This is a genomic window from Butyrivibrio sp. WCD2001 (assembly GCF_000424485.1).
In the GTDB taxonomy this organism is placed as follows: domain Bacteria; phylum Bacillota; class Clostridia; order Lachnospirales; family Lachnospiraceae; genus Butyrivibrio.
This window is the reverse complement of sequence record NZ_KE384200.1, coordinates 311,927-369,597: the sequence shown is the minus strand read 5'-3', so window position 1 is coordinate 369,597 and position 57,671 is coordinate 311,927. Positions and strand designations below refer to the sequence as shown.

47 protein-coding genes, 6 tRNA genes and 2 riboswitches (1 of these 55 cut by a window edge) are annotated in these 57,671 nt (G+C 42.3%); of the genes, 9 read left to right on the top strand and 44 right to left on the bottom strand.

The annotated features are described in order from the left end of the window. The 3 genes from G630_RS0119530 to G630_RS0119520 form a co-directional block, all read right to left on the bottom strand. Positions 1–1,940, bottom strand: the 5' portion of a protein-coding gene (locus G630_RS0119530; RefSeq protein WP_026499537.1) for a valine--tRNA ligase. 733 nt of this gene lie to the left of the window's left edge; 1,940 of the gene's 2,673 nt are visible here — the first part of the coding sequence; its start codon is at positions 1,938–1,940; its stop codon lies beyond the left edge, outside the window. Positions 1,941–2,432: 492 nt separating this feature from the next. Further along, positions 2,433–4,841, bottom strand: a complete 2,409-nt coding sequence (locus G630_RS23045; RefSeq protein ID WP_044959933.1) for an ATP-dependent DNA helicase — start codon at positions 4,839–4,841, stop codon at positions 2,433–2,435. A 78-nt stretch (positions 4,842–4,919) separates the two neighbouring features. Continuing rightward, positions 4,920–5,150, bottom strand: a complete 231-nt coding sequence (locus tag G630_RS0119520) for an HPr family phosphocarrier protein (protein ID WP_026499536.1) — start codon at positions 5,148–5,150, stop codon at positions 4,920–4,922. Positions 5,151–5,421: 271 nt separating this feature from the next. Between G630_RS0119520 and asnA the strand changes: the two genes are divergently transcribed. After that, a complete protein-coding gene (gene asnA, locus G630_RS0119515) occupies positions 5,422–6,432 on the top strand; it encodes an aspartate--ammonia ligase (RefSeq protein ID WP_022762494.1) in 1,011 nt (336 codons plus the stop codon). Positions 6,433–6,530: 98 nt separating this feature from the next. Next, positions 6,531–6,633, top strand: a riboswitch (TPP riboswitch). 63 nt (positions 6,634–6,696) lie between these two features. Then, positions 6,697–7,389, top strand: a complete 693-nt coding sequence (gene thiT, locus G630_RS0119510) for an energy-coupled thiamine transporter ThiT (RefSeq protein ID WP_026499535.1) — start codon at positions 6,697–6,699, stop codon at positions 7,387–7,389. Positions 7,390–7,403: 14 nt separating this feature from the next. Here thiT and addA read toward each other — a convergent pair whose 3' ends face one another. The 12 genes from addA to G630_RS0119450 all read right to left on the bottom strand — a co-directional run bounded on the left by addA (position 7,404) and on the right by G630_RS0119450 (position 25,177). Continuing rightward, positions 7,404–11,084: a helicase-exonuclease AddAB subunit AddA gene (gene addA, locus G630_RS0119505; RefSeq protein ID WP_026499534.1), complete on the bottom strand. Its 3,681-nt coding sequence runs from the start codon at positions 11,082–11,084 to the stop codon at positions 7,404–7,406. A gap of 1 nt (position 11,085) precedes the next feature. Beyond that, entirely contained in the window at positions 11,086–14,676 is a 3,591-nt protein-coding gene (locus G630_RS0119500) for a PD-(D/E)XK nuclease family protein (protein WP_044959931.1), read from the bottom strand. Positions 14,677–14,814: 138 nt separating this feature from the next. Beyond that, positions 14,815–15,993 carry a phosphoribosylaminoimidazolecarboxamide formyltransferase gene (locus G630_RS0119495; protein ID WP_026499532.1) on the bottom strand — a complete coding sequence of 393 codons (1,179 nt, stop codon included), beginning with the start codon at positions 15,991–15,993 and terminating at the stop codon, positions 14,815–14,817. Positions 15,994–16,182: 189 nt separating this feature from the next. After that, positions 16,183–16,890, bottom strand: coding sequence for an IMP cyclohydrolase (locus tag G630_RS0119490; RefSeq protein ID WP_044959928.1), 708 nt, complete (start codon positions 16,888–16,890; stop codon positions 16,183–16,185). Between the two features lie 50 nt (positions 16,891–16,940). Next, positions 16,941–17,024, bottom strand: a riboswitch (ZMP/ZTP riboswitch). Between the two features lie 50 nt (positions 17,025–17,074). After that, positions 17,075–18,463 (bottom strand): amidohydrolase, encoded by a 1,389-nt coding sequence (locus tag G630_RS0119485; RefSeq protein ID WP_026499530.1) that lies wholly within the window; start codon positions 18,461–18,463, stop codon positions 17,075–17,077. Further along, positions 18,460–19,236, bottom strand: coding sequence for an amino acid ABC transporter ATP-binding protein (locus G630_RS0119480; RefSeq protein ID WP_026499529.1), 777 nt, complete (start codon positions 19,234–19,236; stop codon positions 18,460–18,462). The genes G630_RS0119485 and G630_RS0119480 overlap by 4 nt, the downstream gene beginning before the upstream one ends. Next, complete coding sequence (locus G630_RS0119475; protein WP_026499528.1) at positions 19,220–20,008, bottom strand: amino acid ABC transporter permease; 789 nt, start codon at positions 20,006–20,008, stop codon at positions 19,220–19,222. Before G630_RS0119475 ends, G630_RS0119480 begins: the two co-directional genes overlap by 17 nt. Before the next feature lie 152 nt (positions 20,009–20,160). Continuing rightward, positions 20,161–21,084 (bottom strand): transporter substrate-binding domain-containing protein, encoded by a 924-nt coding sequence (locus G630_RS23040; RefSeq protein WP_022762503.1) that lies wholly within the window; start codon positions 21,082–21,084, stop codon positions 20,161–20,163. 306 nt (positions 21,085–21,390) lie between these two features. Next, entirely contained in the window at positions 21,391–22,194 is an 804-nt protein-coding gene (locus tag G630_RS0119465; RefSeq protein ID WP_026499527.1) for a response regulator, read from the bottom strand. A gap of 20 nt (positions 22,195–22,214) precedes the next feature. Continuing rightward, positions 22,215–23,507 carry a sensor histidine kinase gene (locus tag G630_RS24030; protein ID WP_049946322.1) on the bottom strand — a complete coding sequence of 431 codons (1,293 nt, stop codon included), beginning with the start codon at positions 23,505–23,507 and terminating at the stop codon, positions 22,215–22,217. A 51-nt stretch (positions 23,508–23,558) separates the two neighbouring features. Next, positions 23,559–24,527: a hypothetical protein gene (locus tag G630_RS0119455; RefSeq protein ID WP_022762506.1), complete on the bottom strand. Its 969-nt coding sequence runs from the start codon at positions 24,525–24,527 to the stop codon at positions 23,559–23,561. Then, on the bottom strand, positions 24,524–25,177 hold the full coding sequence (locus G630_RS0119450) for a hypothetical protein (RefSeq protein ID WP_026499526.1): 654 nt from the start codon (positions 25,175–25,177) through the stop codon (positions 24,524–24,526). The genes G630_RS0119455 and G630_RS0119450 overlap by 4 nt, the downstream gene beginning before the upstream one ends. Before the next feature lie 215 nt (positions 25,178–25,392). Between G630_RS0119450 and G630_RS0119445 the strand changes: the two genes are divergently transcribed. Then, a tRNA-Pro gene (locus tag G630_RS0119445) sits at positions 25,393–25,466 on the top strand. A gap of 21 nt (positions 25,467–25,487) precedes the next feature. Beyond that, positions 25,488–25,558, top strand: a tRNA-Gly gene (locus G630_RS0119440). A 731-nt stretch (positions 25,559–26,289) separates the two neighbouring features. On the opposite strand, the gene G630_RS0119430 is transcribed toward G630_RS0119440, so the two are convergent. Next, complete coding sequence (locus G630_RS0119430) at positions 26,290–26,607, bottom strand: hypothetical protein (RefSeq protein WP_026499525.1); 318 nt, start codon at positions 26,605–26,607, stop codon at positions 26,290–26,292. 140 nt (positions 26,608–26,747) lie between these two features. On the opposite strand from G630_RS0119430, the gene G630_RS0119425 reads away from it, so the two are divergent. Further along, positions 26,748–27,977 (top strand): transglutaminase domain-containing protein, encoded by a 1,230-nt coding sequence (locus G630_RS0119425; protein ID WP_026499524.1) that lies wholly within the window; start codon positions 26,748–26,750, stop codon positions 27,975–27,977. A gap of 2 nt (positions 27,978–27,979) precedes the next feature. On the opposite strand, the gene G630_RS0119420 is transcribed toward G630_RS0119425, so the two are convergent. From G630_RS0119420 to G630_RS0119355, 14 genes are all read right to left on the bottom strand, one after another. After that, on the bottom strand, positions 27,980–29,005 hold the full coding sequence (locus G630_RS0119420) for a helix-turn-helix domain-containing protein (RefSeq protein ID WP_196805833.1): 1,026 nt from the start codon (positions 29,003–29,005) through the stop codon (positions 27,980–27,982). A gap of 26 nt (positions 29,006–29,031) precedes the next feature. Continuing rightward, a complete protein-coding gene (locus G630_RS0119415; RefSeq protein ID WP_026499522.1) occupies positions 29,032–29,430 on the bottom strand; it encodes a hypothetical protein in 399 nt (132 codons plus the stop codon). After that, positions 29,427–29,750 (bottom strand): hypothetical protein, encoded by a 324-nt coding sequence (locus G630_RS0119410; protein ID WP_026499521.1) that lies wholly within the window; start codon positions 29,748–29,750, stop codon positions 29,427–29,429. Before G630_RS0119410 ends, G630_RS0119415 begins: the two co-directional genes overlap by 4 nt. Positions 29,751–29,764: 14 nt before the next feature. Beyond that, entirely contained in the window at positions 29,765–30,190 is a 426-nt protein-coding gene (locus tag G630_RS23030; RefSeq protein ID WP_049946321.1) for a hypothetical protein, read from the bottom strand. A gap of 17 nt (positions 30,191–30,207) precedes the next feature. Then, the gene (locus tag G630_RS23025; RefSeq protein WP_049946320.1) at positions 30,208–32,136 is read right to left on the bottom strand and encodes an AAA family ATPase; all 1,929 of its coding nucleotides are present in this window, start codon (positions 32,134–32,136) and stop codon (positions 30,208–30,210) included. Positions 32,137–32,212: 76 nt separating this feature from the next. Next, positions 32,213–32,788, bottom strand: coding sequence for a ClpP family protease (locus G630_RS0119395; protein WP_196805832.1), 576 nt, complete (start codon positions 32,786–32,788; stop codon positions 32,213–32,215). A 26-nt stretch (positions 32,789–32,814) separates the two neighbouring features. Beyond that, positions 32,815–34,080, bottom strand: a complete 1,266-nt coding sequence (locus tag G630_RS0119390; RefSeq protein WP_026499519.1) for a VirD4-like conjugal transfer protein, CD1115 family — start codon at positions 34,078–34,080, stop codon at positions 32,815–32,817. 177 nt (positions 34,081–34,257) lie between these two features. Continuing rightward, on the bottom strand, positions 34,258–37,587 hold the full coding sequence (locus G630_RS0119385; RefSeq protein ID WP_026499518.1) for a hypothetical protein: 3,330 nt from the start codon (positions 37,585–37,587) through the stop codon (positions 34,258–34,260). Positions 37,588–37,601: 14 nt separating this feature from the next. Continuing rightward, positions 37,602–39,128 carry a hypothetical protein gene (locus G630_RS0119380; protein WP_155832042.1) on the bottom strand — a complete coding sequence of 509 codons (1,527 nt, stop codon included), beginning with the start codon at positions 39,126–39,128 and terminating at the stop codon, positions 37,602–37,604. Positions 39,129–39,163: 35 nt separating this feature from the next. Beyond that, the gene (locus G630_RS0119375; protein WP_026499516.1) at positions 39,164–41,365 is read right to left on the bottom strand and encodes a DNA/RNA helicase domain-containing protein; all 2,202 of its coding nucleotides are present in this window, start codon (positions 41,363–41,365) and stop codon (positions 39,164–39,166) included. Between the two features lie 174 nt (positions 41,366–41,539). Continuing rightward, a complete protein-coding gene (locus G630_RS0119370) occupies positions 41,540–42,475 on the bottom strand; it encodes a DUF1848 domain-containing protein (RefSeq protein ID WP_026499515.1) in 936 nt (311 codons plus the stop codon). Then, positions 42,475–42,858 (bottom strand): hypothetical protein, encoded by a 384-nt coding sequence (locus G630_RS0119365; RefSeq protein WP_026499514.1) that lies wholly within the window; start codon positions 42,856–42,858, stop codon positions 42,475–42,477. Before G630_RS0119365 ends, G630_RS0119370 begins: the two co-directional genes overlap by 1 nt. A 30-nt stretch (positions 42,859–42,888) precedes the next feature. Continuing rightward, on the bottom strand, positions 42,889–45,930 hold the full coding sequence (locus tag G630_RS0119360; protein ID WP_026499513.1) for an InlB B-repeat-containing protein: 3,042 nt from the start codon (positions 45,928–45,930) through the stop codon (positions 42,889–42,891). Positions 45,931–46,052: 122 nt separating this feature from the next. Continuing rightward, positions 46,053–47,339, bottom strand: coding sequence for an alpha-amylase family glycosyl hydrolase (locus G630_RS0119355; protein ID WP_026499512.1), 1,287 nt, complete (start codon positions 47,337–47,339; stop codon positions 46,053–46,055). Positions 47,340–47,496: 157 nt separating this feature from the next. On the opposite strand from G630_RS0119355, the gene G630_RS0119350 reads away from it, so the two are divergent. Continuing rightward, positions 47,497–48,810, top strand: a complete 1,314-nt coding sequence (locus tag G630_RS0119350) for a 1-acyl-sn-glycerol-3-phosphate acyltransferase (RefSeq protein ID WP_026499511.1) — start codon at positions 47,497–47,499, stop codon at positions 48,808–48,810. A 56-nt stretch (positions 48,811–48,866) separates the two neighbouring features. Here the strand turns inward: G630_RS0119350 and G630_RS0119345 are convergent, their stop codons facing one another. From G630_RS0119345 to G630_RS24510, 4 genes are read right to left on the bottom strand one after another with little or no spacing between them, the layout of a single operon-like run. Beyond that, complete coding sequence (locus tag G630_RS0119345) at positions 48,867–49,634, bottom strand: YdcF family protein (RefSeq protein ID WP_044959925.1); 768 nt, start codon at positions 49,632–49,634, stop codon at positions 48,867–48,869. Positions 49,635–49,691: 57 nt separating this feature from the next. Then, positions 49,692–50,258: a class I SAM-dependent methyltransferase gene (locus G630_RS23020; RefSeq protein ID WP_242829971.1), complete on the bottom strand. Its 567-nt coding sequence runs from the start codon at positions 50,256–50,258 to the stop codon at positions 49,692–49,694. Beyond that, positions 50,246–50,431 (bottom strand): hypothetical protein, encoded by a 186-nt coding sequence (locus tag G630_RS25570; protein ID WP_242829970.1) that lies wholly within the window; start codon positions 50,429–50,431, stop codon positions 50,246–50,248. Before G630_RS25570 ends, G630_RS23020 begins: the two co-directional genes overlap by 13 nt. Continuing rightward, positions 50,432–50,722, bottom strand: coding sequence for a DUF7010 family protein (locus G630_RS24510; RefSeq protein ID WP_081668068.1), 291 nt, complete (start codon positions 50,720–50,722; stop codon positions 50,432–50,434). It abuts the gene before it with no gap. Between the two features lie 34 nt (positions 50,723–50,756). Between G630_RS24510 and G630_RS23015 the strand changes: the two genes are divergently transcribed. After that, a complete protein-coding gene (locus G630_RS23015; protein WP_330363849.1) occupies positions 50,757–50,972 on the top strand; it encodes a winged helix-turn-helix transcriptional regulator in 216 nt (71 codons plus the stop codon). 54 nt (positions 50,973–51,026) lie between these two features. Here G630_RS23015 and G630_RS25565 read toward each other — a convergent pair whose 3' ends face one another. After that, positions 51,027–51,164 carry a DUF4869 domain-containing protein gene (locus tag G630_RS25565; protein WP_242829969.1) on the bottom strand — a complete coding sequence of 46 codons (138 nt, stop codon included), beginning with the start codon at positions 51,162–51,164 and terminating at the stop codon, positions 51,027–51,029. A gap of 63 nt (positions 51,165–51,227) precedes the next feature. Between G630_RS25565 and G630_RS0119320 the strand changes: the two genes are divergently transcribed. Beyond that, positions 51,228–52,520: an Ig-like domain-containing protein gene (locus G630_RS0119320; protein ID WP_026499508.1), complete on the top strand. Its 1,293-nt coding sequence runs from the start codon at positions 51,228–51,230 to the stop codon at positions 52,518–52,520. A 63-nt stretch (positions 52,521–52,583) separates the two neighbouring features. Here G630_RS0119320 and G630_RS0119315 read toward each other — a convergent pair whose 3' ends face one another. Together G630_RS0119315 and G630_RS23010 are read right to left on the bottom strand one after the other, a co-directional pair. Then, on the bottom strand, positions 52,584–52,883 hold the full coding sequence (locus G630_RS0119315) for a type II toxin-antitoxin system RelE/ParE family toxin (RefSeq protein ID WP_155832040.1): 300 nt from the start codon (positions 52,881–52,883) through the stop codon (positions 52,584–52,586). Continuing rightward, positions 52,876–53,097, bottom strand: a complete 222-nt coding sequence (locus G630_RS23010) for a hypothetical protein (protein ID WP_044959923.1) — start codon at positions 53,095–53,097, stop codon at positions 52,876–52,878. The genes G630_RS0119315 and G630_RS23010 overlap by 8 nt, the downstream gene beginning before the upstream one ends. Before the next feature lie 331 nt (positions 53,098–53,428). Here G630_RS23010 and G630_RS0119300 point away from each other — a divergent pair, with 331 nt between their 5' ends. Then, the gene (locus tag G630_RS0119300) at positions 53,429–53,773 is read left to right on the top strand and encodes a winged helix-turn-helix transcriptional regulator (protein ID WP_044959920.1); all 345 of its coding nucleotides are present in this window, start codon (positions 53,429–53,431) and stop codon (positions 53,771–53,773) included. A gap of 30 nt (positions 53,774–53,803) precedes the next feature. On the opposite strand, the gene G630_RS0119295 is transcribed toward G630_RS0119300, so the two are convergent. The 7 genes from G630_RS0119295 to G630_RS23000 all read right to left on the bottom strand — a co-directional run. Further along, complete coding sequence (locus G630_RS0119295; protein ID WP_026499505.1) at positions 53,804–54,973, bottom strand: hypothetical protein; 1,170 nt, start codon at positions 54,971–54,973, stop codon at positions 53,804–53,806. 49 nt (positions 54,974–55,022) lie between these two features. Further along, entirely contained in the window at positions 55,023–55,799 is a 777-nt protein-coding gene (pgeF, locus tag G630_RS23005; RefSeq protein ID WP_044928754.1) for a peptidoglycan editing factor PgeF, read from the bottom strand. Positions 55,800–56,118: 319 nt separating this feature from the next. After that, a tRNA-Lys gene (locus G630_RS0119285) sits at positions 56,119–56,191 on the bottom strand. A gap of 38 nt (positions 56,192–56,229) precedes the next feature. After that, positions 56,230–56,301: transfer RNA gene (locus tag G630_RS0119280), tRNA-Gln, on the bottom strand. Between the two features lie 110 nt (positions 56,302–56,411). After that, positions 56,412–56,485 (bottom strand) — tRNA-His (locus tag G630_RS0119275). Positions 56,486–56,492: 7 nt separating this feature from the next. Then, positions 56,493–56,566 (bottom strand) — tRNA-Arg (locus G630_RS0119270). A 178-nt stretch (positions 56,567–56,744) separates the two neighbouring features. Continuing rightward, positions 56,745–57,671, bottom strand: a 927-nt coding sequence (locus tag G630_RS23000; protein ID WP_044959918.1) for a hypothetical protein, incomplete at its 5' end; no start/stop codon positions are given.

Sequence of the window (57,671 nt, the reverse complement as noted above, 5' to 3'; positions counted from 1 at the left end):
TAAACCTTCTGAACAGCGATTCCAAGCTCGTACTTATCCATGTTTTCGGTAACTTCACGGATTGTATTGTTAAGTCTGGAAAGGATCCAGTGATCTACAGGCTCAAGACCCTCAGGTGCGGGCTTGTTGATTGCACTCTTTTCATCCTCGCCCATGTTCATCATGATGAAACGTGATGCATTCCATACCTTGTTGGCGAAATTACGGCTGTTCTCAACACGCTCGTTGTAGAAACGCATATCATTACCGGGTGCGTTACCTGTGATGAGTGTAAGTCTGAGCGCATCTGCACCGTAGTTATCGATAATATCAAGCGGATCAATTCCGTTGCCGAGGGATTTACTCATCTTTCTACCCTGAGAATCCCTTACAAGGCCATGGAAAAGAACTGTGTGGAAAGGATATGTCCCCATGTTTTCATAACTGGAGAATATCATTCTGATAACCCAGAAGAAAATGATGTCATAACCTGTTACAAGTACGTCTGTAGGGAAGAAGTACTTGAGTTCCTTAGTATCATGAGGCCATCCAAGTGTCTCAAATGGCCAAAGTGCTGATGAGAACCATGTATCAAGTGTATCGGGATCCTGAGTCAAATGATCATGTCCGCACTTAGGGCAAACTGTGGGTGCCTCTTTTGATACAACTACCTCTCCGCACTTGTCGCAGTAATATGCAGGGATTCTGTGTCCCCACCAAAGCTGTCTGGAAATACACCAGTCACGGATATTGTCGGTCCAGTTGAAATAGGTCTTATCCATTCTCGGCGGGATAAGCTTGATCTCGCCTTCCTTAACAGCCTTAACTGCGGGCTTTATAAGCTCGTTCATCTTTACGAACCACTGAGCCTTGATCATAGGCTCAACAGTGGTGTGACATCTGTCATGTGTACCTACGTTGTGAGAGTAGTCCTCGATTTCTACAAGAAGCCCCATCTCATCGAGTTCCTTTACGATGGCATCTCTTGCAGCATATCTGTCCATACCCTCGAACTTGCCACCGTTGGCATTGATTGTGGCGTCATCGTTAAGTATGTTTATCTCCTCGAGATTGTGGCGCTTACCTACCTCGAAGTCGTTAGGGTCGTGACCGGGTGTGATCTTAACTACGCCGGTACCGAATTCCATATCTACATAAGAGTCCTCTACAATAGGAAGTTCTCTGTTTACAATAGGAAGAAGAACCTTCTTACCCTTGAAGCTCTTGTATCTGTCATCATCAGGGTTTACTGCTACAGCAGTATCTCCAAGCATTGTCTCGGGACGTGTTGTAGCGAACTCGATGAACTCGGTCTTGCTTACTGTTCCGTCCTCATCAATTACAGGATACTTGATATGCCATAAATGACCTGCCTGCTCCTCGTACTCAACCTCTGCATCTGAAATAGAAGTCTTACATACAGGGCACCAGTTTACGATACGGCTTCCTTTATATATGTAGCCTTTCTCATGCATTTTGCAAAAGACCTCTGTAACAGCTTCGTTACAGCCCTCGTCCATTGTAAAACGCTCTCTGTCCCAGTCGCAGGAAGAACCGAGCTTTTTAAGCTGCTGAATAATGGTTCCGCCGTACTCTTTTTTCCACTCCCATGCTCTCTCAAGGAACTTCTCACGTCCGAGGTCTCTCTTATCGATGCCCTCTGCCTTAAGAGTGTCAATGATCTTAACCTCAGTAGCAATGGAAGCATGGTCTGTGCCGGGCTGCCAAAGCGCATTGAAGCCCTGCATTCTCTTATAACGGATAAGTATATCCTGCATTGTGTTATCAAGGGCATGTCCCATGTGGAGCTTACCGGTGATATTCGGAGGCGGAATTACAATAGTGAAAGGTTTCTTTGTCTCATCCACCTCTGCATGGAAATACTTGTTATCTTCCCATTTCTTGTAAAGTCGATCCTCAATTCCCTTGGGATCATAGGTTTTTGCCAATTTTTTTCTCATAAAAATATCCTCTTTATCTATATCAGCATATATTGTTCTATGATATTGCAAACACCAGCTTTTTGTCAAATAAAGTCCTCATTATGAAGCATAATTTAGAAATAAAAATGTGAGTAGATTTTGTGTGTGACACTTATGTCATGTACTTAAATAGGTTTACATAGTTTTATTGACTATGTTAGTATCATGTTGATATTTCGATTATCTTTAGCCCAATATCGTAAACCACTCCGAATTCCCATTTTATGCCACTTTTGAAAATAGCATTTTCGGAATATCCCCAATTTCCACAGAGTTATCCACATATACACGAGTGTCATTTTTCTGGTATACGAGGGTCATATTGTATTAATAAGGGCATTATTTTTCAAATAATTCAAACTATTCAGACTATTGTTTGGTTAACATAATATATTTACTTTCCATCATTATGTTAACCATACCCTTTATGCGCTTGAAAAACACCTCGATTTATATGATAGTTTCCATTTTTTATTTGGCTTCTATCCGCTTCCAGAGCGCCTTCACATCATTTTTGACTCTACTGGTCGATGTTCTGATTATCCCCTTCCACTCCCTTGGAAACATCTCATAATATGACCGTTGCAAAAATCTCTCATCAAGAAGAGCTACTATCCCGGCATCAGTTTCCGTGCGTATTACTCTTCCTGCTGCCTGAAGTACTTTATTCATCCCGGGATATCTGTAGGCATAGTCAAAACCATCCTCATCACTAAGCTCAAAGAACTCCTTTATTATCTCTCTTTCGTTACAAACCAGGGGGATTCCTGTGCCTACTATGATAACGCCTATGAGGCTGTCATCCTTCAGATCTATTCCCTCTCCGAAGATTCCACCCATCATACAAAAGCCGAGAATGCTTTTGGAAGGCTCCACCTCAATCTCCATGTTGATAATACTTTCAAGGTCAATATCGTTAGCCGGCGAAAAACGGGATAGAAATTCCTCTCGCTCCTCCTCACTCATAATCTCCTGCTGAACAAGGATTTCCTGGGTATTCTCATCATAATATTCCTGCTCAAAAATATATCCTACTTCATCCATGAATACCCTGGATGGAAAGAATATCATGTAATTACCGCTTTTGGCGCTTACAATGGCATCAATATACGCCGCTATTTTCCTGTATTCATTCTCGCTTCTTCTAGTGTATTTGCTGGTGACATCGGAGGCAATCAGCCTTCCGCACCTCGAAGGATCAAAGACAGAGTGCGCATAGATTTCATAATCTTCAGATGTTCCTCCAAGAAGCTTCTTATAGTACTGAATCGGAAGAAGGGTTGCAGAAAACAATATTGTAGATTTAGCCCTCTCCATGCATAGAGAGAGGTTATCTGAAGGATCGGCACACAAAAGTTTAATTCTGAAGCCGTTTTCTTCATCATTTTCCGCAAAAATCACATATTTTTCATTAATTAGTTCATATATTGTCGCAAATCCGGATATGTCAAAGTAAAACTCAAGAATTTCATCCCTGTACATCCCCTCTGCGTGGTCCTCCAGCCATGAGGATATAACATTGATGATCAGGTTGATCTTCTTTATCAAAGGTGAGATATCATCAAGCACAATGGCTGTCTCGCACTCATCACGATATTTCTCCATCTCCGTGCATATAGAAGCCACGATATTAGCAATCCTCGGATGCACAGCTTTTATCAGGCTCTCAAAGGCCCTTAATACTTCAAGGTTAATCTCCTTGCTGTACATATCCCTTCCTCTGTCCAGCAGATTGTGGGCCTCATCTATCAGGAATATATTCTCTCCCTTATTACCGGCCGCAAAAAATCTCTTCAAATATATAAAAGGATCAAATACATAGTTGTAATCACAAATAATAGCATCCGCAAAAAGACTGAGATCAAGTGAGAGCTCAAAAGGACATACACTGTGCTTTTTTGCATAATGCTCTATAGTCTGCCTGTCGAAGCTGTCCGCCTTGGTCAAAACCTCGTAAATGCAGTCGTTAATCCTGTCAAAATGACCTTCTGCGTAGGGGCAGGCCGCGGGATTGCAGTCGCTCTTTTCAATAAAGCATATCTTATCCTTCGCAGTGAGTGTCACTGTCTTGAATTTAAGTCCCTGCTCCCTTCTTAGTATCTCGAAGGTCTCCTCAGCCACTGTTCTGGTTATGGTCTTCGCTGTCAGATAGAAAATCCTGTCCGCTTTATCCTCACCGATAGCCTTAACAGCAGGGAAAACAGTACTAATGGTCTTGCCTGTGCCTGTAGGTGCCTCGAGAAAAAGCTTTCTGCCATGGTAGATGGTTCTATACACGCTTGCTGCAAGATCCTTTTGTCCCTCTCTGTAAGGAAAAGGAAACTGCGCCCCCTGTATGGATTTCTTTCTCACCTCATCCCAGGTTGCAAGGTACTCTGCCCATCTGTGATACAAAGAAAGCGTATTTTCAAACCACTCTATAATCTCCGCAGCAGTATGATCTTCCTCAAAAAGCTTTATTTCCTCTGATTCTATATTGCAATAGGTGATCCTGACGCTTACCTTTTCAAGCTCATTTTGCATTGTCAGGATTGCAGCATAGCATCTGGCCTGAGCCAGATGAACGTAGTCAGGCTCCTTTATTTTCTTCAAATCCCTGTAGGTGCCTTTAATTTCATCGACGAGAAGAGGCTTATCCTTCCTCTCCATTACTCCGTCGGCTCTGCCATCTATGGTCAATATGTAGTTAGTATCCGTGTGCGTGTAACTAAGCGGGACTTCCGCCTGATAATCCGACCCCATGCGCTTTTGGATCATGCGGTGTATTCTTCCGCCCTCCTGCATCGCAGTGTCAGGTGCATGATGTATTCTGTTGTCCAGATTGCCTGATCGGAATAGAAACTCGACCAGGGCTCGAACTGAGATTTTAATTTCCTTCATAATATGAAAACTCCCCATGACAGTATATCATGGGGAGCCCATCGTTTCAGATAAAACTTTATGCGCAATGATATATAATTAGCAAGCTACAGCGTGCTCACTAAGATAGTTTTCGAATTCCTTGTTGAACCCACGATAGCGAACTGTAAGCGGGCAGTCAAAGTTAAGGCCAAAGACACCAAGTATAGACTTAGCATCTACTGTAAAATGGTTGTACGAAACGTCTACATCGAAATCGCACTTAGTTGCAGCGCTAACAAAATCCTTTACCTGATTCGGTGTTAATTTGATTATTTTCTTAATTTCCATAGTCTTTAATCTCCTTACAATGAGAAATTATAAATCAAAAAAACGAAAAAATATTGTAGATTTTCTTAGGAATTTCTTAAGACTTTCTTAAAACGATTAAGTTGCTGATATTATGCTTCTTTTTGAGGTTGTTAATTCAAAATTTACTACCATTTCATGGCTCTTTTGGTGTGAATTATTAAAAAACCGCATAAAATGCAAATATTTTGCTTGCATGAAGCGAAAAAAAGCGCTTTAATTTTAAATATATTTTATCGAGAGGAGCATTGTTATGGAAAATCTTATTATTCCCCAGGATTACAAGTCTGCATTAAACCTCCACGACACGCAGGTCGGTATCAAAACAGTTAAGGACTTTTTTCAGAATACTCTTTCTGAGAATTTGAATCTTCTCCGTGTTACCGCGCCCCTGTTTGTTGCGCCCGAGTCAGGACTTAATGATAATTTGAACGGCGTTGAGCGTCCCGTAGCCTTTGATATCCGCGAGGAGAATGAGCGTGAAGCTGAGATAGTTCACTCACTTGCTAAGTGGAAGCGCTACGCACTTAAAAAATACGGCTTCAAAGTCGGCGAAGGTCTCTATACCGACATGAACGCAATCAGAAGAGATGAGATTCCCGACAATATCCATTCGGTATTCGTAGATCAGTGGGACTGGGAGAAAATCATCAGCAAGGCAGACCGCAATTTTGACTTCCTTAAGGACACTGTTCGTACAATATATAAGGTTCTTCGCAAGACTGAGAAGTATATGTCAATTCAGTATGACTATATAGAAGAGATCCTTCCTCATGATATTTTCTTCATCACCTCACAGGAGCTTGAAGATATGTATCCGGGAAAAGATGCCAAGGAGCGTGAATATCTCATCACAAAGGAAAAGGGTGCTGTTTTCATCATGCAGATCGGTGATCTTCTTGCATCCGGCGAGAAGCATGACGGAAGAGCTCCGGACTACGATGACTGGGCATTGAACGGCGATATTCTTGTTTACTATCCCGTGCTTGATATTGCACTTGAGCTCTCATCAATGGGTATCCGTGTAGATGAGGATTCTCTTAAGGAGCAGCTCGAGAAGGCCGGCTGCACAGAGCGTGCAGAGCTTCCTTTCCAGAAGGCTATTTTGGAGAAAAAGCTTCCCTATACCATCGGTGGTGGTATCGGTCAGTCAAGACTTTGCCTCTTCTTCTTAAGAAAGGCACACATCGGTGAAGTACAGTGCTCACTTTGGGCTGAGGATTACACCGACTATGCAAGAGAAAACGGTATACCGCTGTTATAATATCGCTATTTGATTTTCATTGAAAACACCCAATAATTCTGTTGACAAAGATTATGAAATAGCATTAAATTAAATCGAAAACTACATATAAATTATAAATATTTTGCTAGGGGAGCTTTGCTGAGATGGTGTTGAGCCCAACATCGACCCTTATTACTTGAACCGGGTAATACCGGCGTAAGGAAGCATATATATCGCGATGCGGTAAATATGATGAAAATGAAGCCTCCCCCGTGCAGAATAATAAACGGAGGAGGTTTTTATATGTCCCTATTTTTTAAGCTTGTAGACGATACTTACCAGCCCACCTCAGCAGGCTACGGCCTTCTGGTTATGTTATTTATTTTTGCGCTTATAGCTACATGCTTTTTCACAGGAAAAGATCATAAAAATCATTTTTCTGTAAAGCAGCTGGTATTTGCGGCTATGTGCGTTACCCTGGCAATGATCACATCAATGATCAAGATATGGGAGATGCCCATGGGTGGAGCCGTTACACTGTTCTCGATGTTCTTCATTACATTCGTAGGATATCTGTACGGTGTAAGAGCAGGTCTTACTTCTGCACTCGCATACGGACTACTTCAGCTCATCATCGGACCCTATATCATCAGTATTCCTCAGCTCATATGTGATTATATCCTTGCGTTTGGTGCGCTTGGAGTTTCCGGATTATTCTCACGTTTCAAGCATGGCATGAGCTTAGGTTATATCGCAGGTGTTTTAGGTCGTCTGTTCTTTGCAGTACTCTCAGGAGTGATCTTCTTTGGCCAGTATGCACCTGAGGGTATGAGCGCTTTCAGATACTCACTAGTATATAACGGTTCCTACCTCGGAGCTGAAGCAGTGCTCACATTTGCTATTCTCTGTGTTCCTGCAGTCAGAAATGCATTCACAAGAATCAAGTATCTTGCAAATGAAGAAGACGTAAGAGAACAGCTTCATCTTGCATCATGATGAGAACTACATAATTACAAATTTATAGTTTCGCCCAGGGTGAAGGAGTAGATTATTCTCTCCTTCACCTTTTTATGTGTGATCCTCTCAAGCGCATCCTCATAGTATTCCAACTGAATTTTGTATCTCTCTGAGAGTTCGCTTCCGTCCTTTACTCTATCAGTCTTATAATCCAGGAGAACGAGTCCATCGTCCTCTTCAAACCAGACGTCAATAATCCCCTGAATAAGAACCTGCTCGGAGTCGGGGAATTTGGAATTAACCTTATTCGCACTTATTCCCATCATAAAGGGTGACTCTCTGTGAAGCCTTCCCAAATCGTGAGCCTTCTTCATACGCTCTCCGATGTCGCTCTTATAAAAGGCAAGTATATCCTTCTCATCCACGCTGTCAGAAGCTCCTTCGGGCATTCTGCCGAGAGCTTCCATCTTCTTCATCCAGTTTACAAGGTCACCTGCTCTATCATCAGGAGTCATATCTCCCTCATCATACAAAAGCTCCATAACTCTGTGGTAGATTGTACCCCTTGCAGCACCTTTAGCCTGTTTCTCCTTTTCGGCGATGAAGGAAGGAACTATCTCTTCTTCGTCAAATATAAAGTGAGTAGGCTCATCCTTTTGCTCCAGCATAGCTTTTTTAAGCTCTGTAACCGTAGTCTTTACATAAAGGCCTTCGAAAGAGTCAAATGCGTAGCTGTCGCCAAATCTCTCACCGAAAAGATCTGCATAGCGCAGTTTCTCCGGACCGGCAGGCATAAGAAGATTATCCAGGCGCACCTTGGCTGTAACATCTCTGTTTATCTCTTCTGCTGTCAGTTCATCCTTAGTCATAACCCTGAAACCAAAGGGGACCTCATCGCTTCTGTTTAACGGATCACAGGACACTCCAACACTCTCGCAAAGCTTCGCATAGTCAGGATGACGGGCAAGTGCCATCAAAACCAGATCAAGATAGCTTCCGGCAGAACTCCTTAGATAATACGGAAGAATGTAGGGCATCTCTCCGGAAAGTGCCTCTCTGTTTCTCAGAAGCATATTCCTTCCTAGCCTTCCTCTAAGGCTTCCTTCAGATGCCTTTTCTTCATCGCCTATCTCTATCTGACCGGTCATAATAAGCTTATCCTTGGCTCTTGTCATGGCAACATAAAGAATACGCATCTCCTCACCGAGAATATCCATCTTCATATTCTCGCCCATGATATTCTTTCTCAGCGTCTTATATTGAATACGCCTCTCGAGATCAATGGCAGGTGCTCCAATTCCATAGTCCATGTCAAGCACAACGGAGTCTTTAGTATCCATGAAGTTAAAGGATTTTGCCATTCCCGAGAGGAAAACAACGGGGAACTCAAGTCCCTTACTCTTGTGGATACTCATTATGCGTACAACATCGGCATTTTCATCAAGAATATTGGCTTCGCCGTAATCCACTTCGTATTTCTCAAGCTGCTCTATATACCTTACAAAATGGAAAACTCCGCTAAAGCTGGTCTTCTCGTAGTCTACAGCCTTCTCCTTAAGCATATTCAGATTTGCAAGGCGCTTCGTGCCTCCCGGAAGTGATGCGCAGTATTCTGCAAAATGAGTGTCGCTTAAAATCGTGCCTATAAGCTCACTTACGGGGAGATATTCGGCCCTCTGCCTGTAGTCTTCTATGAGATTTATAAACGCGCTTATCTTATTCTCCAAGGGCTGAAGCTGTTCGAGATTTTTGCATCTAAGCAGAATATCGTAAAAGCTGTCACCCTCGAAGCCGGTCTTCTCTGTATCCCTGTCGGCTGCCTTAATAAGCGCAAGATCCTCATCGGTAAAGCCGCCTATATCAGAGCGCATCACACTTGCAAGAGGAATATCCTGTCTCGGATTATCCAGAATTCTAAGGAAATTCAGAACCGTCACCACTTCTGTCGCTGAGAAATATCCCGTTCTCGATTCAACATAGGCAGGGATTCCCCTGCTTTCCAGAGTTTTCCTGAATATGTCATCCCAGCCCTTGGTAGTCCTTAGAAGTATTACTATATCTCCGTATCTGACCTTTCTGAAACTGTCTTCGCCCTCAGTTACAACTCCGCTCTCAAGCAGCTCCTCTATTCGCGTCGCTATCATGGAGGCCTCAAGCTCTCTCCCTTCATCAGAGGAAAGGTCTGTTACATCTCCGAGTAAAAGCTCTGTGGCAAAGGGATTCTCCCCTTCCGGCTGCGGAAATGTTCCGCCCACCACAAGTCTGGCATCTTCGTTGTATCTTACGCGTCCTAAATCCTCATCCATTATCTGCTCGAAGATATAGTTTACGCTGTCTAAGACCTCACTCCTACTTCGGAAGTTATTGTGAAGAGAGATCTTCCTCTCCGGCTGTCCCTCTTCCCATGAATACTTCGCCATTTTCTCCATGAAAATCTCAGGTCTTGCAAGTCTAAACTTATAGATACTCTGCTTTACATCGCCCACCATGAATCTGTTATATATTTTTTCTGATTCACCTGAGACTGCAGATAAAAGCAACTCCTGAACATTATTCGAGTCCTGGTACTCATCTATCATAACCTCTTCAAAATAATCCCTGTACTGGGCTGCTCCGCCTTTAAGGATTATTTCAAGAGCAAGATGCTCCATATCTCCAAAATCTATTATCCCCTTCTCTCTCTTCTTCTCATCGAATTTCTTTTTGAAGTCAAGTGCAAGAAGAGCCAGCGTTTTCACGGGCTTTGCAGCAAAAGCCATATGAGCGCAAATAGTCTTTTTATCCTCGGCAAAATATTTCTCTTGAAGCTTCCCTATAAGTTTTTTTGCCTTATCCCTATAGTTCTTTGCAAGTTCTCTCTTATCAGCATTAACAGAATCATCCTTCTTGGTAGAAAGCCTTGCAAAATTCATATTCAAAACCATGGCTCTGACTTCATCGAAAGATTTATCTCCGCTCTGTCTGATTGCAGATGCCTGGTCAAGCTCATTCTCCAAAAGATCTCCAAAAAAGTACGGCCCGTCAGGATCCATAGCAAGTTTAAGGGCTATCCTGTAATACTCTATGCACTCCTCCATAGAGGCTGCAAAATCGGCCAATGCCTTTTTCACAAAAGGTGCACTGTCGAAATCTTCCTCGCTAAGGCTGTAGTCATCTGCCCTCTCAGTAAGCCACTCCTCCGGAAAGGGCATACTCATTGCGTAGTCATAGAGTTTTAAAATAAACTCTTCAACCTTGTCGTCCCTACTTCCTGTTGCAAAATATTCCATACATTCAAGGAAGTCGGGATCCGCCTCTTCATATTTCTCCTCCAGAAGTTCCTCAAGAACATCCGCCTTCAGGAGTTTCATCTCTCCCTCGTCTCCAACCCTGTAGGAGGGATCGAGATCGATATCATTGAAGTTATTCCTGATTATGTACTGGCAAAATGAGTCAATAGTGGTAATCTGCGCTCCGTGAACCAGCGTCTCCTGTCTCTGAAGGTGAGCATTATCCGGATCCTCGGCGAGCTTTTTCTGTATTGCCGCCAGTATTTTTTCCTTCATAGAAGCCGCAGCAGCCTTGGTGAAAGTTACCACCAGTAGTTTATCTATATCTATCGGGTTATCGCCCGTTATACGCTGTATAATGCGTTCTACAAGCACAGTAGTCTTACCGGAGCCCGCCGCTGCGGAAACCAGTACATTCGAATTTCTCGCATCTATTACAGCTTGTTGTTCAGGTGTAAATCCCATATCAAACCTCCGATGCAATACGCTGCATCACTTCATCGTCTTTCATCTTTGGGAGTTCCCTACAGGAATATCCCGGAATGCCCTGCTCAAATCCGCAGACAGATTTGAACCTGCAGTACTTGCACGCAGTATTGTCTCCCTGAGAATAGGGGTTAACCTCTATATCCCCCTTTAAAATATTTCTGCCACTCTTCTTTATAAGGTGACTTACATACCTGGAAACCTGCTCAAAGTCATCGGCACTCATGACATCCGAGCCGTTCTTTGCGAAACTCCCGTCCTTATTGAACTTCACAGGAATTACATCAGACTTCTGCCCGGCCTCATGATCCAGAAGATCAATAATCTCCCTGTCAGCCTGCACAAGTCCCCTTGTACGAAGCTCCTCCCTAATCATTGCGTTGACCTCTTCGCCTGTGGCATCCGGATTCACCTTCTCCCCGTCGAGAACGGGATCTGTCAGATGATAATACAAAATAGCTGCCGGAACCGCTTCCTTCCCACGATTCTTAGCCTCTGCCATTCCTCTTGCCACATTCATATACATGACAAGCTGAAGCTGCAATCCATAATATAATGCACACAGATCAAACTTCTTATTACCCGATTTAAAATCTATTACCTTGATATAGACATGGTCAGCATCCTCATAGGTATCTATTCTGTCGATGCTTCCCGTTAGTTTCATGCGCTGCAAAATCCTGCCGCGCTCATCCTCTGTCAGGGCGATATTGATTGCATCGATCTCACCCGCTTCATCGAAGGAAGTCTCCATGCTCCTTGGAACAAAAGAACCCTTCTTAAGCTGATACTGGAGCGTATCAACACTTCTGAAAAGGATGCGTTTTATCCTCTGCATCAGATATTCATTTCTCTTCGTGCTCTCAAGGATATTGCCGTTATATCCATCGGTAAATTCGGTGAGAGCTTCCTCCATTATCCGCTCTCCGTCCTCCTTGGAAAAACTGTCCCAGGAAAGATTTTCCTCCTCCAGCTTTTTCGAAAACTTCTCCAGGGCGCCATGGAAAACGGTACCGAGATCTGCCTGATCAAAGGTGAACTCCTCACGCTCATCAAGCCTCAGACCATACTGAAGGAAATGTGCATAGGCGCACTGAGCATACTTCTCAAGTCTGCTGACAGAGTTGACAAGGAAATTCCCATACAGCATCGATGCCACAGTATCGGAAAGGGGCTTATGATCGTATCTGACGCCCGCAGCCTCCACCATTTTAAGGAGTCTCTCCCTATGACCCGAAAGAGCGTTAAACAGCCCGCAGAAGGCATTCTCCTCTTCCTCATTCATATATCCTCGCGAGTAGTCCTGAATATGCTCTGCGATGTAATCAAGGCCATTTCCGGCCGTCTGAATAATGTCACCCTCTGCTCTGTCATCAAAGCGCTCGGTAACCACTCTGGGGAAAAGCGCCGTTATCTTGCCTATAAGGTACGCCGGTCTGATACTCTTACCATCCGGATCAAGATGTGCAAATGACAAATAGAGTCTCTCAGAAGGCTTCGTCAGGTTCATGTACAGATATAGCCGCTGTATATACATCTGCTGCCTGGGAGTAGGCGCAAGCTCAATACCTGTCAGAGAATCAGCAAGGAACTGCCTCTCGATATCCGAGATAATGCCTCCCGTTCCCGCCGCCTTCGGAATCAGGTCATCATTAACTCCAAGAAAGAACAAGGTCTTAACTTCCTTAAGTCTCGTCCTCTCGATATCTCCGACAACAATTCTGTCTACGCTCTGCGGAATGGTACCGATCTCGATGTCCGAAAAGCCCACATCGAGAATCTCCGCATATTCCTTCCAGGTGATCTTCTCATCGCCCATAAGCGCAGTCACCTGATCAAGGAGTGCTATTACCTTGCGATAAATAACGGAATATTCTTTAGCCCTTATCTCATCGCCCTGCCCGCGAAAGCTATTCTCAAACTCCGCCATTTTCCCCTGGGCACCAAGGCCTGTCAGGAACTCATAGAGAGCGTGGGAATAATCAAGCACCTTCTTCCCCTCAGCGCCAAACAAGGGAGCCAGTGCCTCCACTGTTTTTTGTCTCAGGGAATTCAAATCACTCAGGTATGCTTTTTTCTGCTCCTCGATTATATTATTTTCACTGTCCTTTTTATTGGACATTTTGAGTTTTCTCATTATTTGTCCGGGTATACGTTCAAAGTCAGTCTCCCATCCCTTTATTCCGCGGATACCCAGAGCACGAACATAGTTCTCAAGCCTGTCCGTCTCATTTGCCGTAAGAGGTGACAATCCGCTGCGCAGAAAATGGAACACAGACTCATAGCTATACCTGGAAGTTACTGTAAGAAGCGCACTTCTTATAGCTTCAATAAGGGGATTCAGTTTGATATTACCGGTCTGATCCAGATAAATCGGAACCTCATACTTTCCGGCTTCATTGCTGATCACCTCGCCATACCTTTCAAGGCTTCCGCACACTATGGCAAAATCGCGATAGTGCAGCTCTCCGTTTTCCCTAATGAGCTTCCTGATCCTCGATAAAACCATCTGAACCTCGCGGCTTACCGTGTCCGCCTCGAGAATACCAATACTTGTGCACTTTGCAGTTTCACCTTCCTGCGAATCTCCATTCTCCGAAACTCCATACTTAGCATTTCCGTATCTGAAAAGATGCTTCTCCAAAAATGTGAGCTCCGGATTTGATGCATGCCTTCCCTTCTCAGTGTTTTTCAAAAAGACATCGCGTGAGTTTTCGTTCCTATAGGCTGCCCATCTCTCAAAATCAGGCACAGTAGAAGGATCCGAGCTTTTTTCATTTTCATATTCAAGGCGCAAAAGGTCATGAACTGTCTTCTTCGTAAGCAAAAACAGCTCCTGTTCCTCATTCCTGTCATAGTTATAGGGATTGTCCTCCTGTCCGAGAGTAAAGGAAAAGATAACCTCTGATGATAATCGCAGTATCTCGGCAATAACCCTGTACTGAATCGGTGTAAAGCCGGTGAAACCATCAAAGGCAATCTCACTGTCGGCGATAAGCTTCGATGATGGAAGCGCCCTGCAGAGGACATCAAGAAGCTCCTCCTGGGCGATATAATTTCCCTTGATGTATTTTTTAAATTCGGAATAAAGAAGCCTTAAGTCCGAAAGCTTGGCCTTGAGAGCGCCTTTGTTCCCGCAAACATCCATAATATCATCCAGCATCTCCGGTTCGATGCCATACTGCATAAACTCGGAAACAGTGGACTTCACTTCATCTATATAGCCCATCTTGTGCATACTTCCGCCTATTATGGGGAGATCACTTTTTATCTCCTCCGCAACGTGACGAAGTACAAGGCTTTTTCCCATATCATCAAGCACCTTCTCATGGCTCTCTCCGACCTCCTCGAAAATACGATGGGAGAGTCTGGAAAAGCTGACAACATCAATGTTCATGATGCCATGATCAGGGTGCTGTTTTACAATATCCATCTGCGTCTGCATGGTGAACTGATCAGGAACCACGATAAGAAAATTCCTGTCAGGCTCAGCAATACTTCTATCTATTATTTCTTTCCTCAGGTGATAGCTTTTCCCCGCTCCCGAGGCGCCAAAAATAAAACGCAGCATGTCAATAACTCCTTCACTAATTGGGTGTTTATACAGTCTAAATTTTACCACAAAAAGAGACCCATACATGTCCAATATATGGGTCTCCAAAAATGTTAGTCTATTTAATTGTGCTTCCGGAAATGCTTCCCGAAATGATTAATGATGGAAGAATCTCATGCCTGTAAACGCCATTACCATATCGTGGTCGTTGGCTGCCTGAATAACGTTGTCATCACGCACAGAACCACCGGGCTGTGCCACATATTTTACGCCGCTCTTAGCTGCTCTCTCGATGTTATCGCCGAAGGGGAAGAACGCATCAGAGCCGAGTGCAACGTCAGTATTTTTATCAAGCCATGCGCGCTTATCAGCCTCTGTGAACACTTCCGGTTTTACCTTGAAAAGATTCTGCCACTTGCCCTCTGCAAGAACGTCCATATAGTCAACACCGATATAGAGATCGATGGCATTGTCTCTGTCTGCTCTTCTGATGTCATCAAGGAAAGGAAGCTCAAGAACCTGGGGTGACTGTCTGAGGAACCAATTGTCAGCCTTTGAGCCTGCAAGTCTTGTGCAGTGAATTCTTGACTGCTGACCTGCTCCGATACCGATTGCCTGGCCGCCCTTTACATAGCATACGGAGTTGGACTGAGTATACTTAAGTGTTATGAGAGATATCAAAAGATCCTTCTTTGCTGCATCGGTGAGGTCCTTATTGTTTGTCACGATGTTTTCAAGCATCTTGTCATCAATCACGATGTCATTGTGTCCCTGCTCAAAGGTGATTCCGAATACCTGCTTCTTCTCAAGAGCTGCGGGCTTGTAAGCGGGATCAATCTTGATTACAGCGTAGTTGCCGTTCTTCTTTGCCTTAAGAATTTCAAGGGCTTTTTCTGTGTAATCGGGAGCGATGATTCCGTCTGAAACCTCTCTCTTGATAAGTCTTGCGGTATCCTCATCACAAGTATCTGAAAGTGAAATGAAATCGCCGAAGGATGACATTCTGTCAGCGCCTCTTGCTCTTGCATATGCGCTTGCCATAGGTGAGAGGTCGCCAAGGTCCTCAACCCAGTAGATTTTCTTCTCAATATCTGTAAGAGGAAGTCCTATTGCAGCTCCCGCAGGTGATACGTGCTTAAAGGAAGTTGCTGCAGGCATTCCTGTTGCTGCCTTTAATTCTGAAACAAGCTGCCAGCCGTTAAATGCATCAAGAAGGTTGATGTAGCCGGGCTTGCCATTTAAAACTTCTATCGGAAGGTCACTTCCATCCTCCATGAAAACTCTTGAGGGTTTCTGATTCGGATTACAACCATACTTAAGTGCTAATTCTTTCATTTTTTCTTCTCCTGTAGTCCGCGGCCGTTGTCATAAGTTATATTCTTTCTTAGCCTCGTTGCAAAATACGCATAATCGGCTAAGAAAGAATATAGCTTACTTCGCCGGCCGCTCACTCATACAATAAAAAATTTTGATAGGTTCAGTTTAATATTATCGTTTATACAAGAAATATTTTACGTAATAGTGTTATTTATTTTTGTTTACAATGCGGGTTTCATATTTGCCTGTAGCGATGTCGATGTAGCGGGTGAAAAGGGAGACTTTGTTGTCTTCGTTGAGGTTATCCCATACAAGTTTTGTAAACTCGTCGATATCACCGGAGATTTCTACCTCTGTGGGCTCGCCTTCGTAGCTCGGAAGCGGATTGCCATCGCCCATGTAGGTGTGGATGAAGTAACCTTTTCCTGCCTTGGGATTCTCATAGGTATATGTAAATCTGAGGCATGAAGAAGGATCGTTATGGTCGCTCTTAAGAATAGACATAGAGATGTCGTACTTGCCGTCATCGATGTGCATAAGTCCTGAAATACGAGGTGTATAGTTAGGCGCATCGGGCTCAAACTCTCTGGTTCTGAGGGACTCCTCGAAGGACTGTCCTGCCTCCATAAGATCATAGATGGTATCTGTCTGATCACCGTTTGTCACAATTGTGTACTCACCGCGCACGCGAACAGGTGCATAGATGATAAGGCTCGGATCCTCAAGCTTTGCGGGATCGAAAGCTTCTGTGCGAATGCCCTCTCCCTCTGTAACAAACACTCTGTTTCTGCTGTTCTCGCTTCTGCCCATGATGAAGTAAGCAGTAACAGCATACTTTCCATCGGCACTTGTGCCAATCACAATGCCGCGCCCCGGATAAGAATTTGAGCTAAGTTCTGTTGCAAGATTTACCATAAAAACCTCCGTTTTATATAAAATAAAAACCGCCTGAGCATACCATTACAAACGGTTGCCCAGGCGGTCGACATTCAAAATATTTTCGCACTCCCCTGTGGTTACCCACATATCCGCCAGTTGTGCGACACACATACTTTAAACTAAAATCGCGACAAATGCAATTGGTGTTTTTCAACAAAAATTATACTTCCGGAATAGCGTCTTCGGGAATCGGGCAGACATACCCGCTCTTCGTGCGCTCCGCAAACTCTTTTGCAGCTTCATCAAGAATATTTTTATCCTCAAAAATATCGATAGCCGCAGCACACAAAACCTTGCCCGCATGAACTGCTGCCTTATATCCTATCGAAGATCCGGCACAGGAAACATTCTGCCAGCTGTGTCCGGGACACCCGTCAGGCCAGGCTGTAACACGAATCTGTGCTGTCGGAACATTCCAGCTCACATCCCCGACATCGGTTGAAGTTGGCTCAAACGCCTCGCCCATAAAATGCGGACAAAGGGCCACATTCATCCCGTTCCCATCAGGCTCAAAAGTCTTTGAAAGCTCACTTGCAAACTCGAGTTCCTCTTCACTGAAGGTTGGCACTCCAATTTCTTCGAAATTCTTATATAGCACTTTTTCCAGCGCGCGGTTCGTCACAGTATCCGACATGCCATCAACAAACTTCCTGACAAAAGTCGTCTCAGTCATCAGTGCAGCACCCTCCGCGATCTTATCGACACGCTTTTGAAGCTCCACCGCCTCCGCCACGTGATTGGAGCGAACCATATACAGCACCTTCGCATTGGGCTGAACCACATTAGGACTCACTCCGCCCGCATCGGTTATAGCGTAGTGCACCCGCGCCTTGTCACTTATATGTTCTCGTAAAAACTGAACGCCGATATTCATCAGCTCTACCGCATCCAGTGCGCTTCTTCCCTTTTCAGGGGCGCCGGAGGCATGGGATGCTATTCCATGAAAAGTGTACTCCACCTGTATGCAGGAATTCGACGATCCCGTAACAACCTCGTTACTGTCAGCGGGATGCCAGGTCAGCGCAGCATCCAGTTTTTTCCATTCTCCGTCCCTTGCCATGAACGCCTTGGAAGCGCAGCCCTCCTCACCGGGACAGCCGTAGAGGATTACAGTACCGACTTCTGCTGCCTGTTTATCTTCAGCATTCTTCAATCGTTCCTCAAGATACTTCTTTATTCCGATTGCTGCCGCCAGAGCTCCCGCTCCCAAAAGGTTGTGACCACATCCGTGTCCTGATCCGCCCTGCTCTATCGGTTTTTCCTCAAGTGACGCAGCCTCCTGTGAAAGCCCGGATAGTGCATCATACTCCGCCAGAATTCCGATCACCGGCTTCCCGCTTCCAAAGCTCGCCTTGAAAGCTGTGGGAATATTACAAATTCCCTTCTCCACCGTAAAACCTTCCTTCTCACACACCTCGCAGTATAAATCGCAGGACTTATACTCTTTCATAGACAGCTCCGCGTACTCCCAAATACGCCCCGCCACCTCTCGTATCAGCTCACTCTTACCTTCAATTTCATTAATTGCTTTTTTCTTTATATCAATCATAATACTTTGCTCAGGAATTCCTTAAGGCGCGGGTGCTTGGGATGTTCGAATATCTCATCCGGTGTTCCCTGCTCAAGGAGCTTACCGTCAGCCATGAAAAGCACACGGTTACCCACTTCGCGTGCAAAGCCCATCTCGTGAGTTACCACAACCATCGTCATACCCTCGTCTGCCAGCTGCTTCATAACATCAAGAACCTCGCCGACCATCTCCGGATCTAAGGCGGAAGTAGGCTCATCAAACAACATTACTTCGGGTTCCATCATAAGCGCCCTAACAATAGCTATACGCTGCTTCTGACCGCCTGAGAGCTGAATCGGATAAGCGTCTGCCCTGTCAAAAAGACCTACGCGGCCCAAAAGATCGTACGCCTTTTTCTTTGCCACATCCTCCGGCATATGCTTAACCTTAACAGGTGCGAGAATCATGTTCTCCATTATTGTCTTGTGTGGGAAAAGATTGAAATGCTGGAAAACCATTCCCATCTTCTGCCTGTGAAGATCCATATTCACCTTCACCCACTTACCGTTTTCATCTTTGTATTTCTTCTTGGTGATATCGACATTATCAAAAATAATTGCGCCGCCCGTGGGCTCCTCAAGGAGATTCAGTGAGCGAAGAAAAGTCGATTTTCCGCTTCCCGAAGGCCCGATAACAACCATGACATCGCCCTTATCAATGTCAACGGTCACACCGTCGAGAGCCTTGATTTTTCCGAAATTATAATGTTTTTCAAGATTTGTAATCTGTATAAGCTTATCTCTTGTCTCCACGGCTCATCCTCCTTTCGAAATATGCGATTACCTTACTTGTAGGGAAGCACAGGCAGAAATAAATTGCTGTTGCCACAAGCAAAGGCTCGATAATAATGAAGGTTGCACCGCGCACAGCGTTAACCGCAGACATAATATCCTGAACACCGATGGTATAGGTTATCGCTGACTCCTTGATGATAACAACGAACTCATTCGCAATCGCAGGAAGAATATTCTTTATCGCCTGCGGAAGAATGATATATTTCATATTCTGGAACTGACTCATACCAAGAGATCTGGCAGCCTCAGTCTGACCGCCGTCGATCGACTGAATACCGGATCTCATGATCTCGCACAGGTATGCACCAGAGTTCATACCAAGAGCCACAACTCCGGGGAAAAATCGCTCGAATTTAATAAATCCAAGAAATGTAAAATTGGGAAGTTCTATGAGCGCTCCAAATACGCCATAGTAGATGATCGCCACCTGAACGATAACGGGAGTCGATCTCAAAATCTCAACATAAGCAGTCGCAAGGAAGCTTATCGGATTAAACTTTCCGATTGTTACACCGATTCCTTTCTCCTTCTGATGTCCATCCTTATCGAGCCCAAGAAATGCAAGAGGATAGAACTTTGTCATTCTCATTGCCGAAAGAATAAGTGCCAGCACGAAACCAATGGCCACGGTGAAAAGCGAAAGCATGATCGTAACCGCCATGCCCTGCCAGAATAGTGAAGCATAAGGTGAGATTTTTGAAAAATTCTCAATTTGTATAAAACTGTCCATAACGTATTTTTATCTCCGAAATTATGTTAATGTGTCATTTCTAATATATCATAAAACCCGGGTGAAAATGCAGAACATTTCCGCAAAATTAAACGAACCCGGAAACATGACATCTCCGGGTTCGCATTCTTGTTTTTCAATCCGATCAATTATTACTGATCAAGAAGTCCCTCGATAATCTCGCCTGAAGCCTGCTCGTTAGCTGTTGCTACAAACTCATCCATTTTTCCTTCTGCCTTAGCCTTGGCAATTGCCTCGTTAACGCCGGCCTTAAGAGCATCATTGCCCTTGCTGACACCGATAGCTGAACCCTCTGCTCCGTCATAAGGTACATCAAGTACTACGCAAAGCTCGGGATAATTCTTGGCATAACTCTCTGCAACTGCTGTCTCGATGTATGCACCGTCAAGCTTACCTGCAAGAAGCTCTGCAATAATATCTGTAACCTTTGTCAGCTGGATAAGCTCTGCATCAGGGCTGTTAGCCTGTGCAAGGTCAACCTGGATGGCACCTGTCTGAGCGCCTACTTCGATATCAGGGTTATTGGTATCCTCAAGGCTTGTGAACTTATCCTTATTGGACTGAAGACATACGAAGGACTGACCTCCCTCATAATAGATATCTGAAAAGTCCATGATGGATTCACGCTTCGGATCGGGTGAAAGTCCTGCAACTCCAAGGTCAACTGCCTTAGTCTGAAGCTCCATAAGAACACCGTCAAAGTCAACCGGTACTACCTCGAGCTCAAGTCCGAGATAATCTGCGATGTACTGAGCAAGTGCAATATCAAAACCTGCAAGAGTAGGTGTTCCGTCATCGCCTACTGCATAAAATTCATAAGGTGCAAAATCGGGTGATGTTGCTACTGTGAGCTTTCCGGGTGTAACTGTGGAAATCTCTGCGCTTGCAGAAGCCTCTTCGCCTGCTGCCTCCTCGGTAGCTTCTGTACTCTCTGCTGTCTCTGCGCTCTGCTCTGTCTGTGCGGGAGCTTCTGCATCCTTAGATGCGCCGCCGCATGCTGTCATGCTAAAAGTCATAGCTCCGATTAAAATAGCTGAGATAAGTTTCTTCTTCATAATAGCCTCCTTCTTTATACAAGTTTTATTCATGAATTATTGCATATTTATTCATTAATCACTTTGTTTTATACATAATAATACACTTGATGTATTTTATCAACCCCAAATATTAAAAAACATCAAAAAAGGCATGAAAAAAGCGCTTGCAATGCAAGCGCTCTTCCCATCCTTAATTATTATAGAGGGAACTATATAATAGAGGAAATCATTTGGGACTTTATTGTCTCATATTATGCGTCACAAAAGTGTCACAACGTTTAAGTTCACTGTTTATGCGGCTTCTCAGACTTTGCTGAAACGTTTTTACCAAAAATCATCGGAAAGCTGACATAATTTTCCAAGTGTCGGCTCCGCCCAACTGTACTGATTCATGTACTCACCCGCGAAACCCGAGTCTTCACGCTGTCCCGCGAGATAATTGAAATAATCGCAGTCAAAATATTCTTTATTAATTCCGGCCTCACCGCGCCTTCTTATAAGAGCATTTACGCAATCGTTTTCGTTAAATATTCTGCTCATATCGGCAAAGAGGTTTCTCATATAGGATCTGTGACCGCTGGGATCATCCTCATCCTGCCAGATTCTATCCATGATCTGATCAAAGGTTCTCATCGCTCCGTTGGCATCAATCAGAACCGCAAGGAGTTCCTTGGTCTTACTGTAAGCAAATTCAAGCGGCAGCCCGTCCTTTGTAAAGGCCTCGAACTCCCCGAAGGTGTGAATTCGCAGCTTTGCATTTTTTTCAGTCTCTATCGGGAACCTCAAATGTTCAAACTCGCTCTTAATCTTGGCAGGCGTAACCGGCTTCATAATATAGCCGCTGGCATAGAGCGCAAAGGCTTCCTTCATATATTCAGAATAGCCCGTGACAAAAATTATATTGATTCTTGGATTTATTACCTGCAGTCTTTTCGCAACTTCCACGCCGTTGTCCGTTCTCATCTCCACATCAAGAAAAGCTATCTGTGGTTTTATATCCACAACCTTTTCGAGAGCGGCTTTTCCACTGGTAAAGCCCTCAACCTGGGCACCCGGAATCGCTTTTTTTATGGCATTCATACAGCCTTCAAGCGCAAGGTCCTCATCGTCAATTGCAATTATTCGCATTATTTTTTCATTACTCCTTTTTAATTAGATCCACGGGGGATCGTGATGGTCGACTTCGTTCCGACTCCCGGAGTGCTCTCAACAACAAGGTGTCCGCCGCACATTCTAAGGAGCCTCTCCCTAAGATTATCAAGGCCTATGTGAAGCCCGTCGCCCTCTTTGTACTCATCGGGGTTAAATCCGACTCCGTCATCCTCCACTATCACATAATAGTATTCCGAATCGGAATAGCTTTCAATCCTAACCGTCCCGCCTTCTTCTTTTTTATGGATTCCGTGCTTTACGGCATTTTCCGCAAGCAGCTGCACCGAAAGGGCCGGAATATCGAAGCTTTCGTCTCTTATATCGTATTTGATGGTAAGCTTTTCACGAAAACGCATCTTCTCAAGGCTGAGGTAATTAGTGACATGCTCCATCTCCCTAAGGAAGGTGATGCAGTCCTCCTTTTCAAGGTTACTTAAGTTTCCGCGAAGGTAATCCGAAAATCTTCCGATGGCCTCCTGTGCCTTTTCAGGGTCCTTTTCACACAGAACATAGATCGAGTTCAGCACGTTATATAAAAAATGCGGCTTGATCTGCGTCAGAAGGATCTTGATTCTGTCTCTTGATATTTTGTCCTCCTGCTCAAGAAGAAGCCTCTCCTGCTCATATTGGAAGGTATTGTCCATAAGAATAAGAGACAGGCAGATCATGTAGGGCATGATCTCGATTCCCGGCACGAATGCCCTGAGTATTACTCCGATAAGCGGAAAAAATACGATGGACAAAAGCGCAATGACATTATCCTTCTTGAGGTATTTTCTATAAACAATCATGTAGACAAGGACAAGAAGAATGATCAGATAGCCGCCGACCTGGCCCGCAAAGTAAAGCGGTCCCTTTTCAAAATTGATTCCATCGAAGGATACTACAAAACCGTAAAAGAGGCAAACCACCCAAAATATGGAAAATATTGTGGCCAGCGGTATTACAAACTTCTTCATCTCAAGCTTTCTGCCGCATCGCCTGGAAATATAATATGAAACATATATTCCGTAAAATCCAAGGAGTGAATAAAAAGCGATAAAATATACAGAATATGCAATTTTGGTAATAAGCACCAGCTCGTCGTTATCAAAGTCCTGGCATACCACAATTTTCACAGTAAGAACAGAGATAAGCATAAGCATATCCGAAATGAGCATCTTGGTAAACTGGCCTCTTTCCTTGTTGGCATTCTTCCTCATGTGGATGTCTCCGAAAAGCTTGATGCCAACTATCGCCAGTAGGAACGACGATATTCCTATATTTACATAATCAATGGTGTGATTCATAATATTCATCCGCCTTACAGTTCTTAAAGAGCTTACGTTCTCTATCCTTACTTATTTCCTGAAAACAATCCAGTTGTGAGACCACGGCACAGGAAGCCCAAAGAGTGTTCGCACTTTTCCATTCGCGCTTCTGTACCAGGAGTAGTTCCAGCCTGCGCCCATGTCCATGTACACTGCGTTAGTTACGCCAAGCCTTCTAAGCTCTGACATAAATTCATTAAAATGCATCATTTTTACGGAATCTATCACGCAAAGGTTCCCGTTAAGTTCCGCAAGAGCCCTGTAGCATCTGGCTCTCGGTCTGTCGAAATTCATGACATTTCTTTTGTCTTTTATCATGGCAAGCTGCATAAAACCGCTGCCACCCGCCTTGGCTGCTTCCTGAACTGCCTCGGTTTTATTTTCAAATTCAAATCCAAATTTGCCGTTTGCAAAAGTGAAGGCTCCGTCCGCATCCCTGTCATAGGGGCTGTCGTAGAATTCGCCGTGGGATGCGTGATCCCCCTCAATGTTATCCTGGGCGAACTTTATCTGCACAGCATGCTGAAAAGCGGCACCACAGCACCAGGTGATCGATTCATCGGATTTTGACGGGCGTTTCCCGCATTCGAGATCCACCGTGGTATATTCAGGAAAAAACACGTAAACCTTATCGGTTTTGAAAATAAGCGTCTCATCCCCCGGAAGGATATCTTTCACAGGAATATTTCGCGCATCTATGCTCTCTTTTATATTCACATGATACTGGGATATCAGTCCCATGAATATAAATACAAACGCCGGAATAACCAGGAAGGAAGTTGCATAACAAAGTCTGTACATGAGCCTTAACGGTTTTAATCTGATCTTATCAGGTCCCCACAGATAAATCACAAGCGCTATACTCTGGAAAATCGGAAGCGTCCAGTAAACTATGTAAGGCGCCGACATCTGCGCCACAAAGAAGGTTGTATAAGCTCCAAATGAAAGCAGTGCCATCGCCATCAGCCAGATTCCGGTAAGTCGTTTTCTCAAGGTCATTTGCTCTTCCTCCTCTCTTTTTTCTGTTTGAGGAGTTCTTCTCTGAGCACCTTGAAGGAATCCATCTTGGATTCAATGCTGATTATAAGAAGAATTATTGCGATATCTGTGATGTACCTAAGTCCGTTTTCCCAAAGGATTGTCTTGGCAAAGGTAAGCTTGCTGTTTGCGATGATCATAACTATAGTGACAACTATTTTATAGACAATCGCCATCCTGTTAAGGATTACATTCTCGGGATTGCCTTTTTTCGCATAGTTAATAATGAAATGATTGATGGTGATGATGATCGTCATTATGAAGGACATGCCTGCTGCCGCAAGGTATATGCTTCCCTGAACGCCGATGATCAGGTAGGTGTCGAAGTCTTCCTTACCCCAGAGCTGCTCAAGTACAAGATGGGCTTCCTGGTACATAAGGCAAAACAGCACGCCGCCCATGAGACCCTTGGTAACATCCCAGCTGAATCTCTTGTATGCTACGTAAGTACAGCAAATTGTTACGAGCTTGAGGATATCCTCGAACATGATGAACTTATCATCTACGGTGCGAACGAGGAATATGGTCATAAGGCTTGCACATACAGCGATGAGGCAAGCCGTGGTCATCATATTGTCACTTAAAAATACCGATTCTTTTTCATTGTCCATTGTTGTTATATCCACCTTTTATGTATTATTATGATATCATCATCAGGCGGATTTTACCCTATTGTTTTCCCTTTATTCAGGATGTTTTATAGCTTTTTAATTTCTGTGGAAAATTTTTTTGAAAAAAATTTAAAAATCGTGTTGACAATTACTTTGATATGGATATATAATCGTACTTGCGTTGCGGGTCAGGTAATGAACAAAACGCTTCCAAACGGGGTGTGGCTTAGCTTGGTAGAGCGCCTGGTTTGGGACCAGGAGGTCGCAGGTTCGAATCCTGTCACCCCGATTTAAATTCAATATTGTACATGCGGGTGTAGTTCAATGGTAGAACACTAGCCTTCCAAGCTAGATACGTGGGTTCGATTCCCATCACCCGCTTAACAAAATAACCTAGGTCGTATGACCTAGGTTATTTTTGTTAAGGGAGCGGAGCCCTCGAACCCATGGTTCGGTCTCCGCTCCGCTCCGGTCGGCGCTAAGCGCTCGTCCCCCGGACGAGCAGCGCCCCATCACCCGCTCTCCCCGATTTACTATTGTTCTTATCTCGCCTGCCGGCTCGGTCGGCGGCTAAGATGAGCGCCACTGGCGCTCAGCCGCCCCATCACCCGCTTTTAAATAATTTACGTATTCTAAGTTCGGTCTCCGCTCCGCTCGATGGCTAATTTTCTATTGGTACAATAAATGAGTTTGATTCTTCTTGATTTGTTGTACCCATATTTTGCGAGTACAATAAATTCACTTAATTCTTCTATATTTGTTGTATCTATTTTCTGCAAGAACAACAATTTCGCCTGTTTCCTCTCCGTTTGTTGTATCCATTTTTCTCTGGAACAATAAATCAACTAATTCTTATATATTTGTTGTTTCTATTTTCTGTAGACACAACAATTCCGGATGATTCTTCTTAGTTTGTTGTTAGGCGTTTTTTCACATACAATAAATCTGAAGAATCCTCATGATTTGTTGTATCTATACTTTGCCATGTGCAACAAATAGCTTCTTTTCTTTCCGCTTTATTGTCTTCGCACCTAAAAGCTTTTGGGGACATACCTTGTGCGCATATTTGTTATCGTTTCAGATATAAAATATGCCATTGAGCATTGTAAAGATCATTCAATTTCTATTACCTTCCATGATGAGCGTTCCAAAGCATGATCAAGAATCTTAGATTTCAGTTCTTTTTCAAAAGCATCTTTGTCGACTTCCTCGTCATCGATTGTATATTCCGGGCATTTTCTTGTATCGTCCTCGAAATCAAGATGCTCCGGGATGAACCAGTTTTCTCTTTGTGATTCTTCCAAAACGCTCATATCCCCACCCAGAAATCTTAAATAGATATCTTTTGTATTATCTGTTTTTTGAGAACTGCAGGCAACCATACCAAGAAATGTCACCGATACTCCCGTAAATAACACTATTTTTTTCATGTATATCCTCCAATAATTCCTTCTAATATTTAGACAGTTATGGCAGCATTTCTGTTGCATAGAAGAGGAATTTTTTTACTCACTTCACACTGCTTTAATATACGTTGTCAACTTGGCGTAATCAGGAATAAAATTATCTTATGAAAAATGACAGTTATAATTTCACTAACAACAGCATCAACCCCAACCACGAAGATAAGAAGAGTCAGAAGCACTCACATCTTCCATTAATTATTCTCGCTCTTTTTCTGATAATAGGTCTTTGTTTGGGTTATAGGATGATGCAGAGCGACACTTCCGGGATTTTCTCTCTTCCGCCGAATGTTATCTTTTCTCTGAGATCCACAAATGGAAAGGTACTAAATTATGATGTCCCCTTAGTCCCCAATGAATATGATGATATTTTCGTACTATATCAAAATCTTAGCGACGCAGATAAAAATGTTTACAACCTTTTCATGGATCTTGTCGAGAACAGGTCTGCGGAAGAATATGAAAGTGCAATTGTTTTCTCAAAAGATACGCTGGAGAAGTTTGGAGAAGATCGTCTCCTTTGGGATATCTACTATGCAATGTGTTATGATCACCCGGAATATTTCTTTCTTTTTACGGATACCAGTGCTGTAGATTACAGAACGTTAGAAATGCGAAACCACATAATTTATTTCATTAAAATAGAAGTGGTAGACCCTTCAGAGAATGAACAGATAGCAGCGTTCGAAGAAGCTGCTTCAGACTTTTTAGAAGATATAGATTTAACAGGAACAGATGAAGAAATAGAGCTTGCCATTCATGACAAGCTCATTGATGTTGTTACCTACGATGATCCAATTTTGAATGATACAGATGAGACCTGGGATCTTGGTCACACAGCATATGGAGCGCTCGTGTGCGATTCAGAGGGGCGTCCAAACCATGCCGTCTGTGGAGGTTACTCGTTTGCTTTCGAATACCTTCTGCACCGGGCAGGAATTCCCTGTGGTTATGTGACCGGCGCCGCACACTCAATACCATCGTCGGAGTACGACACTGACACTCACGCATGGAACGCTGTCCAGATCTCCGGCAAGTGGTACGAAGTAGATTCCACCTGGAATGATATAGCATACGATGTATCGGAAGATCCGCAGTTCTACAATGCACTTCTTTCCGATGATGAAAAAGTTTTTAATGTATGCCATCACTATTACAACCGAACGACTGCCGAGATGCAGAATCTGGAAGCAACTGATGACACACTTTTTTGCATAGAAGGTTACGAGCCCTACAACGCCGTGTATGACACCTCACATATACGAGCAGGTCTGTCAGACCACGAATCGGACCAGTTGGATATATTCCTTAATTCTCTCATTCCGATAGCGGAATGATATCACAGCTGGTATATCCTCTCTCTGAATTCCTTTGCAATGGATTCGTATTCCTCTTTAGAATACTCATTCTGCGTGCTTATCGTTTTCAGATATTCCTCGCAGATTTCGTTTGCTTTCTCCTTCTCTCCGGCCTTGTCGTATGCGATCACGAGATTGTAATAATACTTCTTCCAGAAGTGCTTCATATCATCAGTCGTATATTCAGGAATCGTCGAATACGCTTTGATAACTTTCTTGCACCACTCAAGGGTCCTTAGTGCCTCATCAGTTTTGCCCCAGTACGCATAGTTTTCCAACATGCATTTGAACTGTCTAAGCAGGATAGCGCACAGCATCTTATTGGTCGCCGTAAAATTATCCTTCATCTCATCAAAGCCATGCTCAAAGAACATGAGCTCAGAATATAGCAGTTCCCTGATGCTTGTCATATCAAGACTTGGCAACACATTGATATGCTCTCTGGCATTTTCAAAATCCTTCCTGTGGATATATATCCAGGCCAGCGCACAATGAGCTTTTTCAACGAGTTTCCTACAGTCGGAATATCTGATTATGTTTACACCCTTCTTTATTCCGTCTTCCAGGATATCATTTGCTCTCTCGGGGTTGTCAGACAGCAGTCCCTCCATATCAATGTAATAGCTAAGTCCTGCCACCTGCTGAACATACAATAGATTTATGTCAAAATTCATCGGATTTCTGCTAACTTCACCCGCAAGATACTCCGTCCTTTTAAGCGCGCTTCCCCCGGTATCGGAGATATCATACATATCCTCAACTTTGTTCCTGACAGTCTCCACAAGGTAATCATCTTTGTCAGCTGCGTTATAGCCAAGAAGCATATCAGTTGTGATATTAAGCGCCCGTGCAATCGGCACAACCATCGAGATGTCCGGCAGCCCCGCTTCCGACTCCCACCTGCTTACTGCCTGAGGAGTAACTCCGAGCATCCCCGCCAGTTCTTCCTGTGTAAAACCTTTGTTTTTTCTAAAGTTCCTGATATTTGAACCCAAATTGTTTTTCATGTTTTTCCCTTTCCCGATTATTTTCATCAACCGTCCAAACTTGCTGTTTCTCGGAAAATGTCTGCAGATTCATCTTCTGTACTTAGAATACAGAATGGCTCACAACTTATCAAACAATGGATACTTGAGAAAAAATCAATTATCCGGGATCCCCCATCATCATCCCTTCCATTAGGTTCCCACATATCATGCCGTCGTAAATAGTCAGGCAGAAAGTCACGGTTTTCAGCGGATTTCCAGTTCTCGCCAAATACATACTCCGTTATCATCCATAACCATAAAGTACTGTATGGCTCCGCCATCCAAAGCCTCATCACTGTATATGCACCACATTCATTTACAGCCCTTGTAAAAGCAGCAATGTAGGGATCAAGTATTCCGGCGGGTACAGGCATGCGTTCGGAGGGATTATCTGCATTCTTCATAGTTCTTCTCCCACTTTTTTAGCACTAATTGCCTTCTTGTATTCAAAACCAGGATAACAGTATCCGCATCTGAATGCACAGTATTTTTCTTTCATAAATTCTTCGATGAGAGGTATGAAGTTTGTTTTGGATTTGTACATCACAAAGTGATTGATGTCCATCTCTCCACGATGCCATACGTAGTTAGGTACTTCACGTGGCATATCACTGAGTTCCAACTCCCATTCGTATGGGATGTCATTTGCTTCAAGGATGTCTTCAACATCCTTTGAGCAAGCTGATGTTATAGTCATGTAATAAGCATCTTTTTCGTATGTCATATTGTCTCCTCCATTCAACTATTAAGCCGGGAATATTTTCCGCTTTCAGTGTCGTACATAAGCACGGGAATCCTGCCACTTATTGATACCGTTCCGTCGATATAATAATGTGACTTACCATCATGGAAAATACCATGAAAGTCAGGATCCCCGGAAACCATTGCTGTTCCTATGTGTCCCGCGATGATATCCATGTAGAATTCACCTGTTGTGGGTGGATATTTTTCGCAAAACATCTCCTCTGAGGTTCCATATTTCCATAGATCATCTGCCTCCTCATCAACACCTGCATGGACATAAATCTGCTTATCTGTCATGTAGAACAGCTCCAACGAGCGCATCCACTTTATGTATTTCTCATCATCCAGGTCTATGTATGACAACGCTGTATTGAATTCCTCAATGTATCCGTGGATATCGCTAATAGCATATATTTTCATACGCAGTTGCCTCCTGATCACCCTTCTACTGTACCACTATCCGGCATGACTTCATATGCCGGAGAATTCTGTCTTCTCCGGCTGCCTCTTTTGGAATCATCACTCGAAAGCTCCAGCAAAATACCATCAACATACTCAGTCACAGCAGTCTTCGCAGGTCTTGCACCAAGTCTTGACTGATAGGTTCTATCCACAAGTTTTCTGAGAATCTCCGCAGGAAGTTCTGCAGGCATTCCGGAGCCGCTTTTCATAATAAAGTGATCCCTATCGAGATTCTTTACTTCAGCCCTGTATATATCGCGGACTATATCCGCATAGGTGTCTCTGCTGATCTCGGAGAATGTATATTTGTGTGAAAATCTGTTAAGCAGTTCGATGTCGAAATACTCTGAGAGCTCCGAAACCGTCAGGTGAGAATCACTCCTTGCGCCGCAAAAACCGATACTTCCCACAGACCTGGTACATCCGGCATTGGTGGTAGCAATTATGATTGCCTTAGAGAAATCTATCTCTTTTCCGACGTTCGTCTTCATAACTCCCTCATCAAAAGCGGACATGAAGAGTCTCTGTACAGAGCGGTCGCACTTCTCAAACTCATCAAGGAGAATAAGCTGATACGGGTTGGTGTCGAGCTTATCGAAAGGAAGCTCGGCATTGCTGTCAGCTCCGACATAGCCAGACGGCGCACCTATTATGCGGTTTATTGAAGCAGAAGAATTATACTCGGCCATGTTAAGGACAATAGGCTTTTCTCCCACATATTCTTTTGCAAGTATCTTTGCCAGCTCACTTTTCCCAACTCCCGAAGGGCCTGCAAACAGGAGAGTCAGCGGATTTTTCCTAGGTCTTATATGCATATCATGGAGCTTAATTACTCTCATCAGGCTGTCGATTATTTCCTGCTGCCCCTTTACCTTTGAAAAGCTCTGCAATAAACGCTTTTCATCCAGCTTTCGCATCTTACTGTTTCCTGAGGTGATTCTGTATGCGGAGCTCTCGACCTGCTCCCTTGTTAGCTTGATGGTCTTCTTCCCGGTTTCAACCACCATTTCTGCTATGGTTCTGTCAAGAAGTGTGATGGCATTATCCGGACGGTGTGACCCTGCAGAACAGAATTCATCCGCAGTTTTAACAATCATGCCTGTAACATCGGCCCCGCCGCGTATCTTCACCCCGTAGTGTTTCTCCATGCCTAAGATCGCCTGTTCAATAATGTATTCCGTCTGCTTTGCGGTGAGCTCATCCACGAGAATTCTGGTAAAGCGCCTGTTAAATGCGGGATCCGTATCCAGCATTTTGACCTCCTGCGTAGTGGTGGCAGCAATCACCTTAAAACGCCCTCTGCTAAGCGCGGGCTTTAGCATCTGAGACACGCGTTTATAGCTCTCTCCGGAAAAGAGCATATGAACCTCATCAATGAAAAGGATCACCTTATTTTCCTGATTTTCAAGATAGTCAACCATCGCCTTTACCTTTCTCTCGAGGTCCCCCATAAGGCTGCTTCCCGATATTATATCGGAAAAGCTGATCGAGCATATCCGATAGCCATAAAGAGCCTTGGGCACTTCCTTTTCTTTGGAAGCAATTCTATGCGCAAGGTCCTCCGCAATACTGGTTTTACCGCTGCCTGCAGGTCCCACAAGAAGAGCATTGGGTTTGTCCATGCTAATAAGAACTGCCATGAGCTGAGCAATTACACCCTCTCGAAAAAGTGTCTTTACAGTTCTATTCTTCGCCATATCGGTCAGCAAATTTTCAGGATTGAATCCATAAAATTCTTCTGCCGGGATCATCTCTTCATCATCTTCGTCAAGTTCATCATTCAATTGTTCAATGAATTGATCCATCTCTTCTTCAATGAGCTCATCCAAATTTGAAGTAAGTTCCTTCAAATCCTGGCTTTTGTTCTGATTTGTGTCCTTGTTCTTCTTGTTCTTTTCTGTCATATTCACGACCTTTCCGGGCGCCTTATGCGCCCAAACAAAATATGATTTATGTGTCAAAGTTCTTAGTCAAAGCCTTTTAGTCTCTGATAATGCTTGTAGCCAGCCCATATTCCAGAGCTTTTTCGGCATTAAAAAAAGTATCATTCGCAGTTACCTTGTAGACTGCTTTGATACTTTTTCCTGTTCTTTCTGCAATTATTTTTGCTATTGCTTCTTTTGTTTCATTCAGTGAGTCCACCTGCTGTTGGATCTCATGCGGTTTTAATCCGCCCACATCCATTCTTCCGAAGGACGGGTCATGGACCATGATCTGTCCATGCGCCATTATCTCCCTCTTGTCTCCTGCAAGGAAAAGGATTGCTCCCATGGAAGCCGCAAGTCCTATGCACACCGTCCTTATCGGACATCGCACATGCATTAACATGTCATAGAGAGCAAGTCCTGAACTGACCGACCCTCCCGGGCTGTTGATGAAAAAGGTTATCTCCCCGGATGGATCATCTTCCTCCAGGTACATAACCTGTTTGATGATATCATCCATGGTAGCTGCGTTAACCTCTTCTGTTAAGAAGATTTTTCTGTTCTTAAGGAAAATATCCTCAATTGCTATCTGGTCGAATCCGCGTGTGGATTCAAAGAGTATTTTTGCCATAGGCATGGCTCCTTTCTGGCGTGTTATCACGCCGAAACCTGATTTTCATTACTTGCTTTGGAATTGCTTTTCACTGTGCTGTAGGGCTCGATTTTGTCCACCAAAAGCCCCTTTTGCCCATTAACCATAAGAAACGCTTTGTCCCTTGGCATGATGCGAACCGATTCCGGTCTTACCATCGCTCTTGAGGAAACATAGTCTATGGTTTTCTGGTCCTGCCCTGACATGTACAGAATATGGTCACAGTTGTTGAGAATAGTTTCAGCCTCATACTCGCTGTACATGCTGTGAAGCTGCGTGAGACTCTGAAGAATGATAGTAACAAAAATGTCCCTGGATCTGATTACGGAAGTAATTCGATCGAAGCTCTCTATTCTCGCTGATGCCGCAAAATCATCCATGATGATTCTGACCGGCATCTCAAGTCTGCTGTCCGGATTCTCGTCCGCCTGTGCACACAGATGGTGAAGAATCTGCCCATACAGTGTGTTAACTACCACATCATATGTCGGATCTGTGTCACTGACATTAAGGAAAAGAGCTGTCTTCTTTTTCCCAAGAATGCTCAGATCAATCCGGTTTGCCTTACTGAAAATGTAGGTGCTCTCCCGCATCGTATAGGGCTCCAAAGCCTTATTGACGAATCCGCATATACTGCTGTACATCTTGTCCGCAGTCTTATTGGACATCACCTCAGCGAACTTCTTAGCCAGAAATGAATTCCGATGTCTTTCTACAAAGCTCGCCACTTCGAAGAGTTCCTCTTTATCCCCTCTTATGAAGTCATGGTAAAGCTCCGATACTATAGTCATATTCCTTCTGTAAGATGGCTCAGACATAAGACAGTAGGCTATGAAAAAAGCAATCATGGACGTAGCACTCATCTCCCAGAAAGGATCATGGTTATCCATTTTAGGAACAAGGCTCTGTGCAAGGAACATAATATCCTGTGAATTATATTCTCCATCCGGATGCCTTCTGATATAATCAAGAGGGTTGTATCCACATGAATTCCGTGGGTTTACAAAATCGATAGTGAAAATTTCGTAGCCCTTTTCCAGAAGTTCATCCCTGAACAGCCTCATGAGGTTACCTTTCGTATCGGATACAACGATGCTTGTTACCGATTCCTGTATGGTAGGAACAACCACTGAACCGGTTTTTCCGGCACCCGATCCACCTATTATTAGGTCGTTGGAGTTAAGTCCTGTAATCCTGGTGTCGTCACTGATGATGTGTCCTTTTGCAAGAACACGGTTTCCGTACCTGAGTTGATTTTTTTCTTTGTTCATAGTATATTGTCCTTTCCGAACGCTTTGTTTGCGCTCTTTTTGCAAGGTTGATGGTAGCTGTAGGGTATCTGCCCTCTATCTAAAACAGATATCATATGGAATTAATTACAAAAAAGACGCAACCCCAGTATTTATCTGAGTTTACGCCTTTTTCACATTTCAATTTTTTCGATTTTTCTATTTTTTCTCTCTTTTTACTATTATCTTTTCGTAATCCTCATAGTTGATATCACAGTGGTAGTAATACTTCTCTCCCCATAGTTCAATCTCTCCTCCGACATTAGCTTCTTTTTTCGAGTGAGTAAGTTCTTTTCTGCAAGTATTTGGTTTCAATACAGAGATAGCATTGGATCCGCTTGAAACTATGAGTCCCAAATAATTCTGCCTGAAAGTGTCATCATATATCAGCTCCGGATATTTATATTCGCCTTTCTTATGTCCGGATGAATAGCTGTTATAGACCTCCTTATCTGCCCTGAACAGTCTTATTACCGTATCCTCATCAAGTTTCTTTTTCTTAATCTGTTCTACCAGTGCCTTAAAATCATCCTCTACATCAACACTTTCTTCCTCGTTATTATCTGTGCTTTTATTATTGAGAATTTGCTGCTCCTGAAGTGCCAGAAAACGCTTACAGATTTCATTTTTTACATATTCGTTTTTCTTGGAAGCGCTCTTCTCATCTTCCTGTACTTCCTCCTGCATATCAATAATCTCAGGAATTAGCGGCCTGATAAATTCATCAAAGCTTAACCTGTATGTTTTGGTCTCTCCCTTTCTGCTGAATTCTTCTGCCAAAACAATCCCTATGTAATCCATAGGACAATCCCAATATGATTCCTTTTTCGCTCTTTGCTCTTGCATAAATGCAGGCTTTGCTCTAGTGATTTTTACCTTCTCTTCGCCGCCAGCTTTTTCCTTCACCACAGTCGTCTTAAGAATTTCTTCCCCATTATACTGAGCATGTATAACTTCGTCCTTAAGCGCATCTATGTCACAGCTTGTATTATGCTTGGAACTGTCAATTTCGAGTTCAGTGAGAGCCGCCAAAAGCAGCACGCAATCATACACCTGTTTTATATAGTCATCACTTTTCTTGTTAAAAAATCCACTCCACAGATAACTGTTAAAAAGCTGTGCTGAATTGGAAAGTTCTCCTATTCTCTTTTGTGAATGTGCAAGGTTTTCATCTAACCTCGCAAGATTTTTTGCTGATATCTCATGTTGCTGTGTCTCGCCTTTTAGCTCCTCATCTATCTCTACCACCGGAAGCTCACCTCTTGCAGGGTTAAGCGCTTTTATTTTCAGCAGTTTTATAGCTGCTTTTCTTATCACATCATTTTTTATGAAAAGAGCCGTGTCAGAGTCAAAATCGGCTCCGCCCAGCCTTACCATGATGTTACTGTTCCACGGCGACAGAACAACTATATTGCAACCATCGGCATTATCAAAATTAAACCATTTGTCTATGCTCTCTGTCTTTTTGTTATTGGAATTTTTCAGTGCACATACCGCGCCGGAACTGATATGAGGATACCGGAACAAAGTAACATCCGCATTATCCTCCAGTCCTTTTATATGCACATGCCCCTTTCCTCCGATATATGGCTTAATCTTATCCCGGTCATGATGCACAGAATATTCAAGCATTTCCATCGGCATACTGCAGAGCACGTAAAAATCTCCCTGTATTGCCACTTTGCCTTTCTTCATCAGCGGCGTTCTGTACTTTTGAATCTGTTCATTTCTATATTTCTTGAAATCATCCGTAAATTCAAAATCCTTAAAATACTTGTAGAAATTATAAATATAGTAAGTACTTCTAAGGCTGTTACGCGTTGATAAAATATGATGTAAGAACACAGCCTCATCCTCTTTAAGAAGCTTTATATACCTGATTTCATCCGCCAGCAGTTCCCTTATATCTTCTTTACCAAGCGGCAGTGTATTGATGATCTGGTAGCTTGCTCTATGGTATTTCCCCTTGCCCATGTATGAAGCATGTTCTGTCTTTACGATTCCAAATTCACTTGAAATATGGCTTTTCCAATAATCATAGGCGGCCATCTGTTTTTCAAGATCACTGCTTCCGGAAAATGTATGATTTTCAAATTTTGTATCAAAAAACTTATCAACGAACTTTATTGAATCAATGGTGACAATCATCTTTATCTTACCCGCAGGTATTTTCCTTCCGAACATATCTACCACATGCGTGATATTGTTCTTTTGATAGTACTCACTGATTCTTGTATTAAAAGCACAAGCCTTGAAAAAATGGTTACGAAGAAGCATCATTCCATGTCTGTTTTTCCCTTTAAATCCGGCGTCTTCAAAAATGCTTTCATCCAGTAGAGCCTGTCCGTCCCAGATTTTATTACCGGTTACAAACTCCCTGCCTTTAATACTTTTGTATTCTTCTTCGCTTACAAGCTTATTTTTTGTTTCTGTTGTACCATTTTCATCATTCTCTACAGCCGTGTAAATAAGACGATTCCCTGATATATCAGGTGATTCCACCGAATCCAATATCAAGATGCTTTCAGGGTCTATGTGAACGACATCCTGGATGCCCGATGCCACCAACGACTCGTATGCCTTTAATGAAGTAAGATCATAATTGGCACCCTTGTCAAAGCGCAGCCCCATCCATGTCCACTCCATCATATCGTCATATATCTTATCCCATATAAAAAGACACCGTCCGGCTTTAGCCTTACTTGCGGATCTCTTATACATCTTATAATGGCGTACACGCTCGCCATCAAACACATCTATTCCCTCGTGATACAAGTACTCTCGAAGGGATACTATGCTATTATCTTTCAAATATTCTCTAAATAACTTTCCGAGAACTTTTCCAAGATTCTTCAGATTCAGATCAATGCTCTTTTCCTGTTCCTTCTCCTCCGCTTCGGTTGCCTCAAGCTTTTTCTCTGCTTTCTTTACTTTCTTGTCATCCTTAAGCTTTTTAAGATTTACGAGTTCCTTCTTTAGTAGGGCAACCTCCATCTTCAATTTTTTTAACGATTCATATAATCTGTCATTTTCAACGCTATGCGCATGGAATGCACAATAATACTCCCAGCCGCCCTTTGAAAAGAAATGCTCCGGTTTGTCAGTACCAATTCTATTATCCTGTAGCACAAAGCGTTTTGCCTTTAGTACCGTGGAATAGTTGTAATTAGATAAAAATGACATGTTGATGATAGCATTTGAACAATTCAGCGCTCCGCCCTGTACCTGGAACGGAACCATCCGGTCATTATCCCCAATCTCCTCGCAAAGCTCAAACATTTTCCTGCTATCAAGTGATACAGGGATGGATCCTTTATAAACCCTATATTCTTCGTCTCCTTTTTTTGCGTATTTGAAGGCTCCATTAATAATGCCCGGCTCTATAGACGCCACGCCATTTTCACAGGCAATTTTGCAAAACAAAACATACCATGCATCCAGCTCTAATATTTTTATAGGGCGAAATTCATCCTTTAGTTTGTTTCTCATATGGAAGGCCTCATCTATTTTTCAACAATTGCAGCACATAATTTTTCATCTAGCCATTTTTCCAAAATATTGCCCAGGCCTCCAAGAATTTCAGTTTCCGGGCACTCAAAAATAGGTAATAACATCTGCGTATGAAAATATTTACATCTATAAAAGTATGGTAAATCCAATAAGAAAAATCTTATCATTGCGCGCATATTGTCTTCATCTTCATAGTTTTCCAAGCGTTCTTTCCATGTTTTCATAGATAAGAAAGCTTGTGCCATCTCAAAGTCCCGTTTTACTTCCTTTATTATTTTTAAAAGTTTCTCATAATAATCTCTGTCATCAACATCATCATTCTTTAGCTGAGAAGCTATATCTTCTTCTATGATTTTAAACAGTTCATCTTTTGCAATTACCTTCTCTGATTTAGTTCTCGAAAATACACATACATCAATTGGACCTTCAACAGAGCCAAAAGCCATTTTAAATCCTTTCATCACCTTATCGTAATCCGTTTCCTCTTCTTTTCCCGATGATCCATTGAAATCAGATTTTATTACAGGTTCCATTCGTCTGATATAATTTGCAATTTCTGATGCACCTAACAGAACTTTTTTGTATACTCTTTCCTGCCTTTTATAATAATCTATCGCCTTTTTATTATTTATCCCCTTCTTTAGCTTACAGAGCAAGGTCGGGAGATCACAAAAATCTTCAGCGGAAATATCAGATGCATCCATAAAAAGTACATAAAAAAATTGCTGACATAAATATACCGCTTTATCACATTCGCCATTAAGAAGGTCTTCTCTCCTTCCTTTTAGCAATTCATGTTTTTTCGCATAGCCTCTTAGTGCTGATGCATCACTTCCACCGGAAAGAGCACTTAAGTAATTATTTACGCTCTTATCACCTTTATTAGTTTTTTTATTTTTTGATTGTGACCATAGCATCAAACTTGCCAAAGCCATCCAATTATAAAAAAATTTCTCAAATTCTGTAGTTCTACTTTTTGCAAATAAATAAGCATATAATGAGGCCGGAAGCGTATCAAGTTTCTTATCTGTCATAGGATCATGTATAAATCCATATGCCATTACTTCTGATGTGTTTCTCCTCATTCCCAGGATATAATTTGCCAAAGGTTCTCCGGGCTTTGATGCTTGTGAGAAAAAATCCGGCAATTTATCGCTAAGCTCACCTTCTATCATAGATTTTATCCAGTTTGATTGCCTGTCTATAGTTTTTCCATCTTGTGTTATCCTATAACATCTGGCAACCAAAATTTTTATTCCTAAATTATATAGAAATATATGAAGAAGCATGGCTTTTTCTGCAGCATTTAGCAAAGTTGCTTTTTCATAAAACATGAAATCCTCATTTTCATCTTTATCTTCAGAAAACAGACCTTCCTTGATAAGCTGAATAAAATTTTTTTGAATCCTTATGATTACTGTATTATGAGCATATTCAAACAAATACTCATACTCATATTCTTTTCGGTTATTTATATCATCGCCGCAAACATTTATTTCATATCGAGGAGTTTTCATCATTTTTTCCTTTCTATTTTCTGCCTACTGAATTTTTATTAATCTAATTTTCTTTCTTCAAACGATAAAAAATGATCTCGTAAATTATCGTCAACCACATAAATAAAGCAATTCTTCATCGCTCTGGTTAAAAGCACCCTATACTTTCGTTGTGACCATATTTTTGTTCCTTCTCCTTTGAATACGGATGTTTTCCCATTCTTGTTTTTTTCAGCTTTCAATTCTTTTCCTAATATTATCAAAGCATTAGGATACTCTATCCCTTGTACCGAATATGCATTACCAATAGCAATTTCATCATTCGAAACATACGGCAAAAGTCCTACCTTATCAGACATAACATATTCATTATGCTTATACGACCTTACATTTTCTTTGCGAATATTATCAATCCCAAGCACTTTCCTTATTTTACTATCATTCAAAATTTCAACCATGTTCTCTCTATCTTCTTCTGTTTCTGTCCACCAATCTTCAGAAAGAACTACAAATTTATCATTATCCGGTAAATCTTTTATTATTTCTTCCAGCTGTTCCTCGCTCTTTCCTTGCAACAGAATTGGCCTAAAATCCAAATCAGAAAGATATATATCTGAATTTATATCTTTTTGTCCTATGGAAAAGGATGAATATGTATAAGTACTTGATTTATCTGCATTTCTGTTGAGATCAGCAATTATTCCAAGTACTTGATCCACCCATGTTACATATCCGTCATCAGCATTACATCTAAATTGTGTCCATAGATTTTTGTATGCTTTTATTTGACTATAATCATTCTTTTCTCCTGCATATTTGTCTTTCAGAAGCTTCAAAATGTTTTTATCCCAATAGGCACGCTGTCGGGCATATTTTTCTAACTCCTTTTCTTTGTTCTTATCCTTGTTCTTTTTCTCTTCCGTTTCCTTATAAGCGCATAACCTTTTTAGCAATAGGATGAAGTTCTTGTCACTATCTGTCCTTTGCAATTCATCTGCAAAAAGAAAGATATGTTTCCCCCTATTCAAAAGTTTACAAAACAGCTGTGATTCTTTTCCATTATCCTTTTGCAATTCCAAGGTATGTGCTTCGTCAATTATAATTGTGTCGTATTCCTCTTCGCATGTTAATAGGTCATCTACAAACATAAAATTATCTTTGTATTTGTTTAACCATTTACTATTTTTTTCTTTTAAAATATTTGCTAATGCATTATATGTAGCTGCACCATGATAAGCAAATAAAACCTTTTTCCCTTTATTAAGGCCATAATTCATCAACAATGTTGCAATTAGCGTTTTTCCACTGCCAGGAGATCCATAAACAATATCCAAGCTATCTAGATTCGCATCCATACGTTCTGTCAATGTAGAATACAATTCTTTTTGATCAGGCCGCAAATAATCAATAATAAAATCTTCCCTATTTCCCGTTAGCATATTAGCAATATCTGGAAGCGCGATCGTCTGATAACTATCTCTAATTTTCTTTACTATTCTCCTATTATCTTCTATATCTTGCTCTTTCTTAAATATTTTCTGCAGAAATTTGCACAGATCATCTTCCTTTTCTTTAAAAAAACAATTAACTCCTTTGTGAAATCCCAACTTCTCACCTTGTTCTTTATCCATATTATGCATATAAACTACAGGAACCACTTGTATTCCGGTCCCTTTCAACATCTTTTCAAATCTTTTACAATATTCTCCCACTTGTTTATTTGGCTTTTCTAACGGTCCTTCAAGTTTATCATTCACTAAATCAACATCTAATTTGCACTCTTTATCATCTTGTCTTATACAAAATTTCGCCCTATTATGATCAATGTAATCAATATACTTATCAGAGTATCTTTTTTTTAATTTTTCTATATTTTCCCTTAAGGCTATTACATCAGCAGCATTGATTTCTCTTGCTTTTGACCACTGTTTTAGTTCAAATAAAACTATAGTATCCTTTTCGTCATTCCCTTTTCCAATAAGTATTAAATCTGTTCTTCCACCCCAATCTCTTTCAAACCAAAATTCCGCTGCTACCAGCAGATTGTCAGATATATTATTATCGTCCAATACACTTTTCATAAAACGCGCAAGGGAATTTTTCCATGATATCGTTTCGCTTTCAGAGAATGTAAAACCCTCCCCATAACTATTTCTTTTAATCCGCTCCTCCAATAATCCAGCAATTATTGGTTCTTTTTTATCGTTTACCCTTATACAATCATTTATAAATTCGCCTTTTGTTCTTAAATATGAAAACATTTTCTGCGCCTCCAAATCGATCTTACAAAAATCATGCACACACTTAATTTTCTCACATACAAACTCGCATTTCATCATGATTACATAAAAGTTTATTCATCTTTTAGAAATCAAAAAGCAGTAGACCAATCTATGATCTACTGCCGGCAATTTACCTTTATATTCTCTTTTCCATCAAAACATATTAAACAACGACAACTGCCCGTCAATCCAACTCTTCTGCTCAACAGTATGAACCTCATCTTCCGGTCTGATGTTGCCGATAAGGAGCGGGGAATCCGGATCATGATTAGCGTTATTTTTCATCACCGTCTCCGCATCGTAGTTGGCGTAGCAATAGCGACACATGTGAAGGCAGGTGTTGTACATACCGATGTCGTTTCCAAGGAAGCATGCGCAAGTATTTCTGGCATTTTTCACCTTAGGGAAGACCATCGTATTATGGACAGCCTTTTCATAAATGGGCTGAGTCATGCAGCCGCTGCAGTCGGCGCCGAATACTTCAAGTTCGTTTCCCTCGCTGCAGGGGCGAAGTGTCATACCGTGCTCTCTTGCTATCTTCGCCATGTGCTCTCCCATATACAAACGGTCTGCTTTTTCAAGTGGCTTTGCCTCCGGGAAATTCTTCTTCACCTTCTGATATATGTCGATGAAGCTTATGACGCAGTTTTCAGTGTAGCCGTCAAGCGCAGCTGCGATCTCCGAGAACTTCGTGAGGTGATAATCTCTCGTATATTTTTCATCCAGGAAAATCGGATCATATCTCCATCCCATGGAGTCCACGCCCGCGAATTCAGAGAGTCTTTTGAAGGTATCTATAACCTCGTGAATCTCCGGGACATTTGGCTCAACATCTTTTCCATAACCGGTGATAGTCACATACCAGTACATCCCATAGGGTCTTAGGAGATCAAGATACTTCAGCATCGGCGCGGGATTCTTGGAGCAAAAGCTTATGAGGTCCACCACCGACGGATGCAATATGAATTTGGTGACATAAGTCATGTTGTAGGGATTTCGCACGTAGACATAGCCGTCCCTTAGCCTGTTTGCAAACCAGTCTGCATAAAAAGCCGGGATGTCGGTACGCGAGCCTGTCTGAATAATCATTATTGTATCTTCCTAACCAGCATCTGCAAATCATCTTCCCAGTCGCTGTTTTCCAAAAAATAGACTGTTCCCAGGATTCCGGGAACCCTCAGATTCTGCGACGATATGAGAATGATCGGGATGTCTATACCAAACTCTTTCATTTTTGATATAAAGGCCTCTCCGGAGGGAGCATCTCCCGAGCCTGGTCTTTCCGGGTAGTACATATCGGTGACCGCAATGTCGTAAGGCTTTCCACTCTCGATTGCTTCCCGGATTTTCTCTATTCCGTCCTCAAGATTGGTTACCCAGTCGATATCGTCTTCCTTAATGCGAACCTTTTCGAGCTCGTTGCAAATTTTTCTGTGCTTAATCGGTTCGTCTTCCAGGTTGATTACTCTCATCTTTCCCCTCATTTCAAATGTTATCAACCATTAACCCTTTTTGAATTTGAACTTTGCTTTTTTAGCACCGGCTTTCTTCAGTTTCTTAACAAGCTTATTGTACGTCTTTTTATCCTTACAAACCACCGTGATTCTGGCGCCTTTTTTGATTCCCCTAAAGCTTCCTGAACCAATGGATTTTAGGTTATTACCCCTTATTGTTATTTTTCCAAGGTTCTTGCACCCACTAAATGCACCGGATCCAATCTTTTGAATATTTCTTCCAACAACAAGACTCTTAAGCTTTGTTCGATTTCTAAATGCATTACTTCTGATTTCGGTAACTGTATAGTTCTTACCCTTATGTGAAATCGTATCACTTATTACTACAGATGTCGCGTCACTATCTTCAGAAACCGCAGTAACATTTTCTGAGCCTGTTATTTCGTAGTTACAATTGTTGGATGATATGAGATTATCATTTTCGTTATTATCGAAAATAATTAGCTGGTCATTTCCCATATCTTCTTCGGAAGAATTATTTGCATAAGGATTATCATAATTCTCTTCATGAGAATTGTTTATATAAGAATTTTCAAAATCTTCTTCCTGATAATAGTCTGCATTTTCATTTTCCGAATTATTGGAATACGTGTTGTTTTGCTCTTCCTCTGAACTTTCGTACCCGCTGTATGGCTCCTGCCAAACAGCATAATATGTCATATTTTGTGTTGTATAAACATACCTATTGCCAGCAAGGCCATTCGGCTTTTCTGCCCATCCGGAAAATTCATAGCCTTCTCTTACAGGTACTTCGTAATCTCTTTCAGACAGCGAGTTATAAACAGGATATATCCCGGTAATAGTGGTCTCACCATTTGAGAACGATCCGCCGTTAGCATCAAATGTAATTTCAAATCCTACTTCGAGCCACTTGGCATAAAATTCTTGACTACCGGTGGCAATACTGTCACTGGGAATAACATTGTTATAATAATCTGCCCATCCGGCAAACTCAAATCCCTGACAAACAGGCGTAGGCACAGAAGAAAAATCTATCGTCTCTCCGTAATTTACAGATAGCCTATAGGTACTTGTTCCATCCGGGAACCGTCCGGAACCTGTATAAAAATACATAGTAAACGCCTGAACTTTCCAGCGTGCATATAATGTATGCTCGGTTTTCACAGAGACCGTTGAAGAACTTGTTACTCTTTCTCCACCTGTCCTGTCTGTATACCAACCTTCAAAGTTATAGCCATCCCTGTAACATCCGGATAATGTGTAGCCGTATTTTTCTCCATAATATAATGTATTCTCTCTTTTTATACCATCGTAGTTATAATCAAGAGTTACCTTTACCTGCCTTATGGAAGCATTAAAGTTACAGGTCGCCTTACATTTTCCATCATCAGACTTAACTTCTACTGTAGAATAGCCACTATTATTTATGGTATATCTCGCTTTTCCTTCGCCTAAATCCTCAATGCTCACAACGTCGCTGTCCGACGTAGTCCATATCAGACTATTCTTTGAAGGATCCTCTGACTCAAAAGTGCAGGTCAATATACCCTGATCGCCAACATATCCTTTTACTGAATTTGCAGATAACTGAAGTGACTTTACCGGATATTTTCCTGATTCATCAGATACAGCAACCTCAATACTTGAGCTGTTCTTACCATCGGGTGTCCTTACTGTTATCGTTGCATATCCCGGCACTAATGCTGTATAATTTCCGCTTTGGTCCACAGTAATAACTTCATCATCGGAGCTTTCATAGAAAAGAGTTTTATCTGTTGCATTTGAAGGTATTATCTGTACATCAAGCGTTCCTGTCGTTCCCTTTGATACCTTCAATTTATCTGATAAAAAGTTTACTCCCGTTACAGGAACATTGCTGACTTCGGTACCCTCGCCGCCAACTATTTTCTTAACATTTTCATATGAGTACTTTGTAGCTGTCGCCTCCGGATAATTTTCCGATTCTGAAGTCCTGATATGCGTGTTATCTATTACGGTTCTGTAACCACCTGCTGAGATTGTTTTTTTATAAGCAGTTATCTGCACTGTTGTAAGATGATAATAAGCATGTGATCTTTCTCTTACAAATTCCTCAGGACGCGATGATTCAGGTTCATAATCATCCCAGGTCGGATCGGTTTCATACCAGGCGCCGTCGATTTTCACAATATTCCAGGCATGTAAACCTCCTGCATTTCCTATTACAACCATTGAGTCAACATCTATCCCTTCAAGGAGATAGACAAGCCCCATAGCGTAACCTTCACAGACAGAAGTTCCCTTTACCAGCGCTCCATACGCAGTCTGCCCGATATCATAATGATTGTCCGTATTAGCACATTCATAATCATATGTATTAATGTCTATGAGTTTATCGTGAACTGCCAGCTCTTTTCCAATAATTCCGGCAGCATTTTGTACAGAGCTATCGGAAAGGATATTTCTCCTTTTTGCCTGAAGCTCAGCAGTCATCTGATTAAATTTTGCCTGATCATAAGAAGGTACTTCTGACTTAAGATAAACATAGTGGTTATACAGCTTTGTAGAAGACCCATATGATGTGATCTGCCAATAGAAATGAATACTGCATAGCTGCAACTGAACCAGATCGCAGTGATCATATTTGGCCGCATATACTGCCCTATGATATTGAAGTGTTGTATAACTAAACTTGCTTGATGAGTTCAGAACCAGCGGTATTACATATTCACTATCTATCGATATGTTCTCTGTCTCATATGGAGCAACATGATCACAGGCTGCAATAAGTGCTCTGTATAGTTTTTTCTCTGTGTCATCAAGGTATGTATAGTGAAGTCCGGTCTTTACTCCGGTATTGAGATTAGGCATGTTACGCGGTCTAATCCCCAGTGCGCCTTTATCAACGGTTTCAAGCTGTTTTACCTCAGGCTCAGGAAGCTCCGGAATATCATTGGTCGGAAAATTTGCAGAAATATTCGTTTCGGCTTTTGCTTCTATTTTATAATCGTTTATGGGTAAAAAAAGTGATGCAGCACATACTGCTGCTGCGAGAATAATCGATTTCCTTTTGAATGTATTTATATTCATCTAATATAAACCCCTCGTGGCATAATCACACTTAACGCGCCGTGCATCATTTTACATCTTTTATATGATTGCGTCAATAAAAAGAATATGCCACAAGCGGTTTTATAAGAAAAATCAAATAATCATTTTAATATTATCATCGGTTCGCCGTAGCACTTCACTCCGCCGCGGAATACTTCCACATCGCTGCCGTCTATGAGGTTCTTGTAAATCCCGTCTGGAAGCGGCACGCGGACGTTTGAGGTCTGTGCCTTAAGTGCGAACACACCTACAGCCTTCTTCTCACCATGTGTGAGGGTTGCAACTACTGTATCATTCTCGGATGCTTTGCACTCAAATATTCCATCTGCGAAAATCGCGTCCTTTTTAATAAAGCTGAGCGTGCGTATGAAATCAGTCATATCTATGCCGTCTTCAGGTCTAAGTGAAATCGTATCCTTATCAAAGAGGCTTGGCAGGTGGGATGCGCCAAACTCCTGGCCCGCGTAGATGAACGGGATTCCCTTCTGGAAGAACAGGAACGCCGTGAAATTCCTGAGCGCCTTTTCATCCGGAATCAGGAAATGCGCTCTGGTCTGATCGTGGTTTTCAAGGAAATGGAGCTTAATATAATTCGCGGGATAGATGACCTCCTGGCGATTAAGTCCCTCAAGATAATCCTTCAGTTCCTTCTCACCGCATAAGTATCCTGCAAGACTTGGATATACGTCGTAGTCATAGCTAAGATCGAAGGCTCTGAAAATCTCACCGTCGCTGAGCGCAGTTATGCCGCAGCCCCTAAGGTAAGTCAAAAAGGAATATTCCACCGACTCAGCAAGCCAGATGCAGTCGGGACAGACCTGTGCCACCTCTTTTCTTGCCCTCTCCCAGAATTCTATCGGAACCATCGGCGCCACGTCGCAGCGGAAACCGTCAACGATTTTCGCCCAGTACATCAGCGTCTCTATCTGGTAATCCCAGAGCTGCTCATCGGTGTAGTCGAGATCTATGATGTCGCTCCAGTCGCCCACATGATTGCCAAAGGAGCCGTCCTCTTTATGGAAAAACCACTCCGGATGATCTTTTGCCAGAACAGAATCAGGTGACGTGTGATTATAGACGACATCGATGATGCACTTCATTCCCTTCTTATGGATAGCATCTACGAGGTTCTTAAAATCCTCCAGCGTTCCGAACTCCGGATTCACCGCGCGGTAATCGCTGATCGCATAGGGTGAGCCGAGTGAACCCTTCCTTGCCTTTTCTCCGATAGGATGAATCGGCATCAGGTAAATTATGTCTGTGCCAAGCGACTTGATACGGTCAAGATCCGCTTCCACCTGTGCAAAGGTTCCCTCCTTGCTGTAATTACGAACGAAAATCTGATAAAGTACTGAATTTCTAAGACTCTTTGAAGTATTTGAAGCCATTATGTATCCCCCTGTTCTTTCCATTCAGCTACGCATTCAAAGCGTCTAAGCTGAACTCACATATATCGAATTCACATAAATCAATTATACAAGATTCATCTGTCAAATGTGTTATTATTACTATATTAAAATGTATTGTTTTGTTGGGGAGTATTCAATGAAGATCAAGATCAAATCAAAGAGCTACGCGGAGGTCTCCGCTCTTAATCCATACAAGAACAAGAAGCCCTGCAGGCAGACTGCCTTCTGGAAGTTTCTTATGAAAACCGTATCCAAAAAGGATCTCGAGGATTGCCGTTTTTCCTATACTTCAGAGGGCATGGAGAAGCTCGGAAAGAACGAGCCCTGCCTGATTCTGATGAACCATTCATCGAGTACTGACCTTGAGATTGCAGCGACGATTTTCGCAGACAGACCGTTCCATATCGTAACGACGCTGGACGGCTTCGTGGGAAAAGAGTGGCTTCTTAGGCGTCTGGGATGCATACCCGCCCGAAAGTTTATCACGGATCTTCCGCTGGTGAAGGATATGATGTACTGCTTCAGGGATCTGAAAGAGTCTGTCCTCATGTACCCTGAGGCTAGCTATAGCTTCGACGGCACAGCAACAGGCCTTCTTTCGAGCATCGGCAAAAGTCTGAAGCTCTTCAAGGTGCCTGTTATCATAGTTACAACCACCGGCGCTTTTCATCGTGATCCGCTCTATAACGGGCTGCAAAAGCGCGATGTGACGGTCACCGCCAAAGTGAAGTATCTGCTCTCACCTTCTGAAATTGAGAGCATGAGTGCCGGCGAGTTGGGCGACATTATAAAAAAAGAATTTTCCTTCGACCACTGGCACTGGCAGCGTGAAAATGGGATCAAAATCACAGAGCCTTTCAGGGCCGACGGTCTTGAGAGAGTTCTTTTCAGGTGCCCTGTCTGCGGAAAAGAGCGCGTTCTGAAAGGAAGCGGTATCACGCTTGTCTGCAGCTCATGCCATACAAACTGGGAGCTTGCGGAAAGCGGCGAGCTTGAATGCCAAACTCTGGGCGTATCTATGCCACAGGGAGGCTACGATTTTTCATATGTATCAGACTGGTACAGGTGGGAACGTGATTGCATAAAAAAGGAAGTCACAGACGGCAGATACTATCTGGACATTCCCGTAGACATCATTGTTGTGAAAGATACTCGTGCTGCTTACCGCGTCGGCGAGGGACGTCTTATACATAATAAGAACGGCTTCTCCCTCACAGGCTGCGGCGGAGAGCTTGACTATCAGCAGTCTGCAAAGATTTCCTATTCGCTCTATGCAGACTATTACTGGTACGAAATCGGTGACATGATCAGCATCGGCAACATGAACGAGCAGTACTACTGCTTCCCCAAGGATAAAAGCATCAATGTGGCCAAGGTGCGCCTCGCCGCAGAAGAAATATATAAATTGAACATTCCTCAGAATGTGAAGTCAGCGAGTGCGGCGATTTAATCGCAAATGGCATGTCGGCGAGTTCTGCGATAACCATTGTCGTAATAACGTTATTTTTAGAACATGATTCTAAAATCTCTTATTATCCCGAAGTACTCTCTGACCATGTTGTTGGGGAGATACCACGGCCTAGTGTACGCAGCTATTCCGCATATCGCCTCATCACTCATTGATTTTGCAAGTTGTACACCTCTGAAAACATGGAAGTTGTTCGTAACTATCCCGATTTTCAGATTCTTTTCCAATGCCTCATCTCCGATAAGTTCCAGCGAGTAGGCTATGTTCTCTGTTGTATCAACAGCCTTTGTTTCAGCGATAACCCGGTTCTCCGGGATTCCCAGCGATATCAGGTAGTCCCTTCCGCCTTCGCCCTCACTTACAGGCTCATTCGCAGCCTGCGCTCCCGAGACAATACATATCGTATTCGGATTTTTCTCAAGATAATCACGCGCAGCATCGAGTCTGTATTTGAAAATGATGCTGGGTCCAAAGTCCCTCATCTGAGCCCCGAGGACGATGATGTAATCAAGATTCTCTTCGCCCTTGTCGTTAAAATGGCTTAGTATCATGCCCTCGCAGACAATAAATACCACGGCTCCTATAGCAATTACTGAAGTCATTATAATCCGCAGCGCTTTGGGGATTTTGTTCCACCGCTCTTTTCCTGATAAAAACCATAGCAGTGCAAAAAATGCTGCGCCTACAAGCCATATTACAAAAGAAAAAGTCCCACTTGCTACCAGATAAATGCTCACGGAATATATGAGACAAATTGCTGTCAAAGTAAGGAAAATAATTCTGATAAAAGTGTTCTTCTTAGTCATAGTTTTTTATGTAAGTCTTTCATGTTTAGTAAATTAAAAATGTGCAAACCAAAGTGCTCACTTGCACGCTTTCACAAATAGGAAATCGGGCTTGTGGTAGAGATCATAGTAATCCGGATACTTCTGCACGATCTCCTCTGTCGCATGAGGCTCCTCAATCCTGAGGATCTTAAATCCAGCGTCCGCAAGTGTATTTATTGTAGTTGAAAACATCCTGTGATATCTCTGGATTCCTTCGACAAACCAGGTTGATTCATAGCTTTTCTCAACGCAGTAATTCGCTATATTTGCATAGATCTTTGTCCCGTTTTCATCGCAGGTCCATCTGTCAAACTCTCCTGAAAAGCATGTGTTAATCGGATGCTCCTGTGAAAAGAGAAAGATTCCCCCATCACTTAAAAGCCTGTAAACATTCGCTACAACTCCCTGGAAATCCTCAACATAATGAAGTGCCAGCGAACTTATCACAACGTCGAATTCCCCGTCGATTGTTCCGATATCTTCCATCGGCATTTTTATATAAGTAATCCTGGGATCGCTGTTTTGGCTCTTCGCCATGGCAAGCATTTTTTCAGATATATCAATGCCCGTAACCTTCACCGCTCCGCGATTTAGATAGTCGATGCAGCGCTCACCGGTTCCGCATCCAAGATCCAGAACTCTTTTCCTTCCAGATCCGGCATAAGCGCATAAAGCGTAGGGATTTCAAAAAGGTTGTTGGCGTTCACCTCGCGCTCTCGAAGTTTACTGTACTCATTGAAGAATGTTTCATTGTCGTAGATATTTTGTTTTGCCATTTAAACCTCCGTGCTTAGAACCGTAACTTCATGAAAAAGAACAATTGAAAATGCCACTTCGACAATAGCAAAAGCAGCCGCCAAAACAGTCGCCGAAAAGATATGCCCAACGATGAGAGCCATAATCGGCAAAGCTATGGCAACTACTCTATATGCCGCTGACTTGTATAGCCAGGAGCAGCAAAACACCAGCAAATTCCTGGTATTCAAGGGCAAATCCAGACAAGTTACTATGAGTATCAACGTCCATATTATTACAGATGCCAGAATAAAGGGCAATTTCCTACTCATAACAGTCTATCACAATTATAAACAGAAGAACTAAATACACTTATTTGAACCCGTTCTGCACTTACTAATTACTTGTTTTTCTGACGCGATGCTGGCCAACTCCCTGAAGGAACTGGAAGCAGACGGCCTCGTTGAAAGAAAGCAGTATGATGAGATGCCTGTGCGAGTTGAGTACAACCTCGCCCCAAAAACAAAAAGCCTCATTCCCATCCTGCTTGAGTTAAAGAAATGGGGAGAGGAGAATTTGTAAACTATTATGAATATAAATTACGTTTTGGAATTATTTAAAGAATTGGCAGCACACTTAAAGAAGTATAGCAATCAATCCATTGCTTACCAGTACCGGACTCTGCTGGATACGGACGGACAAATCATTTGTTATCCAGTCATCCTCATATGTGTTATCAAAATATGCCGGTGGATGATAAATTGCATCGTCCATTTTTCCTAGAAAAATATTAAGCACAATAAAGCCCTTTACCTTTCGGATTTTTCAATACTAATAATGATGTCATTACTATCAATTATTGTTTTCTGGGTAGATGTTGCGCCTTTTTCTTTATTTTCTTCTCCAATCTGCGCGAGTGCATCAGCTACATACGATGCAATTGAGTTAAGTGAAAGTAAAGTATTTCTTGAGGTTGGCGATTCATTTGAAATCAGCCTAAAAAACGCTATAGAGTCCAGCGTAAAATGGAAAAGCAAAAATAAAAGCATTGCTTCAATTACAAAAAAAGGAAAAATCAAAGCAAAAAAAGTTGGCAAGACAAAAATCACAGCTACTTACAATGGTCAAAAGTACAAATGTACAGTTACTGTTGCTGCTAAAGGAAAAGGGTATCCTGCTGCAAACCCTCAGTCTGAAGTCTCCGGATCAGCTTATTGTGCCGGCACGGATGTATATATTTCCTCGGGAGACCTGTTTATCACAAACTCATACGCAATAATTTATGAACTATCCCATGCCCTTGAGGGCTCGTACCATGACTGGTATTTAAACAAAACATTAACAGAAGGCTTTGCCCAATATACTGCTTATAAAGTTCTAAAAAAATTGTGTTCAACAGATATGAAGGATGCATCCGGTCTATCGCATTATCAAGCTACAATAAATGATGTACGTATTAGTCCGGAAAGTAGCGTATATACCCAAACGTTTGAATATTGGATGGAAAATGAGTTTCCAACGACGTATGCCTTCAATACTTCATACGCTACCGGATTCAGATTTATGGCATATTTAGATACTAAATATGGAAATTATTGCAATCATATAAAAAGGACTCAAGAAATGCTGGGGAACACCCCCGCTACAAGTAATAGTGCAGACATAAATCAGGTAAAAACATTACTAGCAGCTTCTTATAGCAACGATGTAATTGATGGATTTTATCCATGGTTAAAAAGCAATGAATCGTTTTTTGCGCCTAAAGACACCTTTAATTATGACTATTCAAATACAAGTCGTCCTATTATTCTTTTTCCAAGCTTTAACGCAGTTTCAAATTCCACTTTTCTAGGTGCGAATACTGATTCTAAAATTACTTATAACAATTTGGTTGTAGATATAAGCAAAGCGGTAACCTATTTAAGGGATTATAAGCATATCAATGTCTCTTCCCTGGTACTTCAGGTGGACGTCACTGCTAAAGTAACATTGTATGATGCTAATGGTAAATATATCAGGTCATCATACGGCCAGACTGAAATACCTGTGACAGGAGTGGCTTATGTCAAGCTGGACTCTACAGGGCAGACCCTATTTCGTCTAAAAGGCTATGCAGAATATCATCCATAATAGAAAGCTTCTGATGATTAACGGAAAAGCCAGCATCAACTAAAGATGCTGGCTTCAGACTGATTATTTTATTGATGAAGGTTTAATAGCAACTATCTGAATTTGAAGAGCCTGCTCGTTGATACGGTAGATTACTGTGTATTCCTTAATATAGATTTCTCTATAACCTTTTCCGGCAAATTCACCACGTTCCCTGATTCTTCCTCTTTTAGGGAATGCTGAAAGCTGATCAACAGCATTTTTGATAGAGTCAATATAATTTTCAGCAATATCAAGACTGGCTGATAGTTCTAATATAGCAACAAATGCTTCTTCTAATTCGAAGCGAGCTCTGGGAGTCATGACTATTTGGTAATTATCCAAAATATTTCTCCTTCAAAGCTGCAAAAGCATCATCAAATGGAATCAGGTCAGCGCCTTCCTCGATTTCTTTTTCAGATATAGCTATTGATTCATCAATTGAAGCGTCGAGATAGCTATCAGGGATCAACGCTCCTTCCATAATACCAATGATGTAAAAAAGCTTATCATCAGGTATCTGCTCAAGAAGCTCTAAAGCTCTTTCTCTATTACTCATATAACAAAATCCTTTCTATTTCAGTAGTCCCCACCACCTGTATAGACAATAGTATTATATCATTTTTATATTGCTAAACATAGTTCTAATAAGCAATTTGTACTGACGGCCAATTCTATGTCAGTGCTTCAGTGTTCCAAAAAGGCTTGTCGATATAAGCGTAACCGTTCTGGCATCTGACTTTGCTGGTGATCCAAGGCTCATTGATTTTGAGTTCCATAGCAATTACCTCTTTGGTATAAATTCACGGGAGCTTAGGATATAATATAAGTGGTATGGATTTTGTACCAAGTATGTAGTTTGAATTTGATTGAATAAAGGAATAAATATCATGAGAAAAAAAGAGACCAAAGAACTCCTCTGCGAAGATATCGCAGGTAAAGGCTGTGGCCTAAAAAAAGTTATCGATACCGTTGGTGGCAAGTGGAAGATCATGATCCTCTGCGTCATCGATAAAAACGAGGTTGTCAGATACGGAGAGTTAAACCGTTCAATCCACGGAATCACTAACACGATGCTTGCCAATTCCCTGAAGGAACTTGAAGCAGACGGACTCGTTGAAAGAAAGCAGTATGATGAGATGCCAGTGCGGGTTGAGTATAACCTCACCCCAAAAACAAAAAGCCTCATCCCCATCCTTCTTGACCTGAAGAAATGGGGAGAGGAGTATTTGTAGTTTGGAATGGTTACCGCTACTAAACGGTGCTTAATACAATTGATATATATGATAAGCATAAAATGATAAAGCAGCAGATGCCAGCCAGATTACAAAAAATGCGATAATTTGCACCGCCTTATTCATTTTTCCCGGTGAGAAATGGATTATCTTGTTATTAATCTCGATAACAAGATAACATACCGCAATTACTATTATTCCGATGACAAAATGCACCAAAGAAGCAGGCAGCAGACTCCCCCTGGTTGCGATAAGCAGTATACCCCACACGTATAATATGATGTCGCTGATGCAATAGTAAGCGTTTATATGCTTAGATAGATGGAAAACGATAGTCGGTACTTTTATTTTTTGTAAAGTCACCAGCTTGTACATGGCAGCAAAAGTAATCAGAGTATCCAGACATACAGCCAATGCGTCTGTAGCTAATACAGGTTCATCTTCCGGAACGTACTTTGGCATAAACGGAAATGGGACTGTAAACCGAAGCGCAAAGTAAACTACTACAATTGGGATACAAATGAATAATACACGTTTTGACAGAATTGTTTTATCAATAATACGTCTATAATATCCACCTACCAGATAGCCAAAGGCAACGAATACAAAATGTGTACACAGCGGAAATAGAGCATTATCAGTCAAAAAAAATAAGTTAATGAGCTTGTTTATCCAAAAATCTTTAGGAGTCCCGATTATTGAATAAAATGGTACCATGAGAAAGTTGAGTATAATTCCTATTAAAAAAATCACTCCATCGCCAAGCTTTAACATTTTGAGCAGAGCCATTAAGATAAATGCAAGACCGGCAAAAGTGATGATGTCACTATCTATTACCCCCAACATGTATGGGATGAAGTTCTGATTCCCTGTTGCCTTATAAGCTATCAGCCCCGGAATACCTGCACGTAGAAGATTCAAAACCTGACCGATCGTAAGCAATAAAATACCACGATAAAGATTACTTGAGGCATCCTGTTTTTGGGAGTAGCGCATACCGATTCCCATGCATATCATGAATGTGCCTGCCCCCAAAAAGCCTGCACCATACCCAAGCAATCCGGTTATAATACCATGATAACCTCCTGAACTCGCCATATATGCATGAATTAAAATCATTAAAACAATACAAATAGCCTTCGAAATGTCAATTTCAGGTTGTCTGCCAGGATTTACTGTTTTATCTGAGAAATAATTCAATCTTATCCCTCCTTACCAAGTACAGCCTTTTTCCTTCCCAAAAAGACCTTTATCTTTTCATTATTATAGCAGCCTGACTTCCGCGGTTACCGCCGGTATATCTGTGAGACCAGTATTTATGCGGCATACACATGGTACAGTCTTCGATGATATCAATATTTTTTTCGGACAGGCCGGTATTAAGCATGCTTCTCTTTACTACACCTTTCAGGTCAAGCATAAATTTCCCGTTATCTTTTCGGTTATATAGATCAGCGGCATCGCCTTCCAGCAAGCTGTTTACTTCCTCAATAACTTCCTCTCCAACTTCGAAACAGCATCTGCCTATAGCAGGACCTATGCATGCCTTGATATGGTCCTTCGTGGCACCAAGGCTTAACATTTTGTTAACGGCTTCTCTCTCGATGTCCTGTACAGTACTGCGCCATCCGCTGTGTACCGCAGCAACGACACCTGCCTCCTCATCTGCCATCAAGAGTGGAATGCAGTCCGCGATAAAAATAACCAACGGTACACCTGACCCGGCAGTTACATACCCGTCAGCCTGAAAAAGCTCATCATAGCCGTAGGGCTTTCTCGCATGCTCTTTTCCTACTATCATCACGTTATTCCCATGCACCTGCTGCCCGCAGACGAACTCCTCAGCTTCTATGCCACAGGATTTTAGAAATCTATGATAATTCTCTTTAACATTCTCAGGATCATCACCCCTGTTCATGCCCAGATTGAGTGATTCAAATATCCCTTCACTCACCCCTCCGGTTCTTGTTGAAAAGCCGTGAGGATATGATATTATTGATGATTTTATTGTATTTATCTCTGACATATTATTTCCCCAATTCATATAAGCAATACCACTAAAGCAATAAACTTTCTAAATTTCATTGCATTACCTCCAAAGTATACTGGATTTTTATATTAGCCTTTGTTCCGAATTCATATTTCCAATATATATTTTATCGGCATAAACACCAATTTTTTTAATCACGGGTGCGTTTGATCCAGATGCTTTTTCTACGCAGCAGACATCTTTATTGGTTCTGCATACAGATGTTCCATAGATTGCTGTACTTTGATGATGTCAGACCTTTTTCATATACAAAAATACAAAAAAGCGCTCAACCATAATAGTTAAGCGCTTCTAATGAGACACGTGGGAATCGAACCCACGACAACTTGATTAAAAGTCAAGTGCTCTACCAACTGAGCTAGTATCTCATATATATAAACTGCAAAAGCAGTAATATATCAAAAAACTGGGCTAGCGGGATTCGAACCCACGAGTGCAGCAGTCAAAGTGCTGTGCCTTACCGCTTGGCGATAGCCCATTATACACAGCAACCACGCTCGGTGCTAGAAAATCGCAAACGAAATTCTAATACAATAATAACTTAGATTGAATATATAATCTAGAAGTTATTGCCCTAAAATATAAAAGGGTGGCTAGAGGGACTCGAACCCTCGGTCTCCAGAACCACAATCTGGCGCGTTAACCAACTACGCTATAGCCACCACAAAATGTGCCCGAAGGGATTCGAACCCCCGACCCACGGCTTAGAAGGCCGTTGCTCTATCCAGCTGAGCTACGGACACATATATCGCAACCACGCGGCGACATCTATAAAGTATAAAGTAGAGTCCAATCAATGTCAATATGAAAAATGCATTTTTTCTAATTAATTGTTTTTATTTTATATTTCATAGATGAAAGCCGCATAAATTGTGAATTCTTCCGATATTGTAAGGCAACCGTTTTTCCTAATGACCGTACTTAATTGTATCTGCTAACGGTTCTGCCACCTTTGGAACGGGTTATTTTGTAGCTTATACCTTTGCTGATGGAATCCTTGATGAATGAATCCAGCACGTCTTTGTAGCTGCAATTTCCATCTTTCTCATAATGAGATATGAGTGAAAGGAATTCATCATCTTCGTACTCGATGCAAAGTACGTCGTCATCTTCCATTTTTATAAGTATGATTTCAACGCTGCCATCGGATGTGATCTCTGTGAACTCGAAATCTTCTTCCTTGAGGAAGTCCTTGATGTCGCCGGCTGTTCCAACCATTGATTCTGTCGCCTGGTCCATGTCATCCATGATTTCGGGAACAAAATCTTCTGCCTGCTCGGGCTCTTCTTCAAGTGCTCTGTCTTCCTCAGTTTGCAGCATCTCCTCTTCAGGAATAATAATCTCAGGTATATCAAGGTCAAGCTCCGGCAAATCGATCTGAAGTTCTTCTTCAGTTCCTTCCGACGCTGCCTCTTTACTCATGCTTTCATCAACAATTGGCTCGCTAAGCCTTGCAAGTTCCTCTTCAGGAGAAAGTTCTGGCGCTTCCTCTGCCGGCTCCTCAGCAGAGCCTTCTATATCCATCAGAGATATGTCGGAATCCATAGCTTCGGGAGTTTCCTCTGCTACAGGAATCTCCTCTGCAGGGGGCTCTTCCGCTACAGGTATCTCTATATCGGCAGGTATCTCTATATCTACAGGCATTTCTATATCTACTGCGGGAATCTCTGCTTCTGCTGGTACTTCCTCTGCTACAGGGATCTCAATTTCTGGTGCAGGGGCTTCCTCAGCCGCAGGAATTTCTATATCTGCAGGTATTTCTATATCGGCTGCGGGAATCTCTGCTTCTGCTGCAGGTGCTTCTTCTACTACAGGAATCTCTGCCTCTGCTGCGGGTGCTTCCTCTAC

Bases quoted from the DNA above. Each gene is read 5' to 3' on its own strand.
- G630_RS23045 (WP_044959933.1), bottom strand. From the start codon at position 4,841: ATGAAGGAAATTAAAATCTCAGTTCGAGCCCTGGTCGAGTTTCTATTC.
- G630_RS0119520 (WP_026499536.1), bottom strand. From the start codon at position 5,150: ATGGAAATTAAGAAAATAATCAAATTAACACCGAATCAGGTAAAGGAT.
- asnA (WP_022762494.1), top strand. From the start codon at position 5,422: ATGGAAAATCTTATTATTCCCCAGGATTACAAGTCTGCATTAAACCTC.
- thiT (WP_026499535.1), top strand. From the start codon at position 6,697: ATGTCCCTATTTTTTAAGCTTGTAGACGATACTTACCAGCCCACCTCA.
- addA (WP_026499534.1), bottom strand. From the start codon at position 11,084: ATGGGATTTACACCTGAACAACAAGCTGTAATAGATGCGAGAAATTCG.
- G630_RS0119500 (WP_044959931.1), bottom strand. From the start codon at position 14,676: ATGCTGCGTTTTATTTTTGGCGCCTCGGGAGCGGGGAAAAGCTATCAC.
- G630_RS0119495 (WP_026499532.1), bottom strand. From the start codon at position 15,993: ATGAAAGAATTAGCACTTAAGTATGGTTGTAATCCGAATCAGAAACCC.
- G630_RS0119490 (WP_044959928.1), bottom strand. From the start codon at position 16,890: ATGGTAAATCTTGCAACAGAACTTAGCTCAAATTCTTATCCGGGGCGC.
- G630_RS0119485 (WP_026499530.1), bottom strand. From the start codon at position 18,463: ATGATTGATATAAAGAAAAAAGCAATTAATGAAATTGAAGGTAAGAGT.
- G630_RS0119475 (WP_026499528.1), bottom strand. From the start codon at position 20,008: ATGGACAGTTTTATACAAATTGAGAATTTTTCAAAAATCTCACCTTAT.
- G630_RS23040 (WP_022762503.1), bottom strand. From the start codon at position 21,084: ATGAAGAAGAAACTTATCTCAGCTATTTTAATCGGAGCTATGACTTTT.
- G630_RS0119465 (WP_026499527.1), bottom strand. From the start codon at position 22,194: ATGCGAATAATTGCAATTGACGATGAGGACCTTGCGCTTGAAGGCTGT.
- G630_RS24030 (WP_049946322.1), bottom strand. From the start codon at position 23,507: ATGAATCACACCATTGATTATGTAAATATAGGAATATCGTCGTTCCTA.
- G630_RS0119455 (WP_022762506.1), bottom strand. From the start codon at position 24,527: ATGACCTTGAGAAAACGACTTACCGGAATCTGGCTGATGGCGATGGCA.
- G630_RS0119450 (WP_026499526.1), bottom strand. From the start codon at position 25,177: ATGGACAATGAAAAAGAATCGGTATTTTTAAGTGACAATATGATGACC.
- G630_RS0119430 (WP_026499525.1), bottom strand. From the start codon at position 26,607: ATGAAAAAAATAGTGTTATTTACGGGAGTATCGGTGACATTTCTTGGT.
- G630_RS0119425 (WP_026499524.1), top strand. From the start codon at position 26,748: ATGAAAAATGACAGTTATAATTTCACTAACAACAGCATCAACCCCAAC.
- G630_RS0119420 (WP_196805833.1), bottom strand. From the start codon at position 29,005: ATGAAAAACAATTTGGGTTCAAATATCAGGAACTTTAGAAAAAACAAA.
- G630_RS0119415 (WP_026499522.1), bottom strand. From the start codon at position 29,430: ATGAAGAATGCAGATAATCCCTCCGAACGCATGCCTGTACCCGCCGGA.
- G630_RS0119410 (WP_026499521.1), bottom strand. From the start codon at position 29,750: ATGACATACGAAAAAGATGCTTATTACATGACTATAACATCAGCTTGC.
- G630_RS23030 (WP_049946321.1), bottom strand. From the start codon at position 30,190: ATGAAAATATATGCTATTAGCGATATCCACGGATACATTGAGGAATTC.
- G630_RS23025 (WP_049946320.1), bottom strand. From the start codon at position 32,136: ATGACAGAAAAGAACAAGAAGAACAAGGACACAAATCAGAACAAAAGC.
- G630_RS0119395 (WP_196805832.1), bottom strand. From the start codon at position 32,788: ATGGCAAAAATACTCTTTGAATCCACACGCGGATTCGACCAGATAGCA.
- G630_RS0119390 (WP_026499519.1), bottom strand. From the start codon at position 34,080: ATGAACAAAGAAAAAAATCAACTCAGGTACGGAAACCGTGTTCTTGCA.
- G630_RS0119385 (WP_026499518.1), bottom strand. From the start codon at position 37,587: ATGAGAAACAAACTAAAGGATGAATTTCGCCCTATAAAAATATTAGAG.
- G630_RS0119380 (WP_155832042.1), bottom strand. From the start codon at position 39,128: ATGATGAAAACTCCTCGATATGAAATAAATGTTTGCGGCGATGATATA.
- G630_RS0119375 (WP_026499516.1), bottom strand. From the start codon at position 41,365: ATGTTTTCATATTTAAGAACAAAAGGCGAATTTATAAATGATTGTATA.
- G630_RS0119370 (WP_026499515.1), bottom strand. From the start codon at position 42,475: ATGATTATTCAGACAGGCTCGCGTACCGACATCCCGGCTTTTTATGCA.
- G630_RS0119365 (WP_026499514.1), bottom strand. From the start codon at position 42,858: ATGAGAGTAATCAACCTGGAAGACGAACCGATTAAGCACAGAAAAATT.
- G630_RS0119360 (WP_026499513.1), bottom strand. From the start codon at position 45,930: ATGAATATAAATACATTCAAAAGGAAATCGATTATTCTCGCAGCAGCA.
- G630_RS0119355 (WP_026499512.1), bottom strand. From the start codon at position 47,339: ATGGCTTCAAATACTTCAAAGAGTCTTAGAAATTCAGTACTTTATCAG.
- G630_RS0119350 (WP_026499511.1), top strand. From the start codon at position 47,497: ATGAAGATCAAGATCAAATCAAAGAGCTACGCGGAGGTCTCCGCTCTT.
- G630_RS0119345 (WP_044959925.1), bottom strand. From the start codon at position 49,634: ATGACTAAGAAGAACACTTTTATCAGAATTATTTTCCTTACTTTGACA.
- G630_RS25570 (WP_242829970.1), bottom strand. From the start codon at position 50,431: ATGGCAAAACAAAATATCTACGACAATGAAACATTCTTCAATGAGTAC.
- G630_RS24510 (WP_081668068.1), bottom strand. From the start codon at position 50,722: ATGAGTAGGAAATTGCCCTTTATTCTGGCATCTGTAATAATATGGACG.
- G630_RS25565 (WP_242829969.1), bottom strand. From the start codon at position 51,164: ATGGACGATGCAATTTATCATCCACCGGCATATTTTGATAACACATAT.
- G630_RS0119320 (WP_026499508.1), top strand. From the start codon at position 51,228: ATGATGTCATTACTATCAATTATTGTTTTCTGGGTAGATGTTGCGCCT.
- G630_RS23010 (WP_044959923.1), bottom strand. From the start codon at position 53,097: ATGAGTAATAGAGAAAGAGCTTTAGAGCTTCTTGAGCAGATACCTGAT.
- G630_RS0119300 (WP_044959920.1), top strand. From the start codon at position 53,429: ATGAGAAAAAAAGAGACCAAAGAACTCCTCTGCGAAGATATCGCAGGT.
- pgeF (WP_044928754.1), bottom strand. From the start codon at position 55,799: ATGTCAGAGATAAATACAATAAAATCATCAATAATATCATATCCTCAC.